The organism is Streptomyces sp. NRRL F-4489 (assembly GCF_001509485.1).
Taxonomy (GTDB): domain Bacteria; phylum Actinomycetota; class Actinomycetes; order Streptomycetales; family Streptomycetaceae; genus Streptomyces.
Genome location: NZ_LLZI01000233.1, coordinates 1 through 54,053, shown reverse-complemented (window position 1 = coordinate 54,053; position 54,053 = coordinate 1). Strand labels below are relative to the sequence as shown.

The 54,053-nt window shown below is 74.3% G+C and carries 42 protein-coding genes and 8 tRNA genes; 18 read left to right on the top strand and 32 right to left on the bottom strand.

Annotation, left to right across the window (positions count from 1 at the left end; genetic code table 11):
- Positions 1-172: 172 nt before the first annotated feature.
- From kdsA to ADL22_RS21055, 7 genes are all read right to left on the bottom strand, one after another.
- The gene (kdsA, locus tag ADL22_RS21085; RefSeq protein ID WP_079064303.1) at positions 173-1,105 is read right to left on the bottom strand and encodes a 3-deoxy-8-phosphooctulonate synthase; all 933 of its coding nucleotides are present in this window, start codon (positions 1,103-1,105) and stop codon (positions 173-175) included.
- Positions 1,102-1,839 carry a 3-deoxy-manno-octulosonate cytidylyltransferase gene (gene kdsB, locus ADL22_RS21080; protein ID WP_066981860.1) on the bottom strand — a complete coding sequence of 246 codons (738 nt, stop codon included), beginning with the start codon at positions 1,837-1,839 and terminating at the stop codon, positions 1,102-1,104. The genes kdsA and kdsB overlap by 4 nt, the downstream gene beginning before the upstream one ends.
- Positions 1,836-2,417 (bottom strand): SIS domain-containing protein, encoded by a 582-nt coding sequence (locus ADL22_RS35445; RefSeq protein ID WP_159048698.1) that lies wholly within the window; start codon positions 2,415-2,417, stop codon positions 1,836-1,838. The genes kdsB and ADL22_RS35445 overlap by 4 nt, the downstream gene beginning before the upstream one ends.
- 322 nt (positions 2,418-2,739) lie before the next feature.
- Positions 2,740-2,812, bottom strand: a tRNA-Lys gene (locus tag ADL22_RS21070).
- 314 nt (positions 2,813-3,126) lie between these two features.
- On the bottom strand, positions 3,127-5,502 hold the full coding sequence (locus tag ADL22_RS21065; RefSeq protein WP_066981855.1) for a DEAD/DEAH box helicase: 2,376 nt from the start codon (positions 5,500-5,502) through the stop codon (positions 3,127-3,129).
- A gap of 283 nt (positions 5,503-5,785) precedes the next feature.
- Complete coding sequence (locus ADL22_RS21060; RefSeq protein ID WP_066981852.1) at positions 5,786-6,430, bottom strand: hypothetical protein; 645 nt, start codon at positions 6,428-6,430, stop codon at positions 5,786-5,788.
- Between the two features lie 429 nt (positions 6,431-6,859).
- Positions 6,860-7,219: a hypothetical protein gene (locus ADL22_RS21055; RefSeq protein WP_066981849.1), complete on the bottom strand. Its 360-nt coding sequence runs from the start codon at positions 7,217-7,219 to the stop codon at positions 6,860-6,862.
- 291 nt (positions 7,220-7,510) lie between these two features.
- Here ADL22_RS21055 and ADL22_RS21050 point away from each other — a divergent pair, with 291 nt between their 5' ends.
- The 5 genes from ADL22_RS21050 to ADL22_RS21030 all read left to right on the top strand — a co-directional run bounded on the left by ADL22_RS21050 (position 7,511) and on the right by ADL22_RS21030 (position 9,951).
- Positions 7,511-7,861 (top strand): metallopeptidase family protein, encoded by a 351-nt coding sequence (locus tag ADL22_RS21050; protein ID WP_066981875.1) that lies wholly within the window; start codon positions 7,511-7,513, stop codon positions 7,859-7,861.
- Between the two features lie 64 nt (positions 7,862-7,925).
- Complete coding sequence (locus tag ADL22_RS21045) at positions 7,926-9,596, top strand: metallophosphoesterase (protein ID WP_066981846.1); 1,671 nt, start codon at positions 7,926-7,928, stop codon at positions 9,594-9,596.
- A gap of 83 nt (positions 9,597-9,679) precedes the next feature.
- A tRNA-Glu gene (locus ADL22_RS21040) sits at positions 9,680-9,752 on the top strand.
- A gap of 46 nt (positions 9,753-9,798) precedes the next feature.
- Positions 9,799-9,873: transfer RNA gene (locus ADL22_RS21035), tRNA-Asp, on the top strand.
- Positions 9,874-9,877: 4 nt separating this feature from the next.
- A tRNA-Phe gene (locus tag ADL22_RS21030) sits at positions 9,878-9,951 on the top strand.
- Between the two features lie 81 nt (positions 9,952-10,032).
- Here ADL22_RS21030 and ADL22_RS21025 read toward each other — a convergent pair.
- Entirely contained in the window at positions 10,033-11,115 is a 1,083-nt protein-coding gene (locus ADL22_RS21025) for a hypothetical protein (RefSeq protein ID WP_066981843.1), read from the bottom strand.
- A gap of 120 nt (positions 11,116-11,235) precedes the next feature.
- Between ADL22_RS21025 and hrpA the strand changes: the two genes are divergently transcribed.
- From hrpA to ADL22_RS21010, 3 genes are all read left to right on the top strand, one after another.
- Positions 11,236-15,321, top strand: coding sequence for an ATP-dependent RNA helicase HrpA (gene hrpA / locus ADL22_RS21020; protein ID WP_066981840.1), 4,086 nt, complete (start codon positions 11,236-11,238; stop codon positions 15,319-15,321).
- A gap of 105 nt (positions 15,322-15,426) precedes the next feature.
- Positions 15,427-15,501: transfer RNA gene (locus ADL22_RS21015), tRNA-Asp, on the top strand.
- Positions 15,502-15,664: 163 nt separating this feature from the next.
- A complete protein-coding gene (locus ADL22_RS21010; RefSeq protein WP_066981837.1) occupies positions 15,665-15,901 on the top strand; it encodes a DUF6274 family protein in 237 nt (78 codons plus the stop codon).
- A gap of 525 nt (positions 15,902-16,426) precedes the next feature.
- On the opposite strand, the gene bldC is transcribed toward ADL22_RS21010, so the two are convergent.
- Positions 16,427-16,633: a developmental transcriptional regulator BldC gene (gene bldC, locus ADL22_RS21005; RefSeq protein WP_003980577.1), complete on the bottom strand. Its 207-nt coding sequence runs from the start codon at positions 16,631-16,633 to the stop codon at positions 16,427-16,429.
- A gap of 500 nt (positions 16,634-17,133) precedes the next feature.
- Complete coding sequence (locus ADL22_RS21000; RefSeq protein WP_066981834.1) at positions 17,134-17,970, bottom strand: hypothetical protein; 837 nt, start codon at positions 17,968-17,970, stop codon at positions 17,134-17,136.
- A gap of 192 nt (positions 17,971-18,162) precedes the next feature.
- Between ADL22_RS21000 and ADL22_RS20995 the strand changes: the two genes are divergently transcribed.
- Complete coding sequence (locus ADL22_RS20995) at positions 18,163-19,281, top strand: Leu/Phe/Val dehydrogenase (protein ID WP_079064299.1); 1,119 nt, start codon at positions 18,163-18,165, stop codon at positions 19,279-19,281.
- A 323-nt stretch (positions 19,282-19,604) separates the two neighbouring features.
- Positions 19,605-19,847, top strand: coding sequence for a DUF3073 domain-containing protein (locus ADL22_RS20990; RefSeq protein ID WP_066981828.1), 243 nt, complete (start codon positions 19,605-19,607; stop codon positions 19,845-19,847).
- Between the two features lie 167 nt (positions 19,848-20,014).
- Here the strand turns inward: ADL22_RS20990 and purM are convergent, their stop codons facing one another.
- Complete coding sequence (gene purM, locus ADL22_RS20985) at positions 20,015-21,085, bottom strand: phosphoribosylformylglycinamidine cyclo-ligase (RefSeq protein ID WP_066981825.1); 1,071 nt, start codon at positions 21,083-21,085, stop codon at positions 20,015-20,017.
- A gap of 35 nt (positions 21,086-21,120) precedes the next feature.
- Complete coding sequence (purF, locus tag ADL22_RS20980) at positions 21,121-22,680, bottom strand: amidophosphoribosyltransferase (RefSeq protein ID WP_066981822.1); 1,560 nt, start codon at positions 22,678-22,680, stop codon at positions 21,121-21,123.
- 543 nt (positions 22,681-23,223) lie between these two features.
- Between purF and ADL22_RS20975 the strand changes: the two genes are divergently transcribed.
- Positions 23,224-24,780: a sulfatase gene (locus tag ADL22_RS20975; protein WP_079064298.1), complete on the top strand. Its 1,557-nt coding sequence runs from the start codon at positions 23,224-23,226 to the stop codon at positions 24,778-24,780.
- Between the two features lie 71 nt (positions 24,781-24,851).
- Here ADL22_RS20975 and ADL22_RS20970 read toward each other — a convergent pair whose 3' ends face one another.
- The 5 genes from ADL22_RS20970 to purS form a co-directional block, all read right to left on the bottom strand.
- A complete protein-coding gene (locus tag ADL22_RS20970) occupies positions 24,852-25,649 on the bottom strand; it encodes a sterol carrier family protein (protein ID WP_066981819.1) in 798 nt (265 codons plus the stop codon).
- 9 nt (positions 25,650-25,658) lie between these two features.
- Positions 25,659-26,591, bottom strand: coding sequence for a M23 family metallopeptidase (locus ADL22_RS20965; protein ID WP_066981869.1), 933 nt, complete (start codon positions 26,589-26,591; stop codon positions 25,659-25,661).
- A 173-nt stretch (positions 26,592-26,764) separates the two neighbouring features.
- A complete protein-coding gene (purL, locus tag ADL22_RS20960; RefSeq protein WP_066981816.1) occupies positions 26,765-29,050 on the bottom strand; it encodes a phosphoribosylformylglycinamidine synthase subunit PurL in 2,286 nt (761 codons plus the stop codon).
- On the bottom strand, positions 29,050-29,754 hold the full coding sequence (purQ, locus tag ADL22_RS20955) for a phosphoribosylformylglycinamidine synthase subunit PurQ (protein WP_066981812.1): 705 nt from the start codon (positions 29,752-29,754) through the stop codon (positions 29,050-29,052). Before purQ ends, purL begins: the two co-directional genes overlap by 1 nt.
- A complete protein-coding gene (gene purS, locus ADL22_RS20950; RefSeq protein ID WP_066981809.1) occupies positions 29,751-30,014 on the bottom strand; it encodes a phosphoribosylformylglycinamidine synthase subunit PurS in 264 nt (87 codons plus the stop codon). Before purS ends, purQ begins: the two co-directional genes overlap by 4 nt.
- Positions 30,015-30,313: 299 nt before the next feature.
- On the opposite strand from purS, the gene ADL22_RS20945 reads away from it, so the two are divergent.
- The 4 genes from ADL22_RS20945 to ADL22_RS20930 all read left to right on the top strand — a co-directional run bounded on the left by ADL22_RS20945 (position 30,314) and on the right by ADL22_RS20930 (position 31,471).
- Entirely contained in the window at positions 30,314-30,634 is a 321-nt protein-coding gene (locus ADL22_RS20945; protein WP_066981807.1) for a histone-like nucleoid-structuring protein Lsr2, read from the top strand.
- A gap of 120 nt (positions 30,635-30,754) precedes the next feature.
- Positions 30,755-30,826, top strand: a tRNA-Gly gene (locus ADL22_RS20940).
- A gap of 73 nt (positions 30,827-30,899) precedes the next feature.
- Positions 30,900-30,972: transfer RNA gene (locus ADL22_RS20935), tRNA-Gly, on the top strand.
- A 426-nt stretch (positions 30,973-31,398) separates the two neighbouring features.
- Positions 31,399-31,471: transfer RNA gene (locus tag ADL22_RS20930), tRNA-Gly, on the top strand.
- Between the two features lie 52 nt (positions 31,472-31,523).
- Here the strand turns inward: ADL22_RS20930 and ADL22_RS20925 are convergent.
- From ADL22_RS20925 to purD, 4 genes are all read right to left on the bottom strand, one after another.
- Positions 31,524-32,423: a phosphoribosylaminoimidazolesuccinocarboxamide synthase gene (locus ADL22_RS20925; protein WP_066981804.1), complete on the bottom strand. Its 900-nt coding sequence runs from the start codon at positions 32,421-32,423 to the stop codon at positions 31,524-31,526.
- 134 nt (positions 32,424-32,557) lie between these two features.
- Positions 32,558-34,039 (bottom strand): N,N-dimethylformamidase beta subunit family domain-containing protein, encoded by a 1,482-nt coding sequence (locus tag ADL22_RS20920; RefSeq protein ID WP_066981801.1) that lies wholly within the window; start codon positions 34,037-34,039, stop codon positions 32,558-32,560.
- Positions 34,040-34,217: 178 nt separating this feature from the next.
- The gene (locus ADL22_RS20915) at positions 34,218-36,188 is read right to left on the bottom strand and encodes a hypothetical protein (RefSeq protein WP_234430787.1); all 1,971 of its coding nucleotides are present in this window, start codon (positions 36,186-36,188) and stop codon (positions 34,218-34,220) included.
- A 477-nt stretch (positions 36,189-36,665) separates the two neighbouring features.
- Positions 36,666-37,922 (bottom strand): phosphoribosylamine--glycine ligase, encoded by a 1,257-nt coding sequence (gene purD, locus ADL22_RS20910; protein WP_066981794.1) that lies wholly within the window; start codon positions 37,920-37,922, stop codon positions 36,666-36,668.
- A 292-nt stretch (positions 37,923-38,214) separates the two neighbouring features.
- Between purD and ADL22_RS20905 the strand changes: the two genes are divergently transcribed.
- Positions 38,215-39,027 carry an SLATT domain-containing protein gene (locus ADL22_RS20905; protein ID WP_066981791.1) on the top strand — a complete coding sequence of 271 codons (813 nt, stop codon included), beginning with the start codon at positions 38,215-38,217 and terminating at the stop codon, positions 39,025-39,027.
- Between the two features lie 103 nt (positions 39,028-39,130).
- Here the strand turns inward: ADL22_RS20905 and ADL22_RS20900 are convergent, their stop codons facing one another.
- From ADL22_RS20900 to ADL22_RS20885, 4 genes are all read right to left on the bottom strand, one after another.
- The gene (locus tag ADL22_RS20900) at positions 39,131-39,781 is read right to left on the bottom strand and encodes a hypothetical protein (protein ID WP_066981788.1); all 651 of its coding nucleotides are present in this window, start codon (positions 39,779-39,781) and stop codon (positions 39,131-39,133) included.
- Positions 39,782-39,877: 96 nt separating this feature from the next.
- Positions 39,878-40,555, bottom strand: coding sequence for a GntR family transcriptional regulator (locus ADL22_RS20895; RefSeq protein WP_066981785.1), 678 nt, complete (start codon positions 40,553-40,555; stop codon positions 39,878-39,880).
- Positions 40,556-40,785: 230 nt separating this feature from the next.
- Positions 40,786-42,135, bottom strand: coding sequence for an aspartate aminotransferase family protein (locus ADL22_RS20890; protein WP_066981782.1), 1,350 nt, complete (start codon positions 42,133-42,135; stop codon positions 40,786-40,788).
- A gap of 237 nt (positions 42,136-42,372) precedes the next feature.
- Positions 42,373-43,173: a VTC domain-containing protein gene (locus ADL22_RS20885; protein ID WP_066981779.1), complete on the bottom strand. Its 801-nt coding sequence runs from the start codon at positions 43,171-43,173 to the stop codon at positions 42,373-42,375.
- Positions 43,174-43,534: 361 nt separating this feature from the next.
- On the opposite strand from ADL22_RS20885, the gene ADL22_RS20880 reads away from it, so the two are divergent.
- A complete protein-coding gene (locus ADL22_RS20880) occupies positions 43,535-45,226 on the top strand; it encodes a serine/threonine-protein kinase (RefSeq protein ID WP_066981776.1) in 1,692 nt (563 codons plus the stop codon).
- A 143-nt stretch (positions 45,227-45,369) separates the two neighbouring features.
- Here ADL22_RS20880 and ADL22_RS20875 read toward each other — a convergent pair whose 3' ends face one another.
- Entirely contained in the window at positions 45,370-46,656 is a 1,287-nt protein-coding gene (locus ADL22_RS20875) for an adenylosuccinate synthase (protein WP_066981773.1), read from the bottom strand.
- Positions 46,657-46,893: 237 nt separating this feature from the next.
- On the opposite strand from ADL22_RS20875, the gene ADL22_RS20870 reads away from it, so the two are divergent.
- Positions 46,894-47,910: a hypothetical protein gene (locus tag ADL22_RS20870; protein ID WP_079064296.1), complete on the top strand. Its 1,017-nt coding sequence runs from the start codon at positions 46,894-46,896 to the stop codon at positions 47,908-47,910.
- 96 nt (positions 47,911-48,006) lie between these two features.
- Here the strand turns inward: ADL22_RS20870 and ADL22_RS20865 are convergent, their stop codons facing one another.
- From ADL22_RS20865 to ADL22_RS20840, 6 genes are all read right to left on the bottom strand, one after another.
- Entirely contained in the window at positions 48,007-48,663 is a 657-nt protein-coding gene (locus tag ADL22_RS20865; RefSeq protein ID WP_066981770.1) for a response regulator, read from the bottom strand.
- Positions 48,660-49,979 carry a sensor histidine kinase gene (locus ADL22_RS20860; protein WP_066981863.1) on the bottom strand — a complete coding sequence of 440 codons (1,320 nt, stop codon included), beginning with the start codon at positions 49,977-49,979 and terminating at the stop codon, positions 48,660-48,662. Before ADL22_RS20860 ends, ADL22_RS20865 begins: the two co-directional genes overlap by 4 nt.
- 152 nt (positions 49,980-50,131) lie before the next feature.
- A complete protein-coding gene (locus ADL22_RS20855) occupies positions 50,132-50,932 on the bottom strand; it encodes an alpha/beta hydrolase family protein (protein WP_066981768.1) in 801 nt (266 codons plus the stop codon).
- Entirely contained in the window at positions 50,929-52,230 is a 1,302-nt protein-coding gene (gene kynU / locus ADL22_RS20850) for a kynureninase (protein ID WP_066981765.1), read from the bottom strand. The genes ADL22_RS20855 and kynU overlap by 4 nt, the downstream gene beginning before the upstream one ends.
- A complete protein-coding gene (locus ADL22_RS20845; protein ID WP_066981762.1) occupies positions 52,223-53,158 on the bottom strand; it encodes a tryptophan 2,3-dioxygenase family protein in 936 nt (311 codons plus the stop codon). Before ADL22_RS20845 ends, kynU begins: the two co-directional genes overlap by 8 nt.
- Before the next feature lie 179 nt (positions 53,159-53,337).
- A complete protein-coding gene (locus ADL22_RS20840) occupies positions 53,338-53,751 on the bottom strand; it encodes a DUF3151 domain-containing protein (RefSeq protein ID WP_066981759.1) in 414 nt (137 codons plus the stop codon).
- Positions 53,752-54,053 lie beyond the last annotated feature (302 nt).

The following is a 54,053-nucleotide window of genomic DNA, read 5'->3' as shown; positions in this document are numbered from 1 at the left end:
GTCGCTGTTCGACCTCACGCCCGTCGCACCGGATGACCGCCGGGCCTGCCGCGAAGCCGCCCAACGCGAAGCCGCCTGCCGCGAAGCCGACAGCCTTGGCTCAGAGCCGGCAGCCTCGGCGTAGAGCCCCCAGCGCTGACGCGACCCCACCCCGCCCCCTCACTCACCCCCTCTACCCCACCCCCTTGACCAGCTCATCCACCTCCTTGATCTGGCGCAGGAGATCAGGCAGGTCAGCGATCGCCGTGGCGGACGGCCCGTCGCAGGGCGCCCGTCCCGGGTCCGGGTGGGCCTCGATGAACAGCCCGGCCAGCCCGAGGGCGGTGCCGGCCCGGGCCAAGGGGGCGGCGTACCGGCCGCGGCCGCCCGCCGCGTCGCCGAGCGCGCCCGGGAGTTGCAGGGCGTGGGTGACGTCCAGCGTCACCGGCGGGCCGAACTCGCGCATACGGGCCAGACCCACCATGTCCACGACCAGATGGTGGTAGCCGAAGGCCGTACCCCGTTCGCACAGCACCACGCCCGTCGCGCCCGCCCGGGCGCACTTCTCGGCCGCCGTCCGCAGGTCCTCGGGCGCCATCATCTGCATCTTCTTCAGGTGCAGCGGGCGCCCGGTGGCCGCGGCGGCGTGGATCAGATCCGTCTGGCGCACCAGGAAGGCGGGGATCTGGAGCAGATCGGCGACCTCGGCGGCCGGCGCGCACTGCCCGGCCGTGTGGACGTCGGTGACGAGGGGGACGTCCAGTTCCTGTTTGACGCGGGCGAGCATGGCCAGGCCGTCGTCCGGGCCGGGGCCGCGGTAGCTCCGCGCCGAGGAGCGGTTCGCCTTGTCGAACGACGCCTTGAAGACGTAGGGGAGGCCGAGGCGTTCGGTGGTCGTACGGAACACCTCGCCGACGCGCAGCGCGGTGTCGAGGTCTTCCAGCACGTTCACCCCGCCGATGACCACCGCCGGGCGGTCGTTGCCCAGCGCGATCCCGCCCGCCCCGGCCCCGCCTGCCCCGACCCGGCACAGCCGCAGCCCGTCCAGGCCGCCGCTCCCCGCCGCGTCCCCCGCACCCCGCGACGCATCCGGCCCGCGCCCCACCGCCTCCGCCCCGCCCGTCATCCCCGGCCCTCCAAACCGGCTTCCGCCGCCGCCAGATCCGCCGGCGTATTGATGCTGACCGGCGCCCGCCGCGCCCGGACGACCGTGACCGGCAGGCCCAGTTCGAGGAAGCGGAGCTGTTCCAGTCCCTCGGCGCGTTCCAGGATGCCGGGCGGCGCGGCGGCGATACGGGCCAGTGCGGGCGGGGCGAAGCCGTAAATGCCTAGGTGTTCGGCGGCGCGGCGGCTGCCGGCCAGCTCCTCGAACGGGGTGCCGGGCCGCTGGTGCGGGACGGCGGCGCGGGAGAAGTACAGGGCGCGGTCGTGCCGGTCGGTCAGGACGGTGACGCGGTGCGGGTCGGCCGCGGCCGCCGCGTCCAGGGGGCCCGCCGCGGTCGCCACGGGGTGCCCGGCCCGCACCGCGGCGATCACCTCGTCGATGACGTCCGGGTCCATGAACGGCTCGTCGCCCTGCAGATTGACGACGCAGTCCTCGTCCCAGCCCGCCGCCACCGCGGCGACGCGGTCGGTCCCGGTGGCGTATGCGCCCCGGGACAGCACCACCTCGGCGCCGAAGGACTGGCACACCTCGGCGATCCGTTCGCTGTCGGTGGCCACCACGACCCGCGTGGCGCGCCGGGCGCGGGTGGCCGCCTCGTAGGTCCACCGGACGACCGGCCGTCCTCCGAGGAGCGCGGTGGCCTTGCCGGGAAAACGGGTCGAGCCGGCCCGGGCCGGGATCACGATCGCGGTCACACCGCCTCCCGTGTGGCCGGGTGCAGGGCGGCGGCCAGCTCCGGGGAGTGGCCCTTGAGTTCGGCCACGCCGAGCACCAGCGCCTGCCCGAGCGCGAGCAGCGCGAGGGTCGCCGTGACGGGCGGACCCACCTCCTCGGGGCCGGCGTCGCACTCCGCGGCCAGCACCACATCGCACGCGTCCGCCAGCGGCGACCGGGAGCTGCCGACGAGGCCGGTGACGCGGGCCCGCCGCCGCCTCAGATGCGGCAGTACGCGTAGCACCTCAGCCGTCGCGCCGGACCAGGACACCGCGATCACCTCATCACCCGGCGCGACCCTCCCCAGATCGCCGTGCAGCGCCTCCGTGGGGTGCAGGAAGTACGCCGGCGTCCCGGTGGCCGCGAACAGCTCCGCGATCCCGCGCGCCACCGTCCCGGACTTGCCGACCCCGGTCACCAGGAGCCGGCCCGCCGACGCCGCCAGCACGCCGGCCACCGCCTCCACCTCCGCCGCCCGCTCCTCGGCCAACCGCGCCACCACCGCCGCCGCGGCCCGCAACCGCCCGCGCGCCGCCAACCCGCCCTCCCGCTGCCCCACAGCTCCCCCACCTCTCCGGCCGGCCACCCTCCACGGCCGACACACCACGGCCCGCCTTGGCCCGGGCCCCGGTCCCGGCCGCCGATCCCGACACAACAGGGAACATCCCTCCCCGCAACGGCCGTTCACCATGCGAAGCGAGCACCCTCCACCCCGGCCGCTCCGGCCCGCCCGCCCCCTCCGCCCGCACGACCGGCGACGCCGGACCGCCCGCTCCCGCATCGCGCACCCATCCGCCCGGAAAAGCGAAGCGCCCCGCCCGGTACGTCCCGGTCGAGGCGCTGTGTCGCAGGCCAGGCGCGCTGTCCCGCGCCGCGTGCGGTGGGCCATCAGGGGCTCGAACCCTGAACCAATGGATTAAAAGTCCACTGCTCTGCCAATTGAGCTAATGGCCCGCACCGAGCAGCATAGCCCGAGGACGTGCCGCAGCCCGAAGGCATTGGGGATCTGGGTCCCCAACGGCGTGCCGCGGGCCCGCTCGGGCCGCCGCGGCGCCACCGGCCGGGGCGAGCCGGGCCGGGCCCGCGGCGGGCTCCCCGCCCCACGCCACCGCCCCGCGCATCCGCCCGTACCCGCCCCACGCGACCGCCCCGCGCACCGGCCCCTCCGTGCCCCAACGCCCAGGGCCCGTACAGCACTTGTGTGCCGTACGGGCCCTGGGCGTAGAGGTGGTGCGCGCCGGGGGCGGGATCAGCCGCCGGCGGGCGGATCAGCCGTTGCGCTTCCAGCGGGGCTTGTCCTCGCGGCGGCCGAAGCCGCCGGTCGCGCTGCCCGAGCCGCGGTGGTCGTCGCGGCGGCCGTACGGGCGGTCGCCGCCGGAGCGGTAGCCGGAGGTCGGGCGGCCGCCGGAGCGGTCGTCGCGGTTGAACGGACGGTCCCCGCCGCCGGAGCGGTAGCCCGAGGACGGGCGGCCGCCGGAACGGTCGTCGCGGTTGAACGGACGGGCCGGGCGGTCACCGCGGTCGCGGTGGAAGGAGCCGCGGTCGTCCCGGCGGTCGAACGAGCGGCCGCCGGAGCGGTCGTCGCGGTTGAACGGACGGTCCCCGCCGCGGTCCCGGCCACCAAAGCCGCCCCGCTCGTCACGACGGTCGTCACGGCGGTCGTCGCGGCGGTCGAAGGAACGGCCGCCGGAACGGTCATCGCGGTTGAACGGACGGTCGCCACCGCGGTCACGGCCGAAGCCCCCGCGGTCGTCACGGCGGTCGAACGAGCGGCCACCGGAACGGTCATCGCGGTTGAACGGACGGTCCCCGCCACGGTCACGGCCGAAGCCGCCCCGCTCGTCACGACGGTCGTCACGGCGGTCGTCACGGCGGTCGAAGGAACGGCCACCGGGACGGTCACCACCACGGTCGCCACCGCGGTCACGGCCAGACCCCCCGCGGTCACGGTCGCGGTCACGGCCGAAGCCACCGCGCTCGTCACGGCGGTCGTCGCGCCGCTCGTTGCCGCGGCGCTCGGACGGGCCGGCCTGGGCCGGGACGACGGCCTCGGCCGCCGCCTCCTCGGCCGCGGCCGCGGCCTCCTGGGCGGTCGCCGCGAGGGCCTCCGCCGGGTCCTCGCCGCGCTCGCGGGCGGCCCGGGCGGTCAGCCGGTCGGCCTCCTCGCGGAGCTCGGTGGCGCGGCGCTGGAGCCGCTCCAGCTCGCGGGAGAGCAGGCTGACCTCGCGCTCGGCCTGCTTGGCGGTGTTGTTGGCCGACTCGGCCTGGACCTCGGTGAGCGAACGCGCGCCGGTGATCCGGGCCAGGTCCTCGTCGAACGCGCCGGCGCCGCCGACGATGTGGCGCGAGGCGTCCACGCCCGCGTCCTCCATCAGGCGGAAGATCTGGCGGCGCTGGTGCGGCAGGGACAGCGAGACGACGGTGCCGGACTGGCCGGCGCGGGCGGTACGGCCCGAGCGGTGCAGGTAGTCCTTGTGGTCACCGGCCGGGTCGACGTTCAGCACCAGGTCGATGCCGTCGACGTGGATGCCGCGGGCGGCGACGTCGGTGGCGACCAGCGCGTTGAGGTAGCCGTCCTTGAAGTCGGCGAGCACCCGGGAGCGCGCGCCCTGGGTCATACCGCCGTGCAGCGCGTCCGCCTTCACGCCCGCCTCGATCAGCTGCTCGGCGACCCGCTCGGCGCCCAGCTGGGTGCGGACGAAGATGATGGTGCGGCCCTTGCGGGCGGCGATCGCGGCGGTGACCGGCGCCTTGTCCTTCGGCTTCACGACGAGGACGTGGTGGGTCATGGTCGTGACGTTGCCCTGGGCGCTGTCGACCTCGTGGCTCACGGGGTCGGTGAGGTAGCGCTTGACCAGGGTGCCGATCTCGTTCTCCATCGTGGCCGAGAACAGCATCCGCTGGCCGCCGCCGGGCACCTGGTCCAGCAGCTCGGTGACCTCGGGCAGGAAGCCCAGGTCGGACATCTGGTCGGCCTCGTCGAGGACGGCGACCTGGACGTCCTCCAGGGAGCAGGCACCGCGGTTGATGATGTCCCGCAGCCGGCCCGGGGTGGCGACGAGGACGTCGACGCCGCGCTCCAGGGCGTAGATCTGGTTGCCCATGGACGTACCGCCGCAGACGACCTTCATCTTCAGGCCGAGGACGTCGCCGTACGGCTGGAGGGCGTCCGCGACCTGCATCGCGAGCTCGCGGGTCGGGGTGAGGATGACCGCGCGCGGCTTCTTCTTGTCGGTGCGGCCGCCGGCCAGGCGGGCCAGGGTCGGCAGACCGAACGAGAGGGTCTTGCCGGAGCCGGTGCGGCCGCGGCCGAGGATGTCCTTGCCGGCCAGCGCGTCCGGGATGGTCGCCGCCTGGATCGGGAACGGCACGGTGACGCCGTTCTGGGCCAGCTTGCGGACGACGCCCTCGGGCAGACCGAGGTCCGCGAAGGTCACGGCGTCGGCGTCCTCGTCGGCCTCGGCCTCGGCGGAGTCGTCCCGCTCGTCGGCGTCGGCGGCCTCAGCGGTCTCGACGGCCTCAGCGGTCACGGCCGCCTCGGGGGCCTCGGTGACCTCAGCGGCCTCGGGGGCCTGCTGCTCGGCGGGGGACTCGGACTGCTCGTCGTGCGCGGGCAGCATGGACTGTTCAGTGGAAACGGACATACGAAATGCGAAACCTTCCGGAGTCTCGGCACGCGCCCACAACTCCGTGTGATTTCACAAAGACCGCCTCGATGCGGTCAGCCACGGCAAGGGAGAGAACGCGCCACACGGCGCGCTGTTGACAGGCGCCGGGCAAATGGGATCAAACGATCTACCACCATACGCACCCAGCCCCCCGCAAGGCAAATGCCCTGCCGCCCGATGCCCTGTGTCCGTGCTCACGTCACCGTACGGGACCGGGCGGACGCACCCGTACGCGGCCCGGTCCCGGGGCGCCGGCGGCTCAGGCGTCCCACTCCGTCTGAGGCGATACCGGCGAGGAGAGCGCGGAGGAACCGGCCCCGGGGGCCACGACGTGCCCGGACGACGAGGAGGGCCCGGCCATCGACGCCTTCGGGGCGAGCGGCGACGGGCCGGACGCGTGGACGCCGCCGCCCGCGTCCGAGGGGGTGCCGGCCGGCGCGCTCGGCTCGGCGGTGGGCGTACCGGGGCCCGGGCCGCCGGTCGGGGTCGGCGGGCGGCCGGGCCGGGACGGCGAGGGCTGCGCGGGGCCCGGGGTGCCCGCCTGGCCGCCGCTGCCGCCGTGGCCGGGCGTCGTACCGGGCGCGGGGCCGGACGGCTTGGCCGGTCCGGGCGTGCCCGGCGCCGCCGGGGCGGACGGCTCCGGGGCCTGCGAGGCGCCGGCGTCGCCCTCGCGGCCGGCCTCGGTGCCGCGGCCGCCCGGGCGCGCGGGGCCGCCGTGGCCGAGCCGGTGCGGCCCGTCGCCCCGGCCGTCGGCGGTCAGCCCGCCGGGCCGGTGCGGCTTCCCCTTCTCGTCGCCCTGCCGGGCGGTGCTGCCGGACGGCTTCGGGTGGTCCGGCTCGCTGACGCTCATGCAGCCGGCCAGCGAGGCCGCCAGCGCGGACACCGCCACCGCCGCGGCCGTCACCCGCCCCACCGCCCGCGCCCCCACTCCGGGCGCGCCCCCGGAGGGCACGGGGCCGGACGGCTCAACGGCCCCCGGCTCCCCGGCAGCGGACGGCTCAACGGTCCCCGGCTCCCCGGCGGCGGACCGGGGTTCGGCGACGGACAACGGACGGGGACGAGGACGAGGGGGCATCGGGCACACGGGCGGGACCTCCGGATCCGGAGCGCAGGGACGGCGGCGTCGGACGCCCTGCCCAACTCCCGCCCCCCGCCGGAGGACACGCGCCCCCGGCCCGAGGCCCGGCGGCCGCCCCCGAGCGCCCCGCGGCCCGGACACCACCACGCGGCAATGGCGCGGCGCACCCAACTCCTCGGGAAAAGACCCGGATTGGGTCCTGGCAGGGCCCGCGCTCACCGCGGCGGGCCCCACCCGCTCACCGTTTCCCTTCTCTCAGCCGTGCGTGCACAAGGCGTACGCCTTGACCTCGTTGTATTGGCCGAACGAATTGATCCGCCAGCCCGTTCCGTCCGTCTTGGGGGCGTCGGTGGTGATCGCTCCGTTGGGGTTCCGGCCGCCGTTCGTCTTGTTGATCCGGTCGAACTGGTAACCGCCGCCGGCGACCCGCGTGCCCTCCGGGCAGGTGGCGACCGACTCCTTGTTCTGGCCGACGACCGGGCCGGTCACGACGATGGGGTCTTCCGGTGCCGCGCTGGCGCTCGCACTGCTGATGCTCAGCGGTACGACGACGGCCACGGCCGTGACGAGGGACGACGCGGCGGCGGCCTGCCAGGCGGACAGCTTCTTGCGCACGATAGGGCTCCTGATTCGGTGGATCATCCGATGGGCGAACGATCTCGTGATCGTGGCAAGCGGAATTCGGCGGGCGCCCGCCGATGCCCCGGGTCCCGTTGATCCATTCCACCCGTGGGGTGGATTCCCCGCGCGGGAAATCGAAAGGCTTTCGAGCGATTTCGGGAATGCGTGCCGCATTCAGGGGCCGCGTTCAGCGAGCCGATCCGAGCGCCCGGGAAACCGCTGCCCGCCCCGGCGGGCGGCGCCGGACTGGGCGACAGGAGCCAGGCGGTGCCGGACAATGGCCCCGTGCTGGAGATGACGCGCGAGGAGTTCGAGGGCCTGGTCAGCGACGCGCTGGACCGGATCCCGCCGGAGCTGACCCGGCTCATGGACAACGTGGCGGTGTTCGTGGAGGACGAACCGGACCCGTCGGATCCGGAACTCCTGGGGCTGTACGAGGGCACCCCGCTCACCGAGCGCGGCGAGTGGTACGCGGCCGTCCTGCCGGACCGCGTGACGATCTACATGGGCCCCACGCTGCGGTACTGCGAGTCGCCGGAGGACGTGGTGCACGAGGTCACCGTGACCGTGATCCACGAGGTGGCCCACCACTTCGGCATCGAGGACGCCCGGCTCCACGAGCTGGGCTGGGGCTGATCCCCTCCCAAGCGGACCCCCGCCCTCCCGCATAACGGCCCGCACAGCCGGGCATACGGGACCAATGGCCCGCCCAGCGCGCTCCCGGACTTCGCCTCCCGAACCGCCGGACCGCCCCGGCGCCCGCCTGCCGCGCCCCCGCCGCCACGGCCTCCGGAACGGCCTCCGCGGCGGTCGGCGGAACGGCCCGGCCGGCCGGCGGTGGCCCGCCGCGATACCCCGGCCGCCCGGCGGCCTCCGCCCCACGGACCCAGCGCTGCCCCTCGCCCCGCCCCCGCGCCCGTACGCCCGCGCCCTGGGGCTGGCGGCGGTCAGCCTGCTCGGGGCCTGGCTGGGACTGCTGGTGCTGGGCGGGGTGCGCGCCCCGGTGGGCCCGATGGACACCAGCATGGCGCTGCGGCCCTCGTTGACCGGCGGCACCCGGATCACCGTCCCGCCGCTGGGCGACCTGGAGCTGGACAGCCACCGCGCCCCGGTCCGCGTCGACGTGGACGTGGACCGGCTGGACCCGGCCCGCTCCGCCGCGCTGGTGGACCACCCCGAGCGGTTCGCCGGGCTCCAGGGCCAGGTCACCCATGACGTGCTGCGCGGCGCCGCGGGCCTGGCGGTGACCTCGTGCGCGGCGGTGGCCGGCGGCGCCACCGCGCTGGGCCTGGCGGTCTACCGCCGCCCGCGCCCCGCGCTGGCCGCCGGCGGCCTCGCGCTCGCCCTGCTCGCCGCCTCCGGGGCCGCCGCGTACGCCACCTGGAACCCCAAGTCCGTCCTGGAGCCGCGGTTCTCCGGGCTGCTCACCTCGGCGCCGTCCGTGGTCGGCACCGCGCGCGGCATCGTCAGCGAATTCGGCGTCTACCAGCAGGAGTTGGCGCGCCTGGTCACCAACGTCAGCAAGCTCTACGACACCGTCTCGGCGCTGCCCGCCTACCGGCCCGACCCGACCACCCTGCGGGTCCTGCACGTCTCCGACATCCACCTCAACCCGGCCGCCTGGCACCTCATCGCCTCCTTGGTGCGGCAGTACCGGATCGACGTGGTCATCGACACCGGCGACACCATGGACCACGGCTCCACCGCCGAGAACCGCTTCCTGGACCCGGTGTCCACCCTGGGCGCGCCGTACGTCTGGGTGCGCGGCAACCACGACTCGGGCGCCACCCAGCGCGCCCTGTCCGGCCGCCCGCACGTCACCGTCCTCGACGGCGGGCGCGTCACCCGGGTGGCCGGGCTGCGCATCGCGGGCGTCGGGGACCCGCAGTTCACACCGGACCGCTCGGTGGCGCCGGCCGGCGACGCGGCCGAACGGGCCGCCGGCGGCCGGCTCGCCGAGGCGCTGCGCACCGAGCGGCTGGCCGGCACCCCGGTGGACATCGCCCTGGCCCACGAGCCGGCGGCCGCCGAGCAGGCCGACGGGCTGGTCCCGCTGGCGCTGGCGGGCCACCTCCACCACCGGGAGACCCGGACGCTGCCCGGGGGGACGCGGCTGATGATCGAGGGCTCCACCGGGGGCGGCGGGCTGCGCGCCGTCCAGGGGAAGGAGCCCGCGCCGGTCCAGGCCTCGGTGCTCTACCTGGACCGCGCCACCCGGCACCTCCAGGCGTGGGACGAGATCACCCTCGGCGGGCTGGGGCTCGCCCGGGCCGAGGTCAGCCGCCATCTGCCGCGGGAGAACGCGCCCGGCGGGCCCGCCGCCACCCGGTCCCCGGCGCCCCCGGGGACACCGTCCGACCGGGCCGGGTAAACCGTTTTGGCGAACGGTCCTCCCATCCCATATGCTTCTCACGTCCCCGACGGAGCCGGTAACGGCGCCAAGGCGGGCCATCAGCCCTCATCGTCTAGTGGCCCAGGACGCCGCCCTTTCAAGGCGGTAGCACGGGTTCGAATCCCGTTGGGGGCACGCACCACCGTGTGCGAGACTGGTTCACGCCACTCGCGCAATGCAAGGTCCTGTGGAGCAGTTTGGAGTGCTCGCCACCCTGTCAAGGTGGAGGCCGCGGGTTCAAATCCCGTCAGGACCGCTGCGGCTGGGTAGCTCAGTTGGTACGAGCGTCCGCCTGAAAAGCGGAAGGTCGCCGGTTCGACCCCGGCCCCAGCCACACCCATTGGGAGAAGATCCCGGTTCGGAAACGGACCGGGGTCTTTTTCTTTTCCGGGCGCGGATCCGGCGCCGGGTCCGCTCAGGAGCCGGCGGCCGGTGCCGGTGCCGGCTCGCGGCCCCCGGGGTGGCGGTGGCGCCAGACCCAGAAGACCGTGCAGGAGACCAGCGCCCACCCGGCCAGCACCAGGAACGGGAAGGCGTGCTGGTGGCCGCGGAAGTAGACGGCGGTGTGCTGGGCGTTGACCGAGGCGCCCGGCGGCAGCCAGCGGCCGATCAGGCCGAGGACGGACGGCAGCAGCGGCCAGGAGACCGCGCCGCCGGACGAGGGGTTGCCCAGGAGCACCATCAGGCCCCAGGTGGGGAGCATGGCCCAGCGGCCGATCAGGGTGTTGAACATCGTGAAGACCATGCCGGACGTGAACATGGTCAGCGCCAGGATCATCCAGGACTCCGCGAACGGCAGCCGGAGCGCGCCCAGCCACCAGTCGGCCACCGCGGCGATGGCGAAGCCGCCGAGCAGGGCGTAGGCGACGGTGAAGGCGATCCGCTCGGCCGGGTTCAGACCGCGGGCGTGCACGCTGAGCTGGATGGCGCCGACGAAGCCGATGATCACGGCCGCCAGCGAGATGTAGAACAGTGCCAGGCCGCGGGGGTCGCCGTGCTGGAGCGGTTTGATGTCCCGGACGGTGACCGGCACGCCGGTGGCCGGGCCGACCTTGGCGGCGGCCTCGGACAGCACCTGGGCCACCGTCGCGCCGGAGGCGCCGGAGACGTCCAGTTCGACGCCGCGGCCGCGGGCCCGCAGCACCGCGTACTCCCGCTGCTCGTCCACGGCCGCGCGGGCCTTGTCGTAGGTGGCGTAGCCGGTCAGCCGGAGGGAGGCGTTCAGGGCGCGTTCCATTCCGGCGACGAAGGTCTCCTGCTGCGGGGCGGCGGGAGTGGTGACGACGGCGGTGGGGATGTGCCGGGGGGTGGGGTTGGCCATGGCGTAGGTGTACGAGCCGGCGAAGAGGCCGGCCGCGGCGGCGAGGATGACCAGCAGGACCGTGGCCGGGAGGAACGGCGAGGACCGGAAGGCCGCCCAGCGCTCCGCCGCGGTCCGGGGCCGGCCGTGGGCGCCGTGCGGGGCGTGGGCGCCGTGCTCGCCTTCATGATCACGCATGCCATCCACGCTAAAGCACCCATGCCGGACATACCGCCCGGGGTCGCCGCCCCTGGAGAGCCGGGCCCGCCCGCAAATGGTTCGCCAGTCTTTTCCGCGAGGTGAGATCCTGGGGGACGTATGTCCAGTCAGCCTGCCTCCGCCCCCACCGACGGCGCCGCCCCCACGCTGTCCTCCCTGCTGAAGCGCGTCCCCGAGCTGATGCTGCGCGATCAGCAGCGGCTGGGGCGCCGGCTCGACGGCGCGCGCCGGATCCGCAAGCCCGAGGCGCGGGCGGCGGTGCTCGCCGAGATCGCCGCCGAGATCGACGGCGCCGAGCTGCGGGTGGCGAGCCGGCGCGCCGCGCTGCCGGAGGTGCGCTATCCGGCGGAGCTGCCGGTCAGCCAGAAGAAGGACGAGATCCTCGCCGCCATCCGCGACCACCAGGTCGTGATCGTCGCGGGCGAGACCGGCTCCGGCAAGACCACCCAGATCCCCAAGATCTGCCTGGAGCTGGGGCGCGGCGTCAAGGGCCTGATCGGGCACACCCAGCCGCGCCGGATCGCGGCCCGCACGGTCGCCGAGCGGGTGGCCGAGGAGCTGAAGTCGCCGCTGGGCGAGGTGGTCGGCTGGAAGGTCCGCTTCACCGACCAGGTCGGCGAGAACACCCTCGTCAAGCTGATGACCGACGGCATCCTGCTCGCCGAGATCCAGACCGACCGCGAGCTGCGCCAGTACGACACGATCATCATCGACGAGGCCCACGAGCGCAGCCTCAACATCGACTTCATCCTGGGCTATCTGGCGCAGCTGCTGCCCCGGCGCCCGGATCTGAAGGTCGTCATCACCTCCGCGACGATCGACCCCGAGCGGTTCGCGCGCCACTTCGGGAGCGTCGCCACCGTCGACGGCCGGCCGGAGACCGGGGCGGACGGGGACGGCGAGCGGACGGGCGCGCCGATCGTCGAGGTCTCCGGGCGCACGTATCCGGTCGAGGTGCGCTACCGCCCGCTGCTGGAGGAGGGCGGCCAGGACCCCGACCGCGACCAGATCACCGCGATCTGCGACGCGGTGGACGAGCTGCGGGCCGAGGGCCCCGGCGACATCCTGGTCTTCCTCTCCGGCGAGCGGGAGATCCGCGACACCGCCGACGCGCTGGCCAAGAAGAACCTCCCGGGCACCGAGATCCTGCCGCTGTACGCGCGGCTGTCGCACGCCGAGCAGCACCGGGTCTTCCAGCGCCACTCCGGCCGCCGGATCGTGCTGGCGACGAACGTCGCCGAGACCTCGCTGACCGTCCCGGGCATCAAGTACGTCATCGACCCGGGCATGGCCCGGATCTCCCGCTACAGCTTCCGTACGAAGGTGCAGCGGCTGCCGATCGAGCCGGTCTCGCAGGCCAGCGCCAATCAGCGCAAGGGCCGCTGCGGCCGGACCAGCGACGGTATCTGCATCCGGCTGTATTCGGAGGAGGACTTCCTCTCCCGCCCGGAGTTCACCGACGCGGAGATCCTGCGGACGAACCTCGCCTCCGTCATCCTGCAGATGACCGCGGCCGGGCTCGGCGACATCGAGAAGTTCCCGTTCATCGACGCGCCGGACCGCCGCAACATCAAGGACGGCATCGACCTGCTGCGCGAGCTGGGGGCGCTGGACACCGCGCAGAAGGACGTCCGCAAGCGGCTGACCCCGCTGGGCCGGAAGCTCGCCCAGCTGCCGGTGGACCCCCGGCTGGCCCGGATGGTGCTGGAGGCGGACCGCACCGGCTGCGTCCGCGAGGTGATGGTGATCGCCGCGGCGCTGTCCATCCAGGACCCGCGCGAGCGGCCGGCGGACAAGCAGCAGCAGGCCGATCAGCAGCACGCCCGCTTCAAGGACGAGACCTCCGACTTCCTGGCGTACCTCAACCTCTGGCGGTACGTCCGCGAGCAGCAGAAGGCGCTGTCCTCGTCCGCGTTCCGCCGGATGTGCCGCGCGGAGTTCCTGAACTACCTGCGGATACGCGAGTGGCAGGACATCTACTCGCAGCTGCGGACGGTCGCCAAGGGGATGGGCATCCATCTGAACGACACCGACGCGGCGCCCGAGCACCTCCACACCGCCCTGCTTTCCGGTTTGCTTTCGCACATCGGCCTGAAGGACACCGAGGCGAAGAACGAGTACCTGGGGGCCCGCGGCGCCAAATTCGCCGTCTTCCCCGGCTCCGCGCTCTTCAAGAAGCCGCCGCGCTGGGTGATGTCCGCCGAGCTGGTCGAGACGTCCCGGCTGTGGGCCCGGGTCAACGCCCGGATCGAACCGGAGTGGATCGAACCGCTCGCCGGGCATCTGGTGAAGCGGAACTACAGCGAGCCGCACTGGGAGCAGAAGATGGCCGCGGTGATGGCGTACGAGCGGGTCACGCTCTACGGCGTCCCGATCGTCGCCCAGCGCAAGGTCAACTACGGCCGGATCGACCCCGAGACCTCCCGCGAGCTGTTCATCCGGCACGCGCTGGTCGAGGGCGACTGGCGCACCCACCACCAGTTCTTCCATGACAACCGCAAACTCCTCGGCGAGGTCGAGGAGTTGGAGCACCGCGCCCGGCGCCGCGACATCCTCGTCGACGACGAGACGCTCTTCGACTTCTACGACCGGCGGATCCCCGCCGACGTGGTCTCCGGGGCGCACTTCGACGCCTGGTGGAAGCGGAAGCGCCAGGAGGAGCCGGAGCTGCTCACCTTCGAGCACTCCATGCTGATCAACGAGTCCGCCGAGGCCGTCACCAAGGACGCCTATCCGGACACCTGGCGGCAGGGGAAGCTGAAGTTCAAGGTCACCTACCAGTTCGAGCCGGGCGCGGACGCGGACGGCGTGACCGTCCACATCCCGCTCCAGGTGCTCAACCAGGTCTCCTCCGAGGGCTTCGACTGGCAGATCCCGGGCCTGCGCGAGCAGTTGGTGACCGAGCTGATCCGCTCGCTGCCCAAGCCGATCCGCCGCAACTACGTCCCGGCGCCGAACTTCGCCGCCCGCTTCCTGGACACCACCGTGCCGCTCCAGGGCCCGCTGACGGCCGCGCTGGCCGCGGGCCTGCAGCGGATGGTGGGGGTGCCGGTGGACGCCGCGGACTTCGACCTGGGCAAGGTCCCGGATCACCTGAAGATCACCTTCCGGGTGTACGACGCCGCCTCCAAGGGCGGCTCCGCCGCGGGCCGCCGCAAGCTCGCCGAGGCCAAGGACCTGGAGGCGCTGCGGCTCCAGCTCAAGCCCAAGACCCAGGCGGCCATCTCCCGGGCCTTCACAGAGGCCGCCGAGCGGCCCGCCAAGGGCGGCAAGGGCGCCGGCAGCCAGGGCGAGGCCGCGCCGGCCGGCCCGGAGCAGCGCACGGGCCTGACGTCCTGGACGATCGGCACGCTCCCGCGCACGTTCGAGACCCGCCGCGCGGGCCACCCGGTCAAGGCGTATCCGGCGCTGGCCGACGAGGGCAGCAGCGTCGCGGTGCGGCTGTTCGACACCGAGGACGAGCAGCGGACGGCCATGTGGGCCGGCACCCGCCGCCTCATCCTGCTCAACATCCCCTCCAACCCCGCCAAGTTCGCCCAGGACAAGCTGAGCAACCAGCAGAAGCTCGCGCTGTCCCGCAATCCGCACGGCTCCATCGGCGCGCTCTTCGACGACTGCGTGACCGCCGCCGCGGACCGGCTGATCGCGGCCCGGGGCGGCCCGGCGTGGGACGAGGAGGGCTTCCGCAAGCTCTTCGACGCGGTGCGGGCCGATCTGGTCGACGCCACGCTGCAGACCGTCCGGCAGACGCAGGAGGTGCTGGCCGCCTGGCAGGCGTGCGAGCGCCGTCTGAAGGCCACCACCTTCCCCTCGCTGCTGGCGTCGCTGGCGGACGTCAAGGAGCAGCTGGCCGCGCTGGTCAAGCCCGGTTTCGTCACCGAGCACGGCGCCAAGCGGCTGCCGGACCTGCTGCGCTATCTGGTCGCGGTGGACCGCCGGCTGACGCAGCTGCCCACCAACGCCGAGCGGGACCGCAGCCGGATGGCGAAGGTCAAGGAGATGCAGGACGAGTACGCCTGGCTGCTGGAGCAGTTCCCCCCGGGGCGGCCGGTGCCGGACGCGGCCCGGGAGATCCGCTGGATGATCGAGGAACTCCGGGTCAGCTACTTCGCGCACGCCCTGGGGACGGCGTATCCGGTCTCCGACAAGCGGATCATGAAGGCGGTGGACGCGGCGGCGCCGTAGGCCGGGGCGGCCCTCTGGGCGGTATCCGGGTCCGAGTTCGACCGCACCCCCTGACCTGCTGTACAGTCTTGCTTCGCAGCCCGCCGCAAGCGGAAAGCGAAGCAAGGTCCTGTGGAGCAGTTTGGAGTGCTCGCCACCCTGTCAAGGTGGAGGCCGCGGGTTCAAATCCCGTCAGGACCGCATCTCCCAACGGCCCGTACCGGTTTTCCGGTGCGGGCCGTCGGCGTTCCCGCCCGCTGCCGTTGCCCTTGCCGCGGGCGGCCGGGGACGGCGGCGGTCTTGACGGCGCCCCCGGCCGCCGGTACCCACGTAGGAAGGCGTGGGGGCCGGGAGGTGGCGGGCGATGGCGGCTGCGGTACGGCACGAGACCGGGGCGCTGCTGCGCGCCCACCTGTCGGCGGCGCTGCGCTACGGCTACCGCCACCGGACCCGGCACTGCCCGGTCTGCCATCAGCTGCTCCGGCTCGCCATGGAGCCGCACGGCGCCCGTTCCGGGCCCGCCGCGCCCCCGGACGCCCCGAGCGCCTCCCCGGCCGTCTGCGCGCCGCCGGCCGAGGACGGAAGTCCCGCCGCCCGGTGACCAAGGGCGCCTGTGCCGCCGTTGCGCGCGGTGGCAGGCTGGTACGGAGAAAGCGGCGGAATAGCGCTATACCCCAGCATCTCCAGGGGTTCAATAACCCTGCTGTGTGACGGGAGTCACCGAACAAGTTTCGCGGGATGGGGAACTTACCGCCCGCCTACAACAGGTCCATTTAATATGTGCAATTGCACCACCCCTCCAATGCGGCGAAACGAGACCGCCAGGTCCGGTTCGGCGAGGCCCTTCAAGGGCCCTGGAAAGCCGCTGGCGCGCCTCGCGGAGCCGACCGGCGCCGGGGCGGCCCGAGCGCCGCGAGCGGCCCGGGAACGGCCGCACACAAAAGAGATCGCGCCGGACCCGGCGGAGTCCAGCGCGATCGATGACGTACCCGGATGGAGCGGGTGTGGGGCCTGTTGGGGCAGGCGCCGCGTCGTGAAGAGCTCTGTGGAGCGGATGGAGCAGGTGGAGCGGTATGCGGGCGTTTCCGGGTTGGGGGGCCCGAAAACAGCCTGGTTATGCGGTTATTCAGGACTCGCTGCGCTGCTGCGGGATACCCGCGAGCAGTGCGCGGACCTCAGCCTCGCGGTAACGCCGGTGCCCTCCGAGCGTGCGGATGGACGTGAGCTTGCCTGCCTTGGCCCAGCGGGTCACCGTCTTCGGGTCCACGCGGAACATCGTGGCGACCTCGGCGGGGGTAAGCAGCGGCTCGGCGTCAGGGGTGCGAGCGGTCATGAGCGGCCTCCTCGGGAGAACCGAACCATCACGGTTCTTTCCTCTAAATTCTGCACCTTGACCCGCGTTGCCCGAAATGGCGGACGCGGGCCGAGTCGGTTATAGGACGAACGGCTTGTCCTCGGCACTACAACTACACCATCTGTCCAGCCACGTCGGCCAAACCGATGGAATTGCCCTCTCAGGTGTTCAACCTCGGCGGATGCCGATGGACCGTGCCATAGCGGACAGTCACACCCCCGTGACGATCAGTCACACCACGACCACCCGCCACGAGACCCCTCAAGGAGCGCAATACCGATCTATCCGCCCTTAGTTGGACGGAAGGAGCCAAAGTCAGACTCCTTGTCCTATTTTGGCACGAGGGTGCAGCTTGAGAGCAAGACCCGAAGTCAGTGCTTTAGGTCACGCTTGCGGCAATGGCCCGGATCGGGACCTACGTCCCGAACGCCCCGTCAGGTGACCACCGCGCCGCCAACTCCGCGCCGGTCTTCCGGTGTTCAGCTGGAGAACTGGCGTTCGCGGACCAGGCGCCACCGCCGCGACAGCTTCTCGTACGCGGCACCGGCCCGCTCGCCGTCCCCCTCGCGCAGCGCCGCCAGCCCCTCCGCCACCTCCGCGGCGGAGCGGTCCCCGGCGAGCCGCCCCTCGGGCACCGCGTGCACCAGCCCTCCGTAATCCAGCTCCACGAGCGAACGCGGGTGGAATTCCTCGAGCCAGCGCCCCACATCTACCAGGCCGTCGATCAGCGGGCCCTCCTCCAGGGCGTCCCGCAGCGTCCGCAGCCCGCGCGCGACCCGGCGGCGGGCCTGCGCCATCGGCGTCCGGTAACGCAGCACAGGCGCGCCGTCACCCTTGGTGTACTCCCGCTCGGCGTCGTCGAAGAGGACGAACCACCGGACCGGCACGTGCCAGGTGGCCGCGCGGATCCAGGGGCGGGCGTCCGGGTGGCGCTCGCGCCACCGCTCGTAGTCGGTGGCCGCCTGCCGGCGCACCACCGGGGGCAGCGCGGCGTCCAGGACGGCGGCCGGCAGCAGCTCCTCCAGGGCGGCCAGCGCCTGCCAGCCGCGCAGCCGGGTCCGCCAGGGGCAGACGCAGACCGCGCCGTCCACCTCCGCGACGAACGCGTCGCCGCTCTCGTGGACCGGGACCGGCACCGGCGGGGTCGGCAGCAGATCGGCCAGCGCCCGGCGCTGCTCGTCGAGGGCCGTGGGGGTCTCGTCCCGCTCGGCGTAGCGTGCCCAGTAGGAGCGCTCCGGCTCCGGGAACGCCGCCAGCGGCTCGTAGACCCGCAGATACGCCACATACGGGACCCGCACCGACGACGCCACGGCCACGCCCGCTCCTCCAAAGGAAAGTCCACCGCCCGGAGTTGCCTACCCCCGCCCGGCCCCTGTACGGCAGATCGTGCCATGTCCGTCCCCCGGGAGGGGGTGATCCTCCCGAGCGGGCCGATCAACCCGGCCGGGAGGACTTACGCTCATCCCGACCGGCCCTCCCCACCTCCAGGAGGGCGTCCTTCCGCGACTATGGGAGTCACCACAGTGACCGACGTACGTCCTGCCCCTGCGGACGCCGCCGGCGGCGTCCTGCAGACCCTGTTCCGCACGGAGCAGGGCGGCCACGAGCAAGTCGTCCTCTGCCAGGACCGGGCCAGCGGCCTCAAGGCCGTGATCGCCATCCACAGCACCGCCCTGGGCCCCGCCCTCGGCGGCACCCGCTTCCATCCGTACGCCTCCGAGGACGAGGCCGTGCTGGACGCCCTCAACCTCGCGCGCGGCATGTCGTACAAGAACGCGCTGGCCGGGCTGGACCACGGCGGCGGCAAGGCCGTGATCATCGGCGACCCGGAGCTGGTCAAGACCGAGGAGCTGCTGCTCGCCTACGGGCGCTGCGTGGCCTCGCTCGGCGGCCGCTACGTCACCGCCTGCGACGTCGGCACCTACGTCGCGGACATGGACGTGATCGCCCGGACCAACCGCTGGACCACCGGCCGCTCCCCGGAGAACGGCGGCGCCGGCGACTCCTCCGTCCTGACCGCCTACGGCGTCTTCCAGGGCATGCGGGCCTCCGCCCAGCACCTGTGGGGCGACCCCACGCTGCGCGGCCGCCGGGTCGGCGTCGCGGGCGTCGGCAAGGTGGGGCACCACCTCGTCGAGCACCTGTTGGAGGACGGCGCCGAGGTCGTGATCACGGACGTGCGCGCGGAGTCGGTGCAGCGGATCCTGGCCCGCCACCCGCGGGTGACCGCCGCGGCCGACACCGGCGCGCTGATCCGCACCGAGGGCCTGGACATCTACGCGCCGTGCGCGCTGGGCGGGGCGCTGAACGACGAGACGGTGCCGGCGCTGACCGCGAAGGTGGTGTGCGGCGCGGCCAACAACCAGCTCGCCCACCCGGGTGTGGAGAAGGACCTCTCCGACCGCGGCATCCTCTACGCCCCGGACTACGTCGTGAACGCCGGCGGCGTCATCCAGGTGGCCGACGAGCTGCACGGCTTCGACTTCGACCGGTGCAAGAAGAAGGCCGCGAAGATCTTCGACACCACGCTGGCGATATTCGCTCGTGCGAAGGCGGACGGGATCCCGCCGGCCGCGGCGGCCGACCGGATCGCCGAGGCGCGCATGGCGGAGGCGCGGCGGGGCTGACCGGCCGGTGCCGGCCCCCCTCGCTCACGTGGCCGGAAACACACCCTTGTGCGGCCCGCCGCGGGCGGTCGGGGAGACATCCCTCACCACCCGTCGGCGGGTCGCCGTACAGGACAGGTTAAAATCGCAGTTGACCAGCGTGGACGGGGCACCGTGCCGGTCGTGCCGAGCGGTGGGTGATGCGGGCGACGTACCGTATGGCCGCGGAAGCAGGTACCGTTAAAGCCCTACGGGCCGGTCTCTCCGTCGAGAGCCCGCTCTGAATCATGAACGCGTGTCAAGACTCTGGGGCCACCGAGCCCCGTCATTGAGGGGGTCGACCCATGGGGCGCGGCCGGGCCAAGGCCAAGCAGACAAAGGTCGCCCGCCAGCTGAAGTACAGCAGCGGTGGGACGGATCTCTCACGACTGGCCGAAGAGCTTGCATCGCAGTCGAACCAGCAGCCTCCGAACCGAGAGCCGTTCGAGGACGACGAGGACGACGACCCGTACGCGCGGTACGCAGAACGGTACAACGCCGACGACGACGAGGAAGAGGGCCACTCCTCCCAGCGTCGTCGCGCCTGACGTCACTGCGGACGGCCGGTCCACCAGCGGCCGGGCGCCTGGCGATCTGCGCGGTCACGGGACTCATCACACCATCACGGACCCGGTCCAGGGAATCCCCCGGACCGGGTTCTTCGCTGCGCGCGGGACCGGGGCCGCCGGCCCGGCGGCCCCGCGCGCCTGCGACGTCAGCTCGCGTACTCACCGGTCAGGGCCACAGCCTCGGTGTGCGCGCCGCGCTCGGTGATCTCGCCGCCGACCCAGGCGTCCACCCCGCGGTCGGCGAGGGTGGCCAGGGCGACGTCCACCGACTCCTGGGGGACGACGGCGATCATGCCGACGCCCATGTTCAGGGTCTTCTCCAGCTCGCTCCGCTCGACCGCGCCGGCGGTGCCGACCAGGTCGAAGATCGCGCCGGGCGCCCAGGTGGCGCGGTCGACCACGGCGTGCAGATCGTCCGGGATCACCCGGGCGAGGTTGCTGGCCAGGCCGCCGCCGGTGATGTGCGAGAAGGCGTGCACCTCGCAGGTGCGGGTCAGGGCCAGGCAGTCCAGCGAGTAGATCTTGGTGGGCTCCAGCAGCTCCTCGCCGAGGGTGCGGCCGAGCTCGGGGACCTCCCGCTCCAGCGCCAGGCCGGCCCGGTCGAAGAGGACGTGGCGGACCAGGGAGTACCCGTTCGAGTGAAGTCCGGAGGACGCCATCGCGATCACCGCGTCGCCCGCGCGGATCCGCTCGGCGCCCAGCACCCGGTCGGCCTCGACCACGCCGGTGCCGGCGCCGGCCACGTCGAACTCGTCCGGGCCCAGCAGGCCCGGGTGCTCGGCGGTCTCGCCGCCGACCAGGGCGCAGCCGGCCAGGACGCAGCCCTCGGCGATGCCCTTGACGATCGCCGCGACCCGCTCCGGGTAGACCTTGCCGACGCAGATGTAGTCGGTCATGAACAGCGGCTCGGCGCCGCAGACGACCAGGTCGTCCACGACCATGGCGACGAGGTCGTGGCCGATGGTGTCGTAGACGCCCATCCGGCGGGCGATGTCGACCTTGGTGCCGACACCGTCGGTGGCCGAGGCCAGCAGCGGACGCTCGTAGCGCTTGAGCGCGGAGGCGTCGAAGAGGCCGGCGAAACCGCCGAGCCCGCCGACGACCTCCGGGCGGGTGGCCTTCGCCACCCACTCCTTCATGAGGTCCACGGCGCGGTCGCCGGCTTCGATGTCGACACCCGCGCTCGCGTAGCTGGCACCGGTTGATTCAGCGGACATGGCCGATAACTTTCGTTCGGGTGGTGTGACGGGCTCTACGGGCGGCGCAGCGCGTCGGCGCCGCCGACCCCCGCGGTGAGCGTCCGGAGGCCGTCCACGTCGGACGTGGCCGGGACCTTGGTGCCGGGCTCCAGGAGGTGCTTGCCCAGCAGCTCCGGATCCGGGAGCGCCATCGGGTACTCGCCGTCGAAGCAGGCGCGGCACAGCTGCGGCTTGGCGATGGTGGTCGCCTCGACCATGCCGTCCAGGGAGATGTACGCCAGCGAATCGGCGCCCAGCGACTTGCCGATCTCCTCGACGCTCAGCCCGTTGGCGATCAGCTCCGCGCGGGTGGCGAAGTCGATGCCGAAGAAGCACGGCCACTTGATCGGCGGGGACGAGATCCGGATGTGGACCTCGGCGGCGCCGGCCTCGCGCAGCATCCGCACCAGGGCGCGCTGGGTGTTGCCGCGGACGATCGAGTCGTCCACGACCACCAGGCGCTTGCCGCGGATGACTTCCTTGAGCGGGTTGAGCTTGAGGCGGATGCCGAGCTGGCGGATGGTCTGCGAGGGCTGGATGAACGTCCGGCCGACGTAGGAGTTCTTCACCAGGCCGGAGCCGTAGGGGATGCCGCTGGCCTCGGCGTAGCCGACCGCGGCCGGGGTGCCGGACTCCGGGGTCGCTATCACCAGGTCCGCGTCGGCGGGCGCCTCGGCGGCCAGCTTGCGGCCCATCTCCACCCGGGAGAGGTAGACGTTGCGGCCCGCGATGTCGGTGTCGGGGCGGGCGAGGTAGACGTACTCGAAGACGCAGCCCTTGGGGCGGGCCTCGGCGAAGCGCGAGCTGCGCAGGCCGTCCTCGTCCACGGCGATCAGCTCGCCGGGCTCGATCTCCCGGACGAAGCTGGCGCCGACGATGTCCAGGGCGGCGGTCTCGGAGGCCACCACCCAGCCGCGCTCCAGGCGGCCGAGGACCAGCGGGCGGATGCCCTGCGGGTCGCGGGCGGCGTAGAGGGTCTGCTCGTCCATGAAGCAGAGCGAGAAGGCGCCCATGACCTTCGGCAGGACGCGGGGCGCGGCCTCCTCGACGGTCAGCGGCTTGCCGTCCTCGTCGACCTGGCCGGCCAGCAGGGCGGTGACCAGGTCGGTGTCGTTGGTCGCCGCGACCTGGGTGGCCCGGCCGCCCTCGCGGGGCAGCGCGGCGACCATCTTGGCCAGTTCGGCGGTGTTGACCAGATTGCCGTTGTGGCCGAGCGCGATGGATCCGTGCGCGGTGGCGCGGAACGTCGGCTGCGCGTTCTCCCACACCGAGGCACCGGTGGTGGAGTAGCGGGCATGGCCCACGGCGATATGGCCCTGGAGGGAGCTGAGGGAGGTTTCGTCGAAGACCTGGGAAACCAGGCCCATGTCCTTGAAGACGAGGATTTGGGAGCCGTTGCTCACCGCGATGCCCGCGGACTCCTGTCCACGGTGCTGCAGCGCGTACAGCCCGAAGTAGGTGAGTTTGGCGACCTCTTCTCCCGGGGCCCAGACACCGAAGACGCCGCAGGCGTCCTGGGGGCCCTTCTCACCGGGGAGCAGGTCGTGGTTGAGTCGTCCGTCACCACGTGGCACGTTCCAGAGTCTAGGGCAGGTCGCGGATTCATCCGAACCGGGGATGGGCGGGGAGCTGGAGGAGTGCATGAACGGCGCGTTAAGCGTGCTTGACGTGCCCACGGCCGCGCGGCCAGGATTCCTGCCCATGCAGACCCCGCCGCCCCTGGCGCGCCCGGCGTGCCACCGGGTGCCCCGCCGCACACCGCGCCTGGTGTGCCGCCGCCATGTCGACCTCGGTCGGCTGGCCAGCGCCGTCTGTCGCCGCGGCTGATCCGGGCGGCCGGGCGCTCCGGCCGCCGCCGCGCCGCCGGTCCCGCCGTCAGCCGCTGCCTTCGCCGGTGCCGCTGACCGCCGCTCCCGCCGCCGCACGAGCCGCACTTTCCCGCTTCCCCCCCGCACCTCCGCCAGGGCCGTTCGGCCTGATCCGCCGCGTATGCCGGATCCGTGCCGTCCCTGGCCGGTGTGACATTCGCGACGCCCGGCCGCCTCCCGCCGTCCCCGGGGGCCGGTGCGCCGCGCCCGTACGGCCCCCTTGCCCTACTCCTCTGGAGAGCCGCCACGATGACCTCCGCCGATCCTTCCCAGCCGACCGGTCACGCCGATCCGTCCGGTCCGTCCGGTTCATCCGGCCCTTCCGGCCCTTCCGGCCCGTCACCCGCCGCTTCGTCCCGGCCGGCGCCGGGCCTGTCCCGGCGGGCCTTCGGCGGGCTCGCCGGGGCGGCCGCCGCCGCGGGCGGACTGGGCGCGCTGGCCGGTGCGCCGGCCGCCGCTGCCGCCGCGCCCGCCCCGGTGCTGCCCGCCGAGCGCCCGTTCAAGGCCGCCCCGGGCCGCCGCTCCCGGCGCCCCAACATCCTCTTCATCCTCGGCGACGACCTGGGCTGGGCCGACCTGTCCTCGTACGGGGCGTCCGGTATCCGGACACCGCATCTGGACCGGCTGGCCCGGCAGGGCGTCCGCTTCACCCAGGCGTACTCCGGGTCGGCGACCTGCTCCCCCACCCGCTTCTCGCTGTACACCGGCCGCTACCCGGGCCGGACCGCGGGCGGGCTGGCCGAGCCGATCGCCGACCGCGGCGCGGGCCTGGACCCGGGCCACCCCACACTCGCCTCGCTGCTGCGGGACACCGGCTACGCCACCGCGCTGATCGGCAAGTGGCACTGCGGCTACCTGCCGGACCACAGCCCGACCAAATCCGGCTGGGACACCTTCTTCGGCAACTTCGGCGGCGCGCTGGAGTACTACTCCAAGCTGGGGCTGGCCGGGGAGTACGACCTCTACGAGGGCGACGCGGAGTACAAGGACCTGCGGTATTACACCCGGATCCTCACCGAGCGGGCGGTGGAGTACGTCACCGGGGCCGGGCGGGCGGACGGCGGGCGCGGCGGCGGCCGGCCCTGGCTGCTGAACCTCAACTACACGACGCCGCACTGGCCGTGGATCGCGGAGGGCGACACCGAGGAGAGCGCCGAGCTCGTCCGCCGGATCAAGGCCGGCGACCGGCGGGCCCTCTTCCACGAGGACGGCGGTTCGCTGGAAAAGTACCGGGAGATGGTCGAGGACCTGGACCGCTCGGTCGGCGAGGTGCTGGCCGCGCTGCGCCGCTCCGGGCAGGAGGAGGACACCCTGGTCTTCTTCGCCAGCGACAACGGCGGGGAGCGCTGGTCGTACAACTGGCCGCTCTCCGGGGAGAAGGCGTCGCTCCAGGAGGGCGGGATACGCGTGCCGACGATCGTGCGCTGGCCGGCCCGGATCGACCCGGGGCAGGTCAGCCACGAGCCGGTCTTCACCCCGGACTGGACGGCCACCCTCCTGGAGCTGGCGGGCGCCCGCCCGGACCGCCGCTACCCGCTGGACGGGACGAGCCTGGCCGGCTATCTGCTGCGCGGGGAGCGGCTGCCCGAACGGGACCTCTTCTGGCGGGTGCGCGGCGAACGGGCGCTGCGGCGCGGCGACTGGAAGTACTACCGCGGGCGCGGCGGGCGGGACCAGCTCTTCGACCTCGCCACCGACCCGCGGGAGCAGGCCGACCGGGCCGGGCACGAGAAGGAGCTGCTGGCCCGGCTGCGGGCCTCCTGGGAGGCGGTGGACCGGACGCTGCTGCCGTATCCGGCCGGCTGACCGGCCGCCGCCGGCTCGGCCGGGCCGCGGGCCGGCGCCGTCCCGGGGGAGCGCCCGGCCGCGGCCCGGCGTCAGCCCATGACGGGCAGCAGGCCGCCGAGCCCGGCCCGCTCGCCGCTGGCGCTGACCGCCGCGGCGTCGACCGCCGCCGCCCAGTCCGTACGGCCGGTGGCCAGGCGTATCCACGTCAGCGGGTCGGTCTCGACGACGTTGGGCGGTGTGCCGCGGGTGTGGCGGGGGCCCTCGACGCACTGCACCACGGCGAACGGCGGCACCCGGACCTCGACCGAGCCGCCGGGCGCCTTGGCGGCCAGCGCGTCGGCGAGCAACCGGACGGCGGTGGCCAGGGCCTGCCGGTCGTAGGGGATCTCCTGGCCGAGCGCGGCGGCCAAGTCGTCGGTGTGGACGACCAGTTCGACGCAGCGGGTGACGAGGTAGTCGGCGAGCAGCATGGCGCCCGGGCGGCACGGTATGACCCGGTCGCCGGGCTCGCCGTCCAGCGCCCGCGCGAACTCGCCGGCGGTGCGCTCCAGCAGCTCGGCCGGGTCGTGGGCCGCCGCCAGCGCCCGGACGTCCTCGTCGATGCCGGCGGCGTACCGCGCGGTGGCCGCGGGCCAGGCCGCCGGGGTGACCTCCGGGGCGGCTGGGGCGGGCAGCCGCAGGGCGCGCACCACGCTGCCGACCGCCATCGACAGATGGGCGGCCAGTTCGCGCACCGTCCAGTCGCCGAGCCGGGTGGGCAGCGCCAGCTGCTCCGGCGTCAGGGCCCCGACCGCCGTACGGACATGGGCGTACTGGGCCGTGACGGCGGCCCGGGTCTTGGCCGGGTCGTACCGGCGGGCGCGCGGCGGACGCGTGGCAGGAGACATACCGTCAGACTAGGCGGCACCACTGACATCGGACGCGGACCGCCCGGCCCCGGCCGGCGCGGCCTCCGGCGTGCCCCCGGCCTCCCCCGCCCCCGCCTCGAAAACCTCCCCGTTGCGCGGGACGCCGATGCCGTGCCAGGTGAACGGCAGGCCGTCGGCGGTCTCCGGGTCGCCGGTGGTCATCAGCTGGAAGTGGACGTGCGGTTCGGTGCTGTTGCCGGAGTTGCCGCAGGCGCCGAGGGTCTGCCCGGCGCGCACCCGGTCGCCGGGCCGGACGGTCAGCGAACCGCGCCGGACGTGGGCGTAGAGCGCGTACGTCCCGCCGCCCAGGTCGAGGACGACATGGTTGCCGATCATGCGGCGGGCGCCGCCCAGGGGGCGGATCATGCCCTCGGCCAGGAAGAAGTAGCCGAGCGCGAGCCAGGACGTGCGGGCGCGGTGGTCGCGCTGCCGGTCGTCGGCGCGGACGACGGTGGCGTCGGCGACGGCGGTCAGCGGCGCGCCGAAGGCCGGGAAGTCGCCGTTGGGGCGGGCGAGCGGCCACCAGCCGAAGCCGGGCCGGGCGCCGGGCTCCGGCTCGGCCACCAGGTCGATGGCGTACGCCTGCCCGTAGGCCCGGGTGCCGTGGCTGGGGATCCGGTCGGCCGGGCTGTTCAGCGCCTTCCAGCGGCCGGCCACCGGGGCCGCCACCGCCACCGGCCGCCCTCCGGGCGCGCACCCGGCGCCCCGCCCCCGGCGGTTCACCAGGGCCGTGACGGCCACCGAGAGGACGAACGGCACCCACGTCAGCCAGTACGGGACATCGATGAAGTGGCTCCCCACCACCAGCACGAAGAAGGCCAGCAGGCCGAGCCGGGCCAGCCCGTCGGCGGCCCTGCGCAGCGCGGCGGACCGCGCGGACGGCCCGCGCCCGGACGGCGCGCCGGTCGGCGGTGCGGACATGGACGGCATGACGTTCCCCCTGTGGTCGGCCGGTCGCCTCCAGATTACGTAGTTACGTAATGACGATCAACCCACCCGTGGGAGCGCGGGACCGGAAGCGGGACCGGAAAGCCGGAACGGCCCGCCGGGCACTCCTGGCGGGCCGCTCCCTCAGCCGTACAAGGGGGCCGGAACTAGCCGACCAGCCCCGGGATGGTGCCCTCGTGCGCCGTCCGCAGCTCCTCCAGCGGGAGGGCGAACTGCCCCTGCACCACCAGCGCGTCGCCGTCCACGACGCCGATCCGGGTGGCCGGCAGCCCGCGCGCCCCGCACATGTCGGTGAACCGCAGCTCCTCGCTGCGCGGCACCGCCACGATCGCCCGGCCCGCCGACTCCGAGAACAGGAAGACGAACGGGTCCAGCCCGTCCGGCACGACCAGCCGGGCGCCCTTGCCGCCGCGCAGGCAGGACTCCACCAGCGCCTGGACCAGCCCGCCGTCCGAGAGGTCGTGCGCGGCGTCGATCATGCCGTCGCGGGACGCGGAGATCAGGATCTCGGCGAGCAGCCGCTCCCGCTCCAGGTCGACCTTCGGCGGCAGCCCGCCGAGATGGTCGTGGACCACCTGCGACCAGGCCGAACCGCCCAGCTCCTCGCGGGTGTCACCGAGGAGGTAGACCAGCTGGCCCTCCTCCGCGAACGCCATCGGCGTGCGGCGGGTGACGTCGTCGATGACGCCGAGCACCGCGACCACCGGCGTCGGGTGGATGGCCGCCTCGCCGGTCTGGTTGTAGAGCGAGACGTTGCCGCCGGTGACCGGCGTGCCCAGCACCTGGCAGGCGTCGGCGAGACCGCGGGTGGCCTCGGCGAACTGCCACATCACCGCCGGGTCCTCCGGCGAGCCGAAGTTCAGGCAGTCGGAGACCGCGAGCGGCTTGGCGCCGGTGGCGGCGACATTGCGGTACGCCTCGGCCAGCGCCAGCTGCGCGCCGGTGTACGGGTCGAGCTTGGTGTACCGGCCGTTGCCGTCCGTGGCGACCGCGACGCCGAGGTTGGTCTCCTCGTCGATCCGCACCATGCCGGAGTCCTCCGGCTGCGCCAGCACGGTGTTGCCCTGCACGAAGCGGTCGTACTGGTCGGTGATCCACGCCTTGGACGCCTGGTTGGGCGAGCCGGCCAGCCGGAGCACCTGGGCGCGCAGCTCGTCCCCGTCCGCCGGACGCGGGAGCTTGGCCGCGTCGTCGGCCTGGAGCGCGTCCTGCCACTCCGGGCGGGCGTACGGCCGGTGGTACGTCGGGCCCTCGTGGGCGACCGAGCGCGGCGGGACGTCCACGATCTGCTCGCCGTGCCAGAAGATCTCCAGCCGCGAGCCGTCCGTCACCTCACCGATGACGGTGGCGATGACGTCCCACTTCTCGCAGATCTCCAGGAAGCGGTCGACCTTGTCCGGCTCGACGATCGCGCACATCCGCTCCTGCGACTCGCTCATCAGGATCTCCTCGGGGGAGAGCGAGGAGTCGCGCAGCGGAACGGTGTCCAGCTCGACCCGCATACCGCCGGAGCCGGCGCTGGCCAGCTCGCTGGTGGCGCAGGACAGCCCGGCGCCGCCGAGGTCCTGGATGCCGGCGACCAGCCGCTCCCGGAAGATCTCCAGGGTGCACTCGATGAGCAGCTTCTCCTGGAACGGGTCGCCTACCTGAACGGCGGGCCGCTTGGCGGGCTTGGTGTCATCGAACGTCTCGGAGGCCAGTACGGAGACGCCGCCGATGCCGTCGCCACCGGTGCGGGCGCCGTAGAGGATGACCTTGTTGCCGGCGCCGGACGCCTTGGCCAGGTGGATGTCCTCGTGCTTCATCACACCGACGCACAACGCGTTGACCAGCGGGTTGCCCTGGTAGCAGGGGTCGAAGACGACCTCGCCGCCGATGTTGGGCAGGCCCAGGCAGTTGCCGTAGCCGCCGATGCCCGCGACGACGCCGGGCAGCACCCGCTTGGTGTCGGGGTGGTCGGCGGCGCCGAACCGCAGCGGGTCCATCACCGCGACCGGGCGGGCGCCCATGGCGAGGATGTCGCGGACGATGCCGCCGACGCCGGTGGCCGCGCCCTGGTAGGGCTCGATGTACGACGGGTGGTTGTGCGACTCGACCTTGAAGGTGACCGCGTAGCCCTGGCCGACGTCCACCACACCGGCGTTCTCCCCGATGCCGACGAGCAGCGCGTCGTTCTCGGGGGCCTTCTCGCCGAACTGCTTGAGGTGGACCTTGCTCGACTTGTACGAGCAGTGCTCGGACCACATGACCGAGTACATGGCCAGCTCGGCGCCGGTCGGCCGGCGGCCGAGGATCTCCCGGATCCGCGCGTACTCGTCCTCCTTGAGGCCGAGTTCGGCCCAGGGCTGGTCCGCGCCGGGGGTCTCGGTGGCGTGCTTGACGGTGTCGAGAGTGCGGGGGGACGGGGGCCGTTCCCCGGAAGAGGGCAGCATCAGACGTTGACCAGCTTCTTGAGGATCGAGGTGAAGAATCCGAGCCCGTCGGTGCGGCCGGTGCCGATCAGCGGCTCGACGGCGTGCTCGGGGTGCGGCATCAGGCCGACGACATTGCCCGCCTCATTGGTGATGCCGGCGATGTCGCGGAGCGAGCCGTTGGGGTTTCCGTAGCCCTCGGCGGCCGGGCCGCCGGTCGCGTAGCGGAAGGCCACCCGGCCCTCGGCCTCCAGCATGTCCAGCGTCCGCTCGTCGGCGACATAGCGGCCGTCGATGTTCTTCAGCGGAATGCTGATCTCCTGGCCCTCGGCGTAGTCGGCGGTCCAGGCGGTGGCGGCGTTCTCCACCCGCAGCTTCTGGTCGCGGCAGAGGAAATGCAGGTGATTGTTGCGCAGCATCGCGCCCGGCAGCAGGTGGGTCTCGGTGAGCACCTGGAAGCCGTTGCAGATGCCGAGCACCGGCATCCCGGCGCGGGCCTGTTCGAGCACGGTCTCCATCACCGGCGAGAACCGGGAGATCGCCCCGGCCCGCAGGTAGTCGCCGTACGAGAAGCCGCCGGGCAGGACCACGGCGTCGACCTGGTGGAGGTCCTTGTCGCGGTGCCACAGCGGCACCGCCTCGGCCCCCGCCGCCCGGACCGCGCGCTGGGTGTCGCGGTCGTCGAGCGTGCCGGGGAAGGTGACGACCCCGACCCGAGCGGTCATGACTCCGCCCGCACGGCGTCGTCGACCCGGACGGTGAAGTCCTCGATCACGGTGTTGGCGAGGAAGGTCCCGGCCATCTCATGGATGCGGGCGAGGGCGGCCTCGTCGAGGGGGCCCTCCACCTCAAGTTCGAAACGCTTGCCCTGACGGACATCGGCGATCCCCTCGAAGCCCAGGCGTGGCAGTGCGCGCTGCACCGCCTGCCCCTGCGGGTCGAGGATCTCCGGCTTGAGCATGACGTCGACTACGACGCGTGCCACTGGCACTCCCGGTGGTGTGGTGCGTAAGGCGGTGACCTCACAGTACCGTGTTCGAAAATCTACGCGCATAGATATACGGTGTGCCGGATCACGGCCGGGTATCGGCGCCGGCCCCGGCAGGAAAAATCTGCGAAAAGAACGGGGGGCCGGATTGCGGCAGGACACGCGGACGAAATTAAATGGGCTTCACAATGCAATGCCCATCGCTGTACAAATGAAAAAGCATTGATCCCAATCAGCCGGATCCGGAGCATCACCCCATGTCAACAAGGGGTAGCTCCACGAAAGGACCGATATCCGTGGCGCAGCGCGTAGTAGTGACGCTCTCCGATGACATCGACGGAGGAGAAGCCGCAGAGACGGTCATCTTCGGTTTGGACGGGAAGTCGTACGAGATCGACCTCAATCCCGCCAATGCGAAGAAACTGCGCGGTGCTCTCGCTCCGTACCTGGAGGCCGGCCGCAAGCGGGCCCGCTCGGGCAAGGCGTTCCACCGGACCGCGGTGACCGCCGACCCCGCGGCCGTCCGCGCCTGGGCCCGCTCCCACCACATGGACGTCCCGCCCCGCGGCCGCATCCCCAAGAAGGTCTACGAAGCCTTCAACGCGGCCAATGACTAACCGACTTGCCTGACGTCCGCGGGTCCGCACACCGCCGACTTGCACAGCACCCCTACTGATCAGCTAGAGTCTGGAGCACGCCGAGGGGCGAGGCCGGAAGGCCGGGCCCCGAGGAGTCACGCGGGTGTAGCTCAGTAGTAGAGCGCCCCCTTTCCAAGGGGGAGGCGCAGTGTGCAATCCCTGTCACCCGCTCTGGCAGTTCTACCGGTCCGAAGGATCAGGTAGAGTAGCTGTCGCGCCACTGGTGAAAGCCGAGTGGATGCCTGCGGACGTAGCTCAGTTGGTAGAGCGCAACCTTGCCAAGGTTGAGGTCGCGAGTTCGAGCCTCGTCGTCCGCTCAAGAGAAAAGGCCCCGGTCCTGATGGATCGGGGTCTTTGTCATTTCCGGGGTGTTCGGATTCCCGGGTGCGGGGTGGGTATCGCGCCTGTGAGTGGTGGATGTGGTGCCCGCGCGCGGTCGGTGTGGTGAGGGACACAGCGCCGGCGGTGGCGGCGGGAGCGGGGCGCGGCGGGGCCGGAGTCGTGCGCCGGGATGCGGGCCGCCAGCGCGCGGGCGAAACGGCCGGTGCGGGGCCGGAATTGGGGCGGGCGGCGGCGGGCCGGGGAGAGCGGGCCGGCGGCGAGCGCGGGGTGCCGGGGCGGCGCGCCTGCGGGGCCGGGCCCGGGGCCGTGGGCGAAGGCGTGCGTCCGGGGCCGGGAAGTTGGCTATAGTAGGGCTCGCACCGCGCGGTGGCGACCGGAACGGAAGCCCGCGCACGGAGCATGCGGACGTAGCTCAGTTGGTAGAGCGCAACCTTGCCAAGGTTGAGGTCGCGAGTTCGAGCCTCGTCGTCCGCTCAGAGAAAAGGCCCCGGTCCTCGTCGGACCGGGGCCTTTCGCGTCTCTCCGCTCAGGACCAGGGCAGGCCGGTCAGGCGCTCGTACGCCTCGACGTACTTGGCGCGGGTGCGGTCGACGACCTCCGGCGGAAGGGGCGGCGGGGGCAGCTCGCCGGTGCGGTCCCAGCCGGCGTCCGGCGAGGTCAGCCAGTCGCGGACGTACTGCTTGTCGAAGGACGGCTGGGGGCGGCCGGGCTGCCACCGGTCGGCGGGCCAGAAGCGCGAGGAGTCCGGTGTGAGGACCTCGTCGGCCAGCACCAGCCGGTCGCCGTCGAAGCCGAACTCGAACTTGGTGTCGGCGAGGATCAGACCGCGCTCGCGCGCGATGTCGCGGGCCCGGGAGTAGACGGCGAGGGTCAGCTGGCGGAGCCGGGCGGCGGTGTCGGCGCCGATCTGCCGGGCGACCTCCTCGTAGGAGACGTTCTCGTCGTGGTCGCCGACGGCGGCCTTGGTGGCCGGGGTGAAGATCGGCGCGGGGAGTTCGGAGCCGTCGGTCAGGCCCTCGGGCAGCGCCAGCCCGCAGACCGTGCGGGACTCGCGGTACTCGGCGAGGCCGGAGCCGGTGAGGTAGCCGCGGGCCACGCACTCCACCGGGACCATGGCCAGCGAGCGGCAGACCAGGGTGCGGCCGGCCCAGTCGGCGGGGGCGCCCTCGGGCAGCTCGGTGGACAGGACGTGGTGCGGGGCCAGGTCGGCGAGCTGGTCGAACCACCACAGGGACAGCTGCGTCAGCACCCGGCCCTTGTCGGGGATCTCGGTGGGGAGCACCCAGTCGTACGCCGACAGCCGGTCGCTGGCGACCATGACGAGGTCGCCGCCGGCGGTCCGGTAGAGGTCGCGGACCTTGCCGGTGTGCAGGTGGGTGAGCCCCGGGACCTGCACGGGCTCGGGCTTTTCTACGAATCCGGACACGCTGCCTCCGCGTAGGTTGATCCAGGAGTCGGGGTGATTCTCCCGTACGCGGGGCGGTGGCTCCGCCGCAGGGTCGGGCCGGCGGCGTCGGGCGGAGGCGCGGGCTCCGGGGCGGGCGGGCCGGGCCCCGGGGGTCAGTCGCGTTTGCAGATGCGGTCGAGGAGGTTGGCGGTGGCGCGCTGGACGCGCTGGTCGACGTGGCCGGGGCGGTCCAGGGCCGGGGACCAGGCGAACGTGCCGGAGGCGAAGACCAGGGCGCCGCTGGGCGCGCGGTAGAGCGAGGTCTCCTGGTGGCGGCGGGCGCCCTCGCCGTCGCGGTACGGGGAGTGCGCGAGCAGGATGCGGCGGGTGTGCTCGGGGAGGCTGGTGCGCGGGAAGTAGCGGTCGGCCTCGCCGGCGACCAGGCCGGGCAGCTCGTCGCCCTCGTGGGCGCCGGTGGCCTCCCACAGCCAGTGGCCGGCGTTGCGGACGACCAGGGGGGCGGGCTCGGGGACCCGGCCGGCGTACTGGATGCCCATCAGCCGCTGCTCCGGCTCGCCCAGCTCGCGCCAGAGGGCGGGGCGGCCGGGGCCCTGGCGTTTGCGGCAGCTGAGCAGGGAGTCCGGGCCGGCCGGCGAGGGGGCCAGCTCGACCTGCCAGTACATGGTGTTGGCGGAGAGGAAGACCAGGGACGTGCCGGCGTCCCGGGCGGCCGCGACCGTGCGGCGCATGGGGACCGACCAGTATTCGTCGTGGCCGGGGAAGACCAGGCCGCGGTAGCGGGTGGCGTCGACCCGGCCGGCGTGCAGATCGCGGGCGTCGGCGTAGGCGAGGTCGTAGCCGTAGCGCTCGGCCCAGCGGATGAAGTCGTAGGCGTGGCCGACGTGGAGGGGGAGGCCGGCGCCCGCGTAGGGGCGGTCGAAGGAGACGGTGGTGGCGGCGTCCTGCTCGCCGAGGAGGGCGCCCTTCTCGTCCCAGGCGTGGTAGAGGCTGGCGCCGGTGCGGCCGTCCTCGGGGTAGAGGTTGTACGCCTGCCAGGTGATGTCGGGGAGCAGCAGGAGGAGGTCGGCGGGCTCGTCGTCGCGGACGGTGAAGGGGATGTGGGAGCGGTAGCGGCCGTCGGCGGTGGTCAGGACGGCGACGTAGGCGCCGAGCCGCCAGTACGCGGGGACCTGGAGGCGCCAGGAGAGCCACCAGTGGTGGCAGGAGACCGTGCGGCCGACGAGCAGCGGGGCGGGCTGGACGATGCCGGCCAGGCGGGGGCTGGTGGTGATCTTGGCGGCGCCGGCCCCGGCGTAGTGGCCGATGCGGTAGACGTCGATGCTGAACGCCTGCGGGGGGTCGACCGAGACCCGGAAGTCGATGGCCTCCCCGGGGGCCACCGCGCCGGGGACGGCGAAGCCCTTGATCTGGCGGTGGACGTCGTCGGCGGTGCGCGGGCCGTTGTGCTTGCGCGGCGCGGGCAGCCGCAGATCGCCGTGGGCGACCGACGGGTCGACGTACCAGGGGATGATCCGGCCGGAGTCGAAGTAGTTCTCGCTGCCGCGCAGCCAGGGCAGCGGGCCCTGGCCGAACGGGTCCGTGACCGCGTGGGCGAGGGCACCCGACTCCCAGCGCCTGATCTGTTCCGTCGCCACCTTCCACTCCCCTCCCGCGTCCCCCAATGGCCGCGGCCGACCGGGCCTTACCCATCCCCCAGCACATCACATTACGCACCCACTTCGTCACCCTTCGTCGTGAATTTAGGTGCCCTTGCCCCGAAGCACGAACTGGAAGGGAACATTCAGCCGGGCCGCCGCGCCGGGCGGGCGGCGGTCAGACCAGCCGGACCGGCTTCTCCGGGCGCACGCCGACGCGGTGGAGCCAGCCGCGGAGCGGTTCGGCGTCGCCGTCGTCGACCAGGCTGAGCACCGGGCGGCCCAGATCGGCGCGGCGGGTGCCGTCCACCAGGAGGGCGGGGCCGTCGAGCCAGTCCAGGCCGGGGGCGGCGCCGGCGGTGTCCACGGCGGCGCAGCAGACCATGGCGGTGACGTGGTCGGCGAGCAGCTCGCGGGCGGTGCGGGGCGGCTGCGGGGGGAAGAGCGGCAGACCGCCGTCGGCGGTGCCGTCGCCCCAGGGGGCGTCCTGGGCGCCGGAGCGGGCGGCGCGGCCGCGGGCGGCCTGGCGGGCGGCCTCCTCGCGCTCCTCGCGGGCGACCTCGGCGCCCAGCCGGGCGGCCAGCAGATCGCCGGTCCGGGCGTCGCGGGTGAGGCGGTCGATGACCCGGGCGAGGGTCGGGCCGGCGGGGCCGTCGTCAGGCTCGGGCGGCGGGGCGGGCGCGGTGGTGGCGGGCGCCGGGGCGGTCTCGTCGGGGCGGCCGGGCCGGTCGGGGCCGAGGGCGCCGGGGTGGTGCGCGGCGGGCGTACGGGAGCGGGCACCGGCGTACGTCAGGGGCGGGACCGTGGCGGCGGCCGGATGGCGGGGGGCGGCGGGGGCGGCTTCAGGGGACGCGGCCAGGGGCGCGGCCTCCGGGGACGCGGCGGCGGGCGCCGGGTGGCCGGGGGCGCGGCCCGGGGCGGCGGGGGCGGCCTCCCGGCCGGGGGCGGTGTCCCGGCCGGGCTCGGGCGGGGCGGTCAGCGGGAGCTCGTCCAGGACGCGGTGGAGCCGGGCGGCCTCCAGGCGCCATTTGCGGTCCACGATCTCCTGCGGATACTGCTGCCAGCCGACCGGGGACCAGTCGGGGCCGGGCTCGGCCGGGCCGCCGTGGAAGAGCCGGGCGGCCAGCAGGGAGGCGGCGCGGTCGATGGCGCCGGGCTCCTCCAGCAGATCGCAGGCGGGCCGCTCGCCGAGGCGGGAGGCGAAGCCCTCGGCGAGGCGGTCGCGGCGGGACAGCTCGGTGAGCGCGGAGACCACGCCGGCGTCCAGCCGGGAGGGCCAGCGGCCCATCCGCCAGGCGGGCAGCGCGACCCGGGTCAGCAGGCGGTCCCAGCCCGCGTACGCCAGGCCGACCTGCTCCTGGGCGACGATCCGCAGGCCGTAGTCGACGCCCTGGGCGCGCTCGGACGCGGCGGCCGCGACCCCGCGCTCCATGAGGGCGGCGTGCTCGCGGGCGGCGCCCAGCAGCAGCCGGGCCACCCGGCCGACGAAGCGCAGCGGCAGCGCGCGCAGCGGGCCCCGGGCCCGGGCGGGCAGCGCGACGGCCGCGTCCAGCCCGCGCAGGAAGCGGCGGGCGGCGGCTATGTCGGGATGCGCGGACGGGCCGGTGCCGGCGACGACGGGGGCCAGCAGGGCGCGCAGCTCGGCGACCCGCATCCACCACAGGAACGGCGAGCCGATGACCAGGACCGGGGCCTCGGGCGCCCGGCGGCCGCCCCTGCGGGCGGACCGCGGCGGGCCGTGGGCGCGGTGGGTGCGGTCCTCCAGCCAGCTGTCGCAGTCCGGGGTGAGGGCTATGGCGGAGGGGGCGGGCACGTCGAGGCGGTCGGCGAGGTCGCGGACGAGGCGGTACAGGTCGGGGGCGGCCTCCTCGGCGATCGGGACGGAGGGGCTGAGCGCGGGCCGGGCCCGGGCGACGGTGACCGAGACCAGGGCGGCCAGCAGCAGGCCGAGGACGGCGAGCCCGCCGGCCGTCCAGCGGGCGACCGCCCAGCCGCCGCCGGTGCCGAGCCGGCCGGTGGCGCCGCCGGCGAGCAGCACCACCGTGACCGCGGCGGGCAGCAGGGCGAGGGCGAGCGCCCGGCCGCGGACGCGCAGCACCGCCAGGGCGCGGGCACGCGCCGCGAGGACGCCTGTTTCCGGGCTGGTCACGAGCCTGTACACCCCCTGCGGTCCGGGTGGAGCGGAGAGAACACGGGACGGTCGGACGACGGTCGTGCGGTGTGCGGGCGGGCCACTCCCGCTCCCCACCCACTGTGGCACCCGCCACTGACATCGCAATGCCGGTGAGCCAGTTGCCGGACGCCGCCGTGGCAGCCGCGCCGGGAACCGGCACCGCGACCGCAGGACGCTTGCGCGGCACCCTAGTTGGGGGTGGTGCGTTCGTCAGCCGGATAGCCGCGCGGTCACTCGATGGAATGGCTTTGGGCAAAGCCGGGCGTCCGATACGGGGGGTTATGGATCAGGTACGGGGCCGGGTTGCCGGCTTGAGGGGCGGGCACCGATGAGACGTGCCCGCAACGCAACTCGGGGCATATGCCATGGAGATGACATATGCCCCGGGTCGTTCATCTCGCCTGCCGCGCCGCGGAGTTCGCGGGTGCCGGCGGCGGTCCGTTCGGAAGCGTCCTACGCGTCGGCCGCCGCCTTCGCCGCGATGTCGGTGCGGTGCTGGGAGCCGTCCAGGGTGATCCGGCCGACGGCCCGGTAGGCGCGCTCGCGGGCGGTGGCCAGGTCGGCGCCGGTGGCGGTGACGGACAGCACCCGGCCGCCCGCGCTGAGCACCGCGCCGGACGCGTCGCGCCGGGTGCCGGCGTGCAGCACGTAGGCGTCCGGGGCGTCCTGCGCGGCGACCGCGTCCAGGCCGCCGATCGGGTCGCCGGTGCGCGGGGCGGCCGGGTAGTCGCGGGCGGCGATGACGACGGTGACCGCGGCGCCGTCGCTCCAGCGCAGCGGCGGGTGGGCGGCGAGCGTGCCGGTGGCGGCGGCGTGCAGCAGCCCGGCCAGCGGGGTCCGCAGACGGGCCAGGACGACCTGGGTCTCCGGGTCGCCGAACCGCGCGTTGAACTCGATCACCCGGATCCCGCGCGAGGTGATCGCCAGGCCCGCGTAGAGCAGCCCGGAGAACGGGGTGCCGCGGCGCCGCATCTCGTCGACGGTGGGCTGGAGGACGGTCCGCAGGACCTCGTCGACCAGCTGGGGGTCGGCCCACGGCAGCGGGCTGTAGGCGCCCATGCCGCCGGTGTTGGGGCCCTGGTCGCCGTCGTGGGCGCGCTTGAAGTCCTGGGCGGGCTGGAGCGGGACGACGGTCTCGCCGTCGGTGACGGCGAAGAGGGAGACCTCGGGGCCGTCGAGGAACTCCTCGATCACCACGCGGTCGCAGGCGCGCGCGTGGGCGCGGGCCGCGTCGGCGTCCCCGGTGACCACGACGCCCTTGCCGGCCGCCAGCCCGTCGTCCTTGACGACGTAGGGCGCGCCGAAGGCGTCCAGGGCCGCGTCGGCCTCCTCGGGGGTGGTGCAGACGTAGCTGCGGGCCGTGGGGACGCCGGCGGCGGCCATCACGTCCTTGGCGAACGCCTTGGAGCCCTCCAGCCGGGCGGCCTGCGCGGACGGGCCGAAGACCGGGATGCCGCGGGCGCGGACCGCGTCGGCTACGCCCGCCACCAGGGGGGCCTCGGGGCCGACGACGACGAGGTCGGCGGCCAGGCGCGCGGCCAGGTCGGCCACCGCCCCGCCGTCGAGGGCGTCGACCTCGTGCACCTCGGCGACCTCGGCGATCCCGGCGTTGCCGGGGGCGCAGTGCAGCGCGGTGACGTCGGGATCGAGGGACAGAGAGCGGCACAGGGCGTGTTCGCGGGCGCCGCCGCCGATGACGAGGACCTTCACGGGGTGCAGCCTAGACGAACGCACCAAGCGGCCGGCCGCCGGGAGTGCCCCGATCGCACAAACCCGGGCCGGGGCCGGGGGGCGGCGGCGCGCCCGCCGTCCGCGCGCACCGGGCAACTCTTTCGGGTGAGATCCGTGCGGGTCCCCTGGCGGATCCCCCACCACTTCCGGGCGGAAACCGGGCGATCTTGGGACAGAGCCCAGCCGTTCGGCGGTAGGAAGGGGGCGGTGCGCGGACCTCCCCGGAGGCCGCGGGCGCACCGCACGTATCCGCGTACGAGGGAGCGCACGGGTGAGTCAGCCGGAGATGCAGCCCGAGGGGCCCCCTCGGGGCGAGGGCGGGCCCGACCGGGGCCGTGAGCGGTACCCGGACCGCCGGCCGGAGCGGAGCGGGCCGGTCCGCCGGGCCGCCGGGCCGCTGCGGGCCCGCGGCGACCTCGTGGGGCGGGCGTTCCCGCACGGCGACTGGGGCGAGCCGGCGGGGCGGCTGGACGCGCTCTACCTGTGGAGCGAGGAGGGCGCGCTGCGGACCGCCGACTGGTATCTGCGCGACCGGCTGGCCAAGCGGCGGGGCGCGCGGGCGCTGCGGCTGGGGGCGGCGGCCGGGGTGACCGGCGGCGGGGCGCTGCCGCTGCTGGATCTCGCCGGGGTCTGGGAGCACGGGGCGCCGTGGGGGGCGCTGACGCTGCTGCTGGCGGCGGTGTGCGTGGGCTGCGACCGGTATTTCGGGATGACCGCGGGGTGGATGCGGGATCTGGCGACCGCGCAGGCGATCCACCGGCGGGTGGAGGCGCTCCAGTTCGACTGGGCGGCGGAGGGGGTGCGGGAGGTGCTGGGGCCGGCCGAGGGCACCGCGAGCGAGGCGGCGGAGCGCTGCCTGGCGCTGCTGCGGCGGTTCAACGAGGACATCGGGGAGCTGGTGCGGGCGGAGACGGCGGACTGGATGGTGGAGTTCCGGTCGGCGCCGGTGCCGCGGGCCACGCACGCGGTGGTGCCGTGGGCGGGGGCGCGGCAGGAGGGCGGCGGGCCTCCGGCGCGGTGGCCGCTGCCGCCCGGTACGCGGCCGAACATGCCGCGGCAGCGGCCGCCGGAGGCCCCGCGCTGAGGCGGGGTGCCGGGCAGGACGCGCGGGGGCCCTGCCCGGTGCCCGCACCGGCCCGGCGGTCCGGGCCCGGCGCCCGGCGCCCGGCCCGGCACCCCGCCCGGCGTCAGCTGAAGACGATCATGGAGCCCTGGCCCAGGCTCCGGGTGGCGGCCGCGTGCAGCCCCAGCCAGACGTGCCGCTCCCGGGCGAACGGGCCGTCGTCCTGGGGGACCACGGCGGCCCGCTCCTCCAGGGACGTGGGACCGGCCGGCGGGGCGGGCGCGGCGGGCGGGTTGGCCGGGTCGATGCCCAGCGCCGGGGCGACCAGTTCGAGATCGCGCAGCAGCCCGTGCGAGGAGCCCAGCGGGCCGCCGCCGGCCAGCAGCGTCTCGGTGGCGAGCGGGTGCGGGAAGTCGACCGGGACGTACGCGCCCGCGTGGTCGTAGTGCCAGACCAGGTGCGACTGCTGGGCGGTGGACTCGAACATCTCCAGCAACTGCTCGTAGTCGCCGCCGAGTTCGTCGACCGGGGTCACCTCCAGGCCGCACAGCCGCAGCAGGTAGGCGCGGCGCAGGAAGTGCAGCGCGTCGTAGTCGAAGCCGGCGACCGGCGCCACGTCGCCGGAGAGGCCCGGCATGTAGGAGAAGACCGGGATCTCCGGCAGGCCCGCGCCCGTCAGGGCCTCGTTGTAGGCGGCGATCTCTTCGGAGAACGGGTTGTCGGGGCTGTGGCACAGCACATCGACGAGGGGTACCAGCCACAGGTCACATGCCACGGGTGAGGGCTCGCTTCCGGTCGGGGACGGAGGGCACCGGCGCACGTACAGCCACGGGTACGGCCCATTACGGCCGATGGTCGGGACAGCGTAGTGCTAGCGGGCCGTTCCGACGAGAGCGAGGGCGTGCTCGTTGTAGTCGGCGATCAGCCGCTGGGCGTCGGCCAGGTCGTGCCGCAGCAGCGCGTCGGCGAGCGCGCCGTGGCCGTGCCAGAGGCGGTCCACCAGCCGCGGGGCGCCGCGCAGCAGCGGCACCGCGAACATCCAGGTCTGGACGCGCAGCCGGTCCAGGAAGTCGCTGATGTAGGCGTTCGCCACGATGCCGCTCAGCTCGCGCCAGAACCGCAGGTCGTAGCCGATCAGGACGTCCAGGTCGCCGGCCCGGGCGGCGCGTTCGGCCTCCTCGGCGCGGCGGCGGATGGAGACCAGCACCTCGGCGGGGGTGGCCGCCAGGGCCCGGCCGGCGTCGCTGCGGAAGATGCCCTCGATGACCAGGGTGCGGGCCTCGACCATGGCGCGGAAGTCGTCGGCGGTGAAGGCGTGGACCTTGAAACCGCGGTGCTGCTCGACATCGAGCAGGCCCTGGGCGCACAGGTCGAGCAGCGCCTCGCGCACCGGGGTCGCGGAGACGCCGTACTGGTCCGCGATCTCCTTGACGGTGAAGGGGTGGCCGGACGGCAGCCGGCCGGCCAGGATCTCGTCGCGCAGCGCCTCGGCGATCTGCTCGCGCAGCGTGCTGCGCCGTATGACTGAGCTGTCCGGGCCGGGGGCCATCCGGTGCGTCTCCTTCGGTCCATGACCGCGGGGTGAGCGGCTCCGGAACAGCCTAGGGGAGGCGGCCGGGGTGGTTTCACGTGAAACGTCGGCCGGCGGAGCCGTTCCACGATCTTTCCCAACGTTTCACGTGAAACATCGCGGTGTTTCACGTGAAACAGCGCACCGAGCGGCCCCCGCCGGCGTGGGCGGGGGCCGCTCGGTGCGCTGTCCGGGAAGGGCGGCCGGGCTCAGACGGTGTGCGCGTCGGCGGACGTCAGGGCCTCGTCCAGGGCCGCCAGACCCTCCTTGGCCTCCGCCTCGGTGATGGTGCAGGGCGGGACGACATGGGTGCGGTTCATGTTCACGAACGGCCACAGGCCGCCGCGCTTGCAGGCCGCGGCGAACTCGGCCATGGGGGCGTTGTCGGCGCCCGCGGCGTTGTAGGGCACCAGCGGCTCGCGGGTCTCCTTGCTGCGGACCAGGTCCAGGGCCCAGAAGACGCCCAGGCCGCGGACCTCGCCGACCGAGGGGTGGCGCTCGGCGATCTCGCGCAGCGCCGGGCCGATGACCTTCTCGCCGATCTCCGCGGCGTTCTCCACGATGCGCTCCTCGGCCATCGCGTTGATCGTCGCCACGGCGGAGGCGCAGGCCAGCGGGTGGCCGGAGTAGGTCAGGCCGCCGGGGTAGGGCCGCTGGTCGAAGGTGGCGGCGATCTCCGCGCTGATCGCCACACCGCCGAGCGGGACGTAGCCGGAGTTGACGCCCTTGGCGAAGGTGAGCAGGTCGGGGGTGACACCGAAGTGGTCGGCGGCGAACCAGCGGCCGGTGCGGCCGAAGCCGGCCATCACCTCGTCGAAGATCAGCACGATGCCGTAGCGGTCGCAGAGCTCGCGGACGCCGGCGAGGTAGCCGGGCGGCGGGACCATGATGCCGGCGGTGCCGGGGACGGTCTCCAGGATGATCGCGGCGATCGCCTGGGGGCCCTCGAAGGCGATGGTCTGCTCCAGGTGGGCCAGCGCGCGCTCGCACTCCTGCGCCTCGGTCTCGGCGTGGAACGGCGAGCGGTACAGGAACGGGCCCCAGAAGTGGACGACGCCGGCCGAACCGGAGTCGGAGGGCCAGCGGCGCGGGTCACCGGTGAGGTTGATCGCGGCGGCGGTGGCGCCGTGGTACGAGCGGTAGGTGGAGAGCACCTTGGGGCGGCCGGTGTGCAGCCGGGCCATCCGGACGGCGTTCTCCACCGCCTCGGCGCCGCCGTTGGTGAAGAAGATCTTGTCGAGGTCGCCGGGGGTGCGCTCGGCGATCAGCCGGGCGGCCTCGGAGCGGACGTCGACCGCGAAGCCCGGGGCGAGCGTGCAGAGCTTGCCGGCCTGCTCCTGGATGGCCGCGACGACCTTGGGGTGCTGGTGGCCGATGTTGGTGTTGACCAGCTGGGACGCGAAGTCGAGGTAGCGGTTGCCGTCGTAGTCCCAGAAGTACGAGCCCTCGGCCCCGGCGACCGGCAGCGGGTCGATCAGGCCCTGGGCGGACCAGGAGTGGAAGACGTGCGCGCGGTCGGCGGCCTTCACGGCGGCGGGGTCGGAGTGCGTCGTGCTCACGGTCAGTACCTCGGATCGGTCGCGGGAGTCCGTCGCCGGACAGGACGGCTGCGGCTCCCAGCCTAGGGATCACGGTGCGCTGACCGGTACCGACACTGTGTATGGCGCTCACCACGGGCACGGACAGTATGTCTACGGTCCTGGAGGAATCTCCAGGGATGCCCGGGGGTGGGGGGAGTGCCCCCGGGCTCCGTCAGGATCCGCGGCGCGCGGGGCGCGGGGCGCCCGGCACCGCGGTCAGGCCGCCGCGGCGGTGGGGAAGGCGGTCCGGACCGCCCCGCGCGGGTGGTTGGCGTACAGATGCGGGCGCAGCGCGGACAGCCCGCCGCAGTACTTGGTGAACTCGGCCGCCTGGAGGCCGTGTCGGGCCAGCAGGCGGTCCGCCTCGGTCAGCCGGCCGCTGGTCTTGGTCTCGACGAGCACCAGGCCGCCGTCGGCGCGCACCGTGCGGCCGGTCTCCAGATCGCGGCAGACCAGCCCGATGTCGCAGGTGACCCGCTGGCCGTCGGCGACGAAGGTGGCCCGGGTGTACTCGGTCTCCAGGGCCCGGCCGAGGTCGGCGGGGGCCGCGATGCCGTAGGCGCGGTCCAGGACACCGGCGAGGAAGTCGCGCGGGGCCCCGGCCGGCGCCTGGTAGCCGGGCATCAGCGGCTGCCGGTGCTTGACCGTGCGGCCGTGCCGGCCCTTGAGCTTGACCTCCAGCTGGCGCTCGCCGGTGTCCGCGTAGAGCCGCTCGCGGAGGCGGTAGCGGAGCCGGCCGTGCTGCCGGTGGTCGTGGAAGGAGCGCAGGTCGGGGGTGTCGTAGTGGACGGAGCGGTAGCGGAACCAGCGGCGGCCGTTGATACACAGCGCGGCGAACGGGCCGCCGGGGCGGCGGCGGTCGGTGAGCTCGGCGGCGAAGGCGGTGAAGACCTCGGCCGGGACCAGATAGCTGGAGCTGTAGCGGGCGAGGAGCTCGGCGCGGGCCTGCACCTCGGACAGCGGGACGGGGCGGGCGGCCATGGCGGCGCGCGCGAGGGCTCGTACGGCGGGTGTCACACGGTCTCCTTGCGGAAAGGGGGACGGGGGATCGTGCGGGTCCTGTCGTCGCTCGTGCGGTTTTTCTCCTTTCTTTACGATCCATAACCTCGGAAAGTTCCAGCACACGGAATCGGCCATCCATCCCGTCAGTTCCGGCCGCTGAGCGCGGAATTGACGCCTCCTCGCGTTACCTGCCCGTTCGCCCGGCGGGGCCGCGGCCGCGCCCCGGTGGCGGCGGTCCACGCGGCCGTCCGTACGGGCCCGGGGCTTGGCCGGATACCGCTCCCCCGGCCGTCCGGACCGCCTCGGTATCCTCACCGCGGACGAGCGGCCGCCCCGTGGGGCGGAGCCGGGGGATCCGGGCAAGGGGGCGGCGGACATGGCACAGCCGGGACGGACGGGGCGGCAGGGACGGGTGGGACGGTCCGGCGCCCTCACACCGCTCGGACCGCAGGACCCCCGCAGGATCGGCGAGTACCGCCTGCTGGGGCGGCTCGGCGAGGGCGGGATGGGGCGGGTGTTCCTGGCCCGTTCGGACCGCGGCCGGACCGTCGCGGTCAAGCTGGTGCGGGAGGAACTGGCCCACCAGGAGGAGTTCCGGGCCCGGTTCCGCCGCGAGGTGCGGGCCGCCCGCACGGTCGGCGGCGAGTGGACCGCGCCCGTCCTGGACGCCGACACCGAGGCCGCGACCCCGTGGCTGGCCACCGGCTACATCGCCGGGCCCTCGCTCCAGCAGGTCGTCGGCGGCGGCGCCCCGCTGCCCGAGCGCACGGTGCGGATCCTGGCCGCCGGGCTGGCCCGCGCGCTGGGCTGCGTGCACGCGGCCGGCCTCGTCCACCGCGACCTCAAGCCGTCCAACGTCCTGCTGACCCTGGACGGGCCGCGGGTGATCGACTTCGGCATCGCGCGCGCCCTGGAGGGGATGGCCGGCGGGGTGACGCATACCGGGGCGGCGGTCGGCTCCCCCGGCTTCATGGCGCCCGAGCAGGTCCGCGGTGAGCCGCTCACACCGGCCTGCGACGTGTTCTGCCTGGGGTCGGTCCTGGTCTACGCGGCGACCGGCCGGCAGCCGTTCGGCTCCGCGACGACCCTGCCGCACGCGATGATGTACCGCATCGCCGAGGAGGAGCCGGACCTGACCGGGCTCCCCGAGGGGCTGACCGGTCTGGTGACCGCCTGTCTGGCCAAGGACCCGGCCCGCCGCCCCACGCCGGAGCAGTTGGTGGCGCTGGCGGAGCGGGGCCTGCCCGCCGGCGGGGCGGCCGAGGACGAGCCGTGGCTCCCGGGGCCGCTGGTGGCCCGCCTGGGGCGGCACGCCGTGGAACTGCTGGAGGCGGAGGACCCGGGGGATGGCGGACCGGCGACGGCCCCGGGGGGCGTCGGTTCGGCGCGGGTCCCGGAGTACGGCGCCGCGGCCCCCACCCCGGAGTACGGCGCGCCACCCACCCCGGAGTACGGCGCGGCGGCCCCCGCCCCTGGAGGCAGCGGCCCGGCCCCGGTCCCGTACACCGCCGTCCCGCAGCCGGGGACGCCCGCCACCCCGGCCCCCGCTCCGACCCCGCCCCCGGCCCCCGCGCGCCGCCGCCGGGCCGGCCGCCGCAAGGCCGGCCGGACGCTGCTGGCCGGGGCCGCGCTGGCGCTGGCCGGGGCGGGCGCGGCCACCGCGTACGTGCTGCTCGGCGGCGCGCCCGGCGACGCCTCCGCCACCGAACGGGCCACCGCACCGGCCCGGCCGGCCGGCGGCATCCCGGACGCCTACCTGGGCGTGTGGTCCACCACCGTGGGCGACTCGGCACTGGACGTCCGCCGCTTCACCCTCGTCCAGGGGAAGCCGGGGCAGACCGTCCTCCGGATGCAGGCCACCGGCCCCACCTACGACTGCCGCTTCACGGCCACCCTGGAGAGCGCCGGCCCGCCCGTCCGCCTCGGCCCGTCCACCGTGGTCTCCGGGCCGCCCGACACCTGCCGCCCCGGCTCCCCCAGCACCCTGGAGCTGATGGCGGGGAAGCTGCGGCGCACCTTCGACGACGCGGGCGGCAAGGCCCCGCTCCTGTACACCCGGGCGAAGTGACGTCCGCCGACGGGAGCGAACGGGACCCGGCGCGCACCAATGGGAACGGGGTGGCGGCGCGGCCCCGTGGACCCCGCCGCCACCCCGGACGGCCCCCGGCCTGACAGCCGGCCGGCGGCGTACTCCTTACAACCCGGAATCCCTTACGACAGGAACGAGTTGATCTCGATCGTCTCGTCGCGGCCGGGGCCGACGCCGATGGCCGAGATCGGGGCGCCGGACATCTCCTCCAGCGCCTTGACGTACGCCTGCGCGTTCTTCGGCAGGTCGGCGAAGGTCTTGGCCTGGGTGATGTCCTCGGACCAGCCCGGCAGCATCTCGTAGACCGGCTTCGCGTGGTGGAAGTCGGTCTGGCTGTAGGGCAGCTCCTCGACGCGCTCGCCGTCGATCTCGTAGGCCACGCAGACCGGGATCTGCTCCCAGCCGGTGAGCACGTCGAGCTTGGTGAGGAAGAAGTCGGTCAGGCCGTTGACGCGGGTGGCGTAGCGGGCGATCACCGCGTCGAACCAGCCGCAGCGGCGGTCCCGGCCGGTGGTGACACCGCGCTCGCCGCCGATCCGGCGCAGCGCCTCGCCGTCCTCGTCGAACAGCTCGGTCGGGAACGGCCCGGCGCCCACGCGGGTGGTGTACGCCTTGAGGATGCCGATCACCCGGCTGATCTTCGTCGGGCCGACGCCGGCGCCGGTGCAGGCACCGCCGGCGGTCGGGTTCGAGGAGGTGACGAAGGGGTACGTGCCGTGGTCGATGTCGAGCAGGGTGCCCTGCCCGCCCTCGAAGAGCACGACCTTGTCGTCGTCCAGCGCCTTGTTGAGGATCAGGGTGGTGTCGGCGACGTAGCCCTTGATCTTGTCGGCGTAGCCCAGCAGCTCCTCGACGACCTGCCCGGCCTCGATGGCGCGGCGGTTGTAGAGCTTGGTCAGCAGCTGGTTCTTGACGTCGAGGGCCGCCTCGACCTTCTGGACCAGGATCGACTCGTCGTAGAGGTCCTGGACCCGGATGCCGGTGCGGTTGATCTTGTCGGCGTAGGTCGGGCCGATGCCGCGGCCGGTGGTGCCGATCTTCCGCTTGCCGAGGAAGCGTTCCGTCACCTTGTCGACGGTGATGTTGTACGGCGTGATCAGATGCGCGTTACCGCTGATCAGCAGCTTGGACGTGTCGACGCCGCGGTCGTTGAGTCCGCTCAGCTCGGAGAGCAGGACCGCCGGGTCCACGACGACACCGTTGCCGATGACCGGGGTGCATCCCGGCGAGAGGATTCCGGAAGGGAGGAGGTGGAGTGCGTACTTCTGGTCGCCGACGACGACCGTGTGGCCGGCGTTGTTGCCGCCCTGGTAGCGCACCACGTAGTCCACGGATCCACCGAGCAGGTCGGTGGCCTTTCCCTTGCCCTCATCACCCCACTGAGCACCGAGCAGCACAAGTGCGGGCACAGGCGTACACCCCTTCCGGGCGGGGCATGTCCAACGTGCGTGGCCGGCGTCGCGCCGCGTGCAGGACGCGGACGGCGTCGCCGGAGCCGTCGGACCGGTGCCCCGGAATAGACGAAGCCCCTGGCGCAATAGCGCAAGGGGCTCTTGCACCGAGATGCTACCTGAGGAAGGACCGAGGTGTCGGCGCAGTCTTCTGGGCACTCTCCCGCGGACTCCGTCCGGGGGTGCCCCCTGCTTGTGGTCATCGACCCGGTAGCCCGCAGGACGGACGGCGAGTCCGTGCGGATCGCGAAGGACGTCCTGTGCGCGGGCGCGGGGGCGAAGATCTGCCTGCCGGAGGGGCCCGCGGAATTCGCCCAGGCGCTGGCCCGGCGGGGCCGCCGGCGCCCGGTGCTGATCGGCGACGACCGGGCGCTGCTGCGGGCGGTGGAGCTGCTCCACAAGGAGCGCGAGCTGTCCGGCGTACCGCTGTCCCTGGTGCCGGTGGGGCCGCCGGAGGCGGTGGCGCTGAGCCGGACGCTGGGCGTCCCCACGGACGCGGTGGCCGCCGCGCGGACGGTCCTGGACGGCGGTGAGCGCCCGATGGACCTCCTCACCGACGACAGCGACGGCATCGTGCTGGGCGGTCTGCGGATCCCCTGCGGCGACGGGGACGGGCCGCTGCCCGCCTACGGGCCGTACGCGCCGCACGGCGCCCTCGGGGAGCGCGGCGTGGCCGCCGTCCCCGGGGCGGTGAACGGCGACCGCGGCCCGGAGGCGGACGGGGAGACCGAGGACCCGGACGGCCCAGGGGCCGGGGTGCGGCACTGGTGGGAGCCGGCCGCGCGGACCGCCCGGACGGCGCTGTCGCTGCTGGCGGCGCCCGCGGCCGGGCGGCGCGGCCCCGTACGGCCGGGTGCCGCCGGGGCGGGCGGGCGGCGGGGCCGGGTGCCGGCGCAGCGGCTGCGGCTGCGGGTGGAGGCCGACGGGGCGCTGCTGGCCGACCTGGACCGGCCGGTGCGCGGGGTGTCGGTCATACCGGGCGGCGGGGACGGCGGCGCGGTCGGCGCCCACCCCGCCGTGCAGCCGGGCGGGCTGGCCGAGGTGGTCGTGCACTGGCCCGGCGAGGAGCGGCCGGTACGGACCCGGGCGCGGGCCGTGACGGTCTCCGGGGCGGACTTCCACTACCGGGCGGACGCCCTGGTCGGCGGCCCGGTGCGGACCCGGACGTGGACGGTGCAGGCGGGGGCCTGGCGGCTCCAGCTGCCGCGGTAGCCGGGGGCCCGGCGGCTCCGGTTGCCCCGGTAGCGGGCACCGCCGCCCGCTGTCCACAGCCTGTGGACAGGCGCGGACGCGCGGGCACCGAGGCCGTCACCCGCCCGGCGTCACCAGCCGCGCCTCGTACGCGAACACCGCCGCCTGGGTGCGGTCGCGCAGTCCGAGCTTCACCAGGATCCGGCTGACGTGCGTCTTCACCGTCGACTCCGCGACGACGAGATGTGCGGCGATCTCCCCGTTGGACAGCCCCTGCGCCACCAGCACCAAGACCTCGGTCTCCCGCTCGGTCAGCTCGCCGATCCGCTCCTGGGCCGGGGCGCGCGGCGCGCCCAGCCGGGAGAACTCGCTGATCAGCCGCTTGGTCACGGTCGGCGCGAGCAGCGCCTCGCCGGCCGCGACGATCCGCACGCCCTCGGCGAGCTGGCCGGCCGAGGCGTCCTTGAGCAGGAAGCCGCTGGCCCCGGCCCGCAGCGCCTGGTACACGTACTCGTCCAGGTCGAAGGTGGTCAGCACCAGCACCTTGGCGTCCGCGTCGGCCGCGACGATCTCGCGGGTGGCCTCCAGACCGTTCATCTCCGGCATCCGGATGTCCATCAGGACCACGTCGGGCTTGAGCAGCGCGACCTTCCGCACCGCCGCCCGGCCGTCCACCGCCTCGCCGATGACCTCGATGTCCGGCATCGCGTTGAGCAGCACGGAGAAGCCCTCGCGGACCATCACCTGGTCGTCGACGATCAGTACCCGGATCATGCCCCGCTCCCGCCCGGCGCGCCGTCCGCCGCCGTGTTCGCCACCGGGAGGAACGCGGCGACCTCGAAGCCGCCCTCCTCGGTGTGGTCCGCCGTCATCTCCCCGCCGAGCATCTGCACCCGCTCCCGCATGCCCAGCAGCCCGTGGCCGGCGCCCGGCGACGGTTTGGCGAGCCTACTGGGCGGACCGTTGACGATCCGCAGCCCGAGCCCGCCCAGGACGTAGGAGATCTCCACCCGGGCGTCCGCGCCGGGCGAGTGGCGCAGCGCGTTGCTCAGCGCCTCCTGCACGATCCGGTACGCCGAGAGCTCCACGCCCTGCGGCAGCGGCCGGACGCTGCCGGTGGTCACCGCCTCGACCGACAGCCCGGCGCCGCGGACGCTGTCCAGCAGCCCGTCCAGGCTGGCCAGCGTCGGCTGCGGCGCCTCCGGGTCGCGTTCGGCGAAGGCGTCGGGGTCCTCGGAGCGGACCACGCCGAGGATGCGGCGGAGTTCGGTGAGCGCCGCGACGGCGTTCTCCCGGATGGTGGCGAACGAGGTGGCCAGCTCCGGCGGCGGGTCGGCGACCCGGTACGGCGCGGCCTCGGCCTGGATGGCGATCACCGACATATGGTGCGCCACGACGTCGTGCAGCTCCCGCGCGATCAGCGCGCGCTCCTCCAGCAGGGTGCGGCGGGACCGCTCCTCGGCGGTCACGCTGCGGGTCTCGACGACCTGCCGGCGCTCCTCCCGCCAGGCCCGCACCGCGGCCGCGGCGACCAGCAGCACCCCGGAGAAGAACGCCACCGTCGGGATGTCGCTGGTGTCGCCGCCCCCGGTCAGCAGCGTCATCACCACGCCCACCCCGAAGGTGACCAGCCACATCTCCGCCGCCAGCCGCGGCCGGGTGCGCAGCACGACCAGCAGCATCACGGCCAGGTGGGCGGCGAAGAACTCGCCCCACAGGGTGCCGTAGCCGAGCAGGAAGCGGTTGGCGACCGCCCCGGCGAACAGCGCCACCAGCGACAGCCAGAAGGCGCCCACCGGCCGGAACAGCACCAGCGCCACCGGCACCGCGTACAGCAGGGCCAGCACGCCCTCCAAGACCTGGCGCGCCGGGCTGATGCCGTAGCCGCCGGTGGCGCCCGTCAGCAGGACGCAGACCGCGAGGAAGGCGACGGCGGTGTGCGGGAGCCAGCGGGCCCAGCGCCGCACGCGGGCCGGCATCCCCGGCAGCCACCGGGTGAGCTTGGCGTCGTCCAGCGGCGGCAGCGGGCGGAGGGCGAAGGCGCCGGCGAACAGGTCCTGGCGCAGGGTGTGCAGCGCGCCGTGGACCATCCGCGCCTCCGAGCGCAGGTGGCTGTGCGTCTGGGGGGTCTCGTTCACGTACCCCACGGTAAGCAGCCCGGGGGCGTCCGGGCGTCCGCACGGAAGGGGATCTGCGGGGGTCCGTCTGAAGTACTACGGGGGTGGGTACGGGGCGGGGCTCGCTAAGGGGAGCCCGGCGGCGGGCCCTCCGCCGGGCCGCTCGGCTCGGGGGCGCGGAGCAGGCCGAGGAGGACGGTGAACGCGGCGGTGCCGGGCGTGACCGGGGCGTAGTGGCCGGTGCCGGGGAGTTCTCGCAGGTCGGCGGCGGGGTGGGCGGCGGCGTAGCGGCGGGAGAGCTCCGGCGGGACGTCCGGGTCGGCGGTGCCGTGCAGGAGCGTGACCGGGATCCCGGCGGGCGGGCGGCGGACCGGGTCGGCGGCGGCCAGGCGGCCGGCGAAGCCGGGCCCGGCCCCGAGCAGCCCGGCGACCGCGCCGCCGCTCAGCCCCAGCGCGTGCGCCCGGGCCAGGTCGGCGACGGGCGCCACGGCGACGACCCGGGTCACCGGGGTGCCGGGGCGGGCGGCGGCGAGCAGCGCGAGGTGGCCGCCGGCCGAGTGGCCGGCGAGGACCACCGGGCGGGGCGGCGCCCCGGGCCCGGCCGCCCCGGCCGCCGCCGCGATGGCCGCCGCCACGTCCTGGAAGGTGTGCGGCGCGCCGCCGCCCGCGCCGACCCTGCGGTACTCGGCGAGCGCCACCGCCATCCCGTGCCGGGCCAGCTCGGCCGCGCACGGCGAGAGGTGGCGCCGGTCGTACGCGGCCCGCCAGAAGCCGCCGTGCAGCAGGACGACGAGCGGACCGGTGCCCGGCCACGGGCCGTAGAGGTCCACGACCTGGTCCGGGTGCGGGCCGTACGCCAGCGTCCGGTCCGGGGCCACCGGGGCCAGCCCCAGCAGCGCCGCCTCCTCGTCCGCCGCGGCGCTCACTCCGCGCTGCCGCCCGGGGCGGGCCCGGCGCCGGGCTCAGCGGCCGCCGGGCCGGTGTCCGCCGCCGCCCGGTCCCGCAGCACCTCGCCGAGCACCCACGCCGCCCGCTCCGCGTCCGCGAACGCCGTGTACAGCGGCGTGAAGCCGAAGCGCAGCACGTCCGGCGGGCGGTAGTCGCCGACCACCCCGCGCCGGATCAGCTCCGCCATCACCTCGCCCGCCCCCGGGCACGCCAGCGACACCTGGCTGCCGCGCCGCCGGTGGTCGGACGGCGTGACCGACCGGACCCGTCCGGGCGGCGCGTACGCGGCCACGCACTCCAGGAAGAAGTCGGTCAGCGCCAGGCTCTTGGCCCGCACGTCCTCGACGGCGACGCCGTCCCACGCCTCCAGCGCCGCCTCCAGCGCCAGCATCGAGAGGATGTCGGGGGTGCCGACCCGGCCGCGCAGGATGCCGTCCGCCGGGGTGTAGCCCGGCTCCATCCCGAACGGATCGGTGTGCGAGTTCCAGCCCGGCAGCGGCGACTCGAACCGCTCCTGCAGACTCCGCCGGATGTAGAGGTACGCGGGCGAACCCGGCCCGCCGTTGAGGTACTTGTACGTGCAGCCCACCGCGAGGTCCGCGCCGCACGCGTCCAGCGCGACCGGCAGCGCCCCGGCGCTGTGGCACAGGTCCCACACCGCCAGCGCGCCCGCGGTGTGCAGCGCGGCGGTGATCGACGCCATGTCGTTCAGCTCGCCGGTGCGGTAGTCGACGTGGTTGACCAGCGCCAGCGCGGTCCGCTCGGTGACCTCGTCGGCGATCCGGGCCGGCTCGACCGGCCGCACCGCCAGGCCCGCCATCCGGGCCGCGGAACGCGCGATATAGCCGTCGGTGGGGAACGTCGCGGCGTCCACCAGGATCTCGGCGGTGCCCTTCCCGGCCATCCGGATCGCGCCGGCCACCGCCTTGAAGACGTTGACGCTGGTGGAGTCGCCGACCACCACCTGGCCGGGGGCCGCGCCGATCAGCGGGGCGATCCTCTCGCCGATCCGCTCCGGCGCCGTCCACCAGCCGGCCTCCGTCCAGGACCGGATGCGCAGCTCGCCCCACTCGCGCTCGATCACCTCGGCGATCCGGCCGGGCACCGAGCGGGGCAGCGCGCCCAGGGAGTTGCCGTCGAGGTAGACCGTGTCGTCCAGGACGAACCGCTCGCGGGTGGCGGTGAGCGGGCCGGCCGCGTCCAGCTCGGCCGCCCGGGCGGCCTCCGTACGCTCCGGGGCCGCCGCGCCCTGCGGGAATTCCGGGCGCTCAGACATGGCTGCGCGCCGTCCACAGCTCGGGGAAGACGTTCTTGCGGGCCCGCTTCTCCAGCCAGGCCACACCCGCCGAACCGCCGGTGCCCACCTTCGACCCCATCGCCCGCCGGGTCGCCACCAGATGGTCGTTGCGCCAGCGCCAGACCAGCTCCGCGACATCGGTCAACAGCTCGGCCAGCCGGACCAGTTCGGAGTCCTGCGGCCCGGCGAGGACGCCCGCCCAGACCTCCTCGACGTCCGGGTCCGGCTCGTGGCGCGCGGCCGGATCGCGGCGCAGCACCGCCTCCGGTACGGGGTGGCCGCGGCGGGCCAGCAGCCGCAGCACCTCGTCGTACAGGCTCGGTTCGTGCAGCGCCTTCTCCAGCGCGGCGTGGTCCTCCGGCGCGCCGCGGTGCGGCACCAGCATCGACGCGGACTTCTCGCCGAGCAGGAACTCCAGCCGCCGGTACATCGCGGACTGGAAGCCGCTGCCCTCGCCGAGCGCGCCGCGGAAGGCGTTGAACTGCGCGGGCGTCAGCCGGGCCAGCGGCCGCCAGGCGGCGTTCAGCGCCTCCAGCTCCCACGTGGAACGGCGCAGCGCGTCCATCGCCGCCGGCAGGTCGTCCCGGCGCAGCGCCTCGCAGGCGGTGTGCCACTCGTGGACGATGACGGTGAACCACAGCTCCATCACCTGGGTGGTGACGAGGAAGACCATCTCGCCCGGGTCGTCGGACTGGAGCTGCTGGAGGTGGGTGAGGACGCTGGCGCGGACGTAGTCCTCGTACGGGGTGGTGGAGTCGGCGCCGATGCCGAGATCCGGGCCGAACGGCGGCTGCTCGTCGTGCGGTGCGGCGTCGGGGGACGCGGGCTCGCCGGGCGCGGCCTCGGGGGGCGCGGTGTGCGGCGCCGGGGCGCGGTCCGCGGGGTCGGCGGGAGACGGCTGCGACATGAGGGACTCCTCAGGTGCGAACTACCGGGTAGCGGTCCGCTCCTTCCTCGTCGGCACGGGAGCCCCGGTCCCCTCGGGCCGGGACGACCCGGCCCACTGAAATCATGAGCGCTGCGCCACCACCGCGCAAGGCCCGGCCGCGAGCGGTGCCGCGGCCGGGCCCGTGCGAGCCGGTGTCCTCAGGACAGGGTGTCGGCCGCGGTCGGCGAGGACTCGCGGAGGAAGGCCGTGCAGCGCTCGTACTCCTCCTGCTCCCCGATCGCCCGGGCCGCGCGGGCCAGGGCGTGCAGCGCGCGCAGGAAACCGCGGTTCGGCTCGTGCTCGAACGGCACCGGGCCGTGGCCCTTCCAGCCGGCCCGGCGCAGCGCGTCCAGACCGCGGTGGTAGCCGGTACGGGCGTAGGCGTACGACTCGACGGTCCGGCCGGCCTCGAAGGCGTCATCGGCGAGCTGCGCCCAGGCCAGGGACGAGGCCGGGTACTTCGCGGCGACATCGGCCGGCGCGGTGCCCGCGGCGAGCGCGGCGCGGGGCTCGGGGTCGTCGGGCAGGTGGGTGGGGGGCGGGCCGCCTAGGAGATTTTCGTTAATGGGCATGGCCACAGTGTGCCGGGTCGCCTGGCGGCTGGCCGCATCCCACGTTGTCGGCGGTCCCGCCGTGGGGGGTTTTGCGGCTCGCTGCGCGTTGCCGGTGGGGCTCTTGTGCGGTGTCGGCTTTCCCGCCGTGGGTTGTTTTTTGCGCCTGCGGCGCTGGGCCGCTGCGCGGGGCTGTTGGGTGCGGTGACGGGCTGGTGGGGTGGGGGTGTCCGGACGTAAAGCGCAGCAGTCCGGACACCCCCACCCCACCAGCCCGTCACCGCACCCAACAGCCCCGCGCAGCGGCCCAGCGCCGCAGGCGC

Excerpts from the sequence above, each read along its gene's own strand:
- kdsA (WP_079064303.1), bottom strand. The coding sequence starts at position 1,105 with ATGACGGGCGGGGCGGAGGCGGTGGGGCGCGGGCCGGATGCGTCGCGG.
- ADL22_RS21065 (WP_066981855.1), bottom strand. The coding sequence starts at position 5,502 with ATGTCCGTTTCCACTGAACAGTCCATGCTGCCCGCGCACGACGAGCAG.
- ADL22_RS21045 (WP_066981846.1), top strand. The coding sequence starts at position 7,926 with ATGGCCCGCCCAGCGCGCTCCCGGACTTCGCCTCCCGAACCGCCGGAC.
- ADL22_RS21025 (WP_066981843.1), bottom strand. The coding sequence starts at position 11,115 with ATGCGTGATCATGAAGGCGAGCACGGCGCCCACGCCCCGCACGGCGCC.
- hrpA (WP_066981840.1), top strand. The coding sequence starts at position 11,236 with ATGTCCAGTCAGCCTGCCTCCGCCCCCACCGACGGCGCCGCCCCCACG.
- ADL22_RS21010 (WP_066981837.1), top strand. The coding sequence starts at position 15,665 with ATGGCGGCTGCGGTACGGCACGAGACCGGGGCGCTGCTGCGCGCCCAC.
- bldC (WP_003980577.1), bottom strand. The coding sequence starts at position 16,633 with ATGACCGCTCGCACCCCTGACGCCGAGCCGCTGCTTACCCCCGCCGAG.
- ADL22_RS20995 (WP_079064299.1), top strand. The coding sequence starts at position 18,163 with ATGGGAGTCACCACAGTGACCGACGTACGTCCTGCCCCTGCGGACGCC.
- ADL22_RS20990 (WP_066981828.1), top strand. The coding sequence starts at position 19,605 with ATGGGGCGCGGCCGGGCCAAGGCCAAGCAGACAAAGGTCGCCCGCCAG.
- purM (WP_066981825.1), bottom strand. The coding sequence starts at position 21,085 with ATGTCCGCTGAATCAACCGGTGCCAGCTACGCGAGCGCGGGTGTCGAC.
- ADL22_RS20975 (WP_079064298.1), top strand. The coding sequence starts at position 23,224 with ATGACCTCCGCCGATCCTTCCCAGCCGACCGGTCACGCCGATCCGTCC.
- ADL22_RS20970 (WP_066981819.1), bottom strand. The coding sequence starts at position 25,649 with ATGTCTCCTGCCACGCGTCCGCCGCGCGCCCGCCGGTACGACCCGGCC.
- ADL22_RS20965 (WP_066981869.1), bottom strand. The coding sequence starts at position 26,591 with ATGTCCGCACCGCCGACCGGCGCGCCGTCCGGGCGCGGGCCGTCCGCG.
- purL (WP_066981816.1), bottom strand. The coding sequence starts at position 29,050 with ATGCTGCCCTCTTCCGGGGAACGGCCCCCGTCCCCCCGCACTCTCGAC.
- purQ (WP_066981812.1), bottom strand. The coding sequence starts at position 29,754 with ATGACCGCTCGGGTCGGGGTCGTCACCTTCCCCGGCACGCTCGACGAC.
- ADL22_RS20895 (WP_066981785.1), bottom strand. The coding sequence starts at position 40,555 with ATGGCCCCCGGCCCGGACAGCTCAGTCATACGGCGCAGCACGCTGCGC.
- ADL22_RS20880 (WP_066981776.1), top strand. The coding sequence starts at position 43,535 with ATGGCACAGCCGGGACGGACGGGGCGGCAGGGACGGGTGGGACGGTCC.
- ADL22_RS20865 (WP_066981770.1), bottom strand. The coding sequence starts at position 48,663 with ATGATCCGGGTACTGATCGTCGACGACCAGGTGATGGTCCGCGAGGGC.
- ADL22_RS20860 (WP_066981863.1), bottom strand. The coding sequence starts at position 49,979 with ATGGTCCACGGCGCGCTGCACACCCTGCGCCAGGACCTGTTCGCCGGC.
- kynU (WP_066981765.1), bottom strand. The coding sequence starts at position 52,230 with ATGTCTGAGCGCCCGGAATTCCCGCAGGGCGCGGCGGCCCCGGAGCGT.
- ADL22_RS20845 (WP_066981762.1), bottom strand. The coding sequence starts at position 53,158 with ATGTCGCAGCCGTCTCCCGCCGACCCCGCGGACCGCGCCCCGGCGCCG.
- ADL22_RS20840 (WP_066981759.1), bottom strand. The coding sequence starts at position 53,751 with ATGCCCATTAACGAAAATCTCCTAGGCGGCCCGCCCCCCACCCACCTG.